The organism is Streptomyces sp. NPDC056452 (genome assembly GCF_042796085.1).
GTDB lineage: Bacteria > Actinomycetota > Actinomycetes > Streptomycetales > Streptomycetaceae > Streptomyces.
Genome location: NZ_JBHTRI010000019.1, coordinates 1 through 56544, shown reverse-complemented (window position 1 = coordinate 56544; position 56544 = coordinate 1). Strand labels below are relative to the sequence as shown.

General features: G+C 71.0%; 50 protein-coding genes and 4 tRNA genes (1 of these 54 only partly in view). 33 read left to right on the top strand and 21 right to left on the bottom strand.

The genetic code is table 11. The features are described from left to right. The 3 genes from ACFQ6X_RS19750 to ACFQ6X_RS19740 all read left to right on the top strand — a co-directional run. Positions 1-359, top strand: the 3' portion of a protein-coding gene (locus tag ACFQ6X_RS19750; RefSeq protein ID WP_383183101.1) for a sensor domain-containing protein. It extends 379 nt beyond the left edge of the window; the window shows 359 of its 738 coding nt (coding positions 380-738); the start codon falls outside the window, past its left edge; its stop codon occupies positions 357-359. Positions 360-503: 144 nt separating this feature from the next. After that, positions 504-911 (top strand): YciI family protein, encoded by a 408-nt coding sequence (locus tag ACFQ6X_RS19745; protein WP_383183099.1) that lies wholly within the window; start codon positions 504-506, stop codon positions 909-911. A gap of 25 nt (positions 912-936) precedes the next feature. After that, positions 937-2172, top strand: coding sequence for an RNA polymerase sigma factor (locus tag ACFQ6X_RS19740; RefSeq protein WP_383183097.1), 1236 nt, complete (start codon positions 937-939; stop codon positions 2170-2172). A gap of 28 nt (positions 2173-2200) precedes the next feature. On the opposite strand, the gene ACFQ6X_RS19735 is transcribed toward ACFQ6X_RS19740, so the two are convergent. Continuing rightward, entirely contained in the window at positions 2201-2974 is a 774-nt protein-coding gene (locus ACFQ6X_RS19735; RefSeq protein ID WP_383183095.1) for an SDR family oxidoreductase, read from the bottom strand. Between the two features lie 184 nt (positions 2975-3158). Here ACFQ6X_RS19735 and ACFQ6X_RS19730 point away from each other — a divergent pair, with 184 nt between their 5' ends. Then, a complete protein-coding gene (locus ACFQ6X_RS19730) occupies positions 3159-3779 on the top strand; it encodes an HhH-GPD-type base excision DNA repair protein (protein ID WP_383183093.1) in 621 nt (206 codons plus the stop codon). Positions 3780-3907: 128 nt separating this feature from the next. Continuing rightward, positions 3908-5431, top strand: a complete 1524-nt coding sequence (locus tag ACFQ6X_RS19725; protein ID WP_383183236.1) for a M28 family metallopeptidase — start codon at positions 3908-3910, stop codon at positions 5429-5431. A gap of 39 nt (positions 5432-5470) precedes the next feature. Here the strand turns inward: ACFQ6X_RS19725 and ACFQ6X_RS19720 are convergent, their stop codons facing one another. Further along, on the bottom strand, positions 5471-7069 hold the full coding sequence (locus ACFQ6X_RS19720) for a helicase HerA-like domain-containing protein (protein WP_383183091.1): 1599 nt from the start codon (positions 7067-7069) through the stop codon (positions 5471-5473). Positions 7070-7172: 103 nt separating this feature from the next. Between ACFQ6X_RS19720 and ACFQ6X_RS19715 the strand changes: the two genes are divergently transcribed. Together ACFQ6X_RS19715 and ACFQ6X_RS19710 are read left to right on the top strand one after the other, a co-directional pair. Next, on the top strand, positions 7173-7469 hold the full coding sequence (locus tag ACFQ6X_RS19715) for a type II toxin-antitoxin system VapB family antitoxin (RefSeq protein ID WP_003955420.1): 297 nt from the start codon (positions 7173-7175) through the stop codon (positions 7467-7469). A 141-nt stretch (positions 7470-7610) separates the two neighbouring features. Beyond that, complete coding sequence (locus ACFQ6X_RS19710) at positions 7611-8210, top strand: LytR C-terminal domain-containing protein (RefSeq protein WP_383183234.1); 600 nt, start codon at positions 7611-7613, stop codon at positions 8208-8210. Between the two features lie 13 nt (positions 8211-8223). Here ACFQ6X_RS19710 and upp read toward each other — a convergent pair whose 3' ends face one another. After that, positions 8224-8859, bottom strand: a complete 636-nt coding sequence (upp, locus tag ACFQ6X_RS19705; RefSeq protein ID WP_329208898.1) for a uracil phosphoribosyltransferase — start codon at positions 8857-8859, stop codon at positions 8224-8226. 115 nt (positions 8860-8974) lie between these two features. Between upp and ACFQ6X_RS19700 the strand changes: the two genes are divergently transcribed. The 8 genes from ACFQ6X_RS19700 to ACFQ6X_RS19665 all read left to right on the top strand — a co-directional run bounded on the left by ACFQ6X_RS19700 (position 8975) and on the right by ACFQ6X_RS19665 (position 13738). Further along, entirely contained in the window at positions 8975-9211 is a 237-nt protein-coding gene (locus tag ACFQ6X_RS19700) for a hypothetical protein (protein WP_383183088.1), read from the top strand. Between the two features lie 218 nt (positions 9212-9429). After that, positions 9430-10005, top strand: coding sequence for a hypothetical protein (locus ACFQ6X_RS19695; protein WP_383183232.1), 576 nt, complete (start codon positions 9430-9432; stop codon positions 10003-10005). Positions 10006-10086: 81 nt separating this feature from the next. Then, on the top strand, positions 10087-10515 hold the full coding sequence (gene tadA, locus ACFQ6X_RS19690) for a tRNA adenosine(34) deaminase TadA (RefSeq protein WP_329215184.1): 429 nt from the start codon (positions 10087-10089) through the stop codon (positions 10513-10515). A gap of 79 nt (positions 10516-10594) precedes the next feature. After that, positions 10595-10679 (top strand) — tRNA-Ser (locus ACFQ6X_RS19685). Between the two features lie 443 nt (positions 10680-11122). Continuing rightward, complete coding sequence (locus tag ACFQ6X_RS19680; protein WP_164494166.1) at positions 11123-11287, top strand: hypothetical protein; 165 nt, start codon at positions 11123-11125, stop codon at positions 11285-11287. A 10-nt stretch (positions 11288-11297) separates the two neighbouring features. Further along, positions 11298-11591 carry a Dabb family protein gene (locus ACFQ6X_RS19675; RefSeq protein WP_383183086.1) on the top strand — a complete coding sequence of 98 codons (294 nt, stop codon included), beginning with the start codon at positions 11298-11300 and terminating at the stop codon, positions 11589-11591. A gap of 188 nt (positions 11592-11779) precedes the next feature. Then, complete coding sequence (locus ACFQ6X_RS19670) at positions 11780-12637, top strand: RNA polymerase sigma factor SigF (RefSeq protein ID WP_383183084.1); 858 nt, start codon at positions 11780-11782, stop codon at positions 12635-12637. 234 nt (positions 12638-12871) lie between these two features. Further along, a complete protein-coding gene (locus tag ACFQ6X_RS19665) occupies positions 12872-13738 on the top strand; it encodes an RNA polymerase sigma factor SigF (protein ID WP_329208907.1) in 867 nt (288 codons plus the stop codon). A gap of 315 nt (positions 13739-14053) precedes the next feature. On the opposite strand, the gene ACFQ6X_RS19660 is transcribed toward ACFQ6X_RS19665, so the two are convergent. Further along, positions 14054-14269 (bottom strand): hypothetical protein, encoded by a 216-nt coding sequence (locus ACFQ6X_RS19660; RefSeq protein WP_383183082.1) that lies wholly within the window; start codon positions 14267-14269, stop codon positions 14054-14056. 369 nt (positions 14270-14638) lie between these two features. Between ACFQ6X_RS19660 and ACFQ6X_RS19655 the strand changes: the two genes are divergently transcribed. From ACFQ6X_RS19655 to ACFQ6X_RS19635, 5 genes are all read left to right on the top strand, one after another. Continuing rightward, positions 14639-15151, top strand: coding sequence for a MarR family winged helix-turn-helix transcriptional regulator (locus ACFQ6X_RS19655; protein WP_383183080.1), 513 nt, complete (start codon positions 14639-14641; stop codon positions 15149-15151). Between the two features lie 23 nt (positions 15152-15174). Continuing rightward, the gene (locus ACFQ6X_RS19650) at positions 15175-17670 is read left to right on the top strand and encodes an MFS transporter (protein WP_383183078.1); all 2496 of its coding nucleotides are present in this window, start codon (positions 15175-15177) and stop codon (positions 17668-17670) included. Positions 17671-17850: 180 nt separating this feature from the next. Further along, positions 17851-18666: a YceI family protein gene (locus ACFQ6X_RS19645; protein WP_329208914.1), complete on the top strand. Its 816-nt coding sequence runs from the start codon at positions 17851-17853 to the stop codon at positions 18664-18666. 10 nt (positions 18667-18676) lie between these two features. After that, positions 18677-19147, top strand: a complete 471-nt coding sequence (locus ACFQ6X_RS19640) for a PPOX class F420-dependent oxidoreductase (RefSeq protein ID WP_383183076.1) — start codon at positions 18677-18679, stop codon at positions 19145-19147. A gap of 11 nt (positions 19148-19158) precedes the next feature. Further along, positions 19159-20115, top strand: a complete 957-nt coding sequence (locus ACFQ6X_RS19635) for an NAD(P)-dependent oxidoreductase (protein ID WP_383183074.1) — start codon at positions 19159-19161, stop codon at positions 20113-20115. A 10-nt stretch (positions 20116-20125) separates the two neighbouring features. Here the strand turns inward: ACFQ6X_RS19635 and ACFQ6X_RS19630 are convergent, their stop codons facing one another. Next, positions 20126-20896 carry a TetR/AcrR family transcriptional regulator gene (locus ACFQ6X_RS19630; protein WP_383183072.1) on the bottom strand — a complete coding sequence of 257 codons (771 nt, stop codon included), beginning with the start codon at positions 20894-20896 and terminating at the stop codon, positions 20126-20128. Between the two features lie 107 nt (positions 20897-21003). After that, the gene (locus ACFQ6X_RS19625) at positions 21004-22551 is read right to left on the bottom strand and encodes an MFS transporter (protein WP_383183070.1); all 1548 of its coding nucleotides are present in this window, start codon (positions 22549-22551) and stop codon (positions 21004-21006) included. Positions 22552-22717: 166 nt separating this feature from the next. Here ACFQ6X_RS19625 and ACFQ6X_RS19620 point away from each other — a divergent pair, with 166 nt between their 5' ends. Then, positions 22718-23581, top strand: a complete 864-nt coding sequence (locus ACFQ6X_RS19620; RefSeq protein ID WP_383183068.1) for an endonuclease/exonuclease/phosphatase family protein — start codon at positions 22718-22720, stop codon at positions 23579-23581. Here ACFQ6X_RS19620 and ACFQ6X_RS19615 read toward each other — a convergent pair. The 7 genes from ACFQ6X_RS19615 to ACFQ6X_RS19585 form a co-directional block, all read right to left on the bottom strand. Beyond that, entirely contained in the window at positions 23560-25764 is a 2205-nt protein-coding gene (locus ACFQ6X_RS19615) for an ArnT family glycosyltransferase (protein ID WP_383183066.1), read from the bottom strand. The two genes, ACFQ6X_RS19620 and ACFQ6X_RS19615, sit on opposite strands and share 22 nt — an antisense overlap. Next, the gene (locus tag ACFQ6X_RS19610) at positions 25761-27065 is read right to left on the bottom strand and encodes a glycosyltransferase (RefSeq protein ID WP_383183064.1); all 1305 of its coding nucleotides are present in this window, start codon (positions 27063-27065) and stop codon (positions 25761-25763) included. The genes ACFQ6X_RS19615 and ACFQ6X_RS19610 overlap by 4 nt, the downstream gene beginning before the upstream one ends. Positions 27066-27090: 25 nt before the next feature. Continuing rightward, the gene (locus tag ACFQ6X_RS19605; RefSeq protein WP_383183062.1) at positions 27091-28704 is read right to left on the bottom strand and encodes an ATP-binding protein; all 1614 of its coding nucleotides are present in this window, start codon (positions 28702-28704) and stop codon (positions 27091-27093) included. A 4-nt stretch (positions 28705-28708) separates the two neighbouring features. Next, positions 28709-29449: a response regulator transcription factor gene (locus ACFQ6X_RS19600; RefSeq protein ID WP_383183060.1), complete on the bottom strand. Its 741-nt coding sequence runs from the start codon at positions 29447-29449 to the stop codon at positions 28709-28711. Positions 29450-29520: 71 nt separating this feature from the next. Beyond that, positions 29521-30402 (bottom strand): amidohydrolase family protein, encoded by an 882-nt coding sequence (locus ACFQ6X_RS19595; protein ID WP_383183058.1) that lies wholly within the window; start codon positions 30400-30402, stop codon positions 29521-29523. A 36-nt stretch (positions 30403-30438) separates the two neighbouring features. After that, complete coding sequence (locus tag ACFQ6X_RS19590; RefSeq protein ID WP_383183056.1) at positions 30439-31323, bottom strand: DUF2797 domain-containing protein; 885 nt, start codon at positions 31321-31323, stop codon at positions 30439-30441. A 25-nt stretch (positions 31324-31348) separates the two neighbouring features. Beyond that, positions 31349-31723, bottom strand: a complete 375-nt coding sequence (locus ACFQ6X_RS19585; protein WP_383183054.1) for a hypothetical protein — start codon at positions 31721-31723, stop codon at positions 31349-31351. Between the two features lie 193 nt (positions 31724-31916). Here ACFQ6X_RS19585 and sigJ point away from each other — a divergent pair, with 193 nt between their 5' ends. The 4 genes from sigJ to ACFQ6X_RS19565 all read left to right on the top strand — a co-directional run bounded on the left by sigJ (position 31917) and on the right by ACFQ6X_RS19565 (position 37017). Further along, positions 31917-32861 carry an RNA polymerase sigma factor SigJ gene (sigJ, locus tag ACFQ6X_RS19580; protein ID WP_383183052.1) on the top strand — a complete coding sequence of 315 codons (945 nt, stop codon included), beginning with the start codon at positions 31917-31919 and terminating at the stop codon, positions 32859-32861. A gap of 102 nt (positions 32862-32963) precedes the next feature. After that, entirely contained in the window at positions 32964-34169 is a 1206-nt protein-coding gene (locus ACFQ6X_RS19575; protein ID WP_383183050.1) for an NAD(P)/FAD-dependent oxidoreductase, read from the top strand. A gap of 543 nt (positions 34170-34712) precedes the next feature. Further along, positions 34713-35420 (top strand): hypothetical protein, encoded by a 708-nt coding sequence (locus tag ACFQ6X_RS19570; protein WP_383183048.1) that lies wholly within the window; start codon positions 34713-34715, stop codon positions 35418-35420. 244 nt (positions 35421-35664) lie between these two features. Continuing rightward, the gene (locus ACFQ6X_RS19565) at positions 35665-37017 is read left to right on the top strand and encodes a hypothetical protein (protein ID WP_383183046.1); all 1353 of its coding nucleotides are present in this window, start codon (positions 35665-35667) and stop codon (positions 37015-37017) included. Between the two features lie 91 nt (positions 37018-37108). Here ACFQ6X_RS19565 and ACFQ6X_RS19560 read toward each other — a convergent pair. Together ACFQ6X_RS19560 and ACFQ6X_RS19555 are read right to left on the bottom strand one after the other, a co-directional pair. Continuing rightward, positions 37109-37181, bottom strand: a tRNA-Arg gene (locus tag ACFQ6X_RS19560). 205 nt (positions 37182-37386) lie between these two features. After that, positions 37387-37477 (bottom strand) — tRNA-Ser (locus ACFQ6X_RS19555). A 297-nt stretch (positions 37478-37774) separates the two neighbouring features. Between ACFQ6X_RS19555 and ACFQ6X_RS19550 the strand changes: the two genes are divergently transcribed. Both ACFQ6X_RS19550 and ACFQ6X_RS19545 read left to right on the top strand, forming a co-directional pair. Then, entirely contained in the window at positions 37775-38245 is a 471-nt protein-coding gene (locus ACFQ6X_RS19550; protein ID WP_329208945.1) for an SSI family serine proteinase inhibitor, read from the top strand. Between the two features lie 257 nt (positions 38246-38502). Continuing rightward, positions 38503-42570, top strand: coding sequence for a PAS domain-containing protein (locus ACFQ6X_RS19545; RefSeq protein WP_383183044.1), 4068 nt, complete (start codon positions 38503-38505; stop codon positions 42568-42570). Positions 42571-42664: 94 nt separating this feature from the next. Here the strand turns inward: ACFQ6X_RS19545 and ACFQ6X_RS19540 are convergent, their stop codons facing one another. From ACFQ6X_RS19540 to ACFQ6X_RS19530, 3 genes are all read right to left on the bottom strand, one after another. After that, positions 42665-44311 carry a long-chain fatty acid--CoA ligase gene (locus tag ACFQ6X_RS19540; protein WP_383183042.1) on the bottom strand — a complete coding sequence of 549 codons (1647 nt, stop codon included), beginning with the start codon at positions 44309-44311 and terminating at the stop codon, positions 42665-42667. 138 nt (positions 44312-44449) lie between these two features. Beyond that, a complete protein-coding gene (locus ACFQ6X_RS19535; RefSeq protein ID WP_383183040.1) occupies positions 44450-45004 on the bottom strand; it encodes a SigE family RNA polymerase sigma factor in 555 nt (184 codons plus the stop codon). A gap of 268 nt (positions 45005-45272) precedes the next feature. After that, the gene (locus ACFQ6X_RS19530) at positions 45273-45584 is read right to left on the bottom strand and encodes a hypothetical protein (protein WP_383183038.1); all 312 of its coding nucleotides are present in this window, start codon (positions 45582-45584) and stop codon (positions 45273-45275) included. 297 nt (positions 45585-45881) lie between these two features. Between ACFQ6X_RS19530 and ACFQ6X_RS19525 the strand changes: the two genes are divergently transcribed. Then, a complete protein-coding gene (locus ACFQ6X_RS19525; protein WP_383183036.1) occupies positions 45882-46766 on the top strand; it encodes a bifunctional DNA primase/polymerase in 885 nt (294 codons plus the stop codon). Positions 46767-46891: 125 nt separating this feature from the next. On the opposite strand, the gene ACFQ6X_RS19520 is transcribed toward ACFQ6X_RS19525, so the two are convergent. Further along, a tRNA-Ser gene (locus tag ACFQ6X_RS19520) sits at positions 46892-46978 on the bottom strand. A 198-nt stretch (positions 46979-47176) separates the two neighbouring features. After that, positions 47177-48676 (bottom strand): S1C family serine protease, encoded by a 1500-nt coding sequence (locus ACFQ6X_RS19515; protein ID WP_383183034.1) that lies wholly within the window; start codon positions 48674-48676, stop codon positions 47177-47179. Positions 48677-48873: 197 nt separating this feature from the next. Between ACFQ6X_RS19515 and ACFQ6X_RS19510 the strand changes: the two genes are divergently transcribed. The 3 genes from ACFQ6X_RS19510 (at position 48874) to ACFQ6X_RS19500 (ending at position 51476) form a co-directional block, all read left to right on the top strand. Next, positions 48874-49701: a glycerophosphodiester phosphodiesterase gene (locus ACFQ6X_RS19510; RefSeq protein WP_383183032.1), complete on the top strand. Its 828-nt coding sequence runs from the start codon at positions 48874-48876 to the stop codon at positions 49699-49701. A gap of 53 nt (positions 49702-49754) precedes the next feature. After that, on the top strand, positions 49755-50348 hold the full coding sequence (locus ACFQ6X_RS19505) for an ATP-binding protein (RefSeq protein ID WP_383183030.1): 594 nt from the start codon (positions 49755-49757) through the stop codon (positions 50346-50348). A 162-nt stretch (positions 50349-50510) separates the two neighbouring features. Then, positions 50511-51476, top strand: coding sequence for a DUF5926 family protein (locus ACFQ6X_RS19500; protein WP_383183028.1), 966 nt, complete (start codon positions 50511-50513; stop codon positions 51474-51476). Positions 51477-52211: 735 nt separating this feature from the next. On the opposite strand, the gene ACFQ6X_RS19495 is transcribed toward ACFQ6X_RS19500, so the two are convergent. After that, the gene (locus tag ACFQ6X_RS19495) at positions 52212-52895 is read right to left on the bottom strand and encodes a bifunctional DNA primase/polymerase (protein WP_329208964.1); all 684 of its coding nucleotides are present in this window, start codon (positions 52893-52895) and stop codon (positions 52212-52214) included. Positions 52896-53417: 522 nt separating this feature from the next. Here ACFQ6X_RS19495 and ACFQ6X_RS19490 point away from each other — a divergent pair. Beyond that, on the top strand, positions 53418-54905 hold the full coding sequence (locus tag ACFQ6X_RS19490; protein WP_383183026.1) for a PP2C family protein-serine/threonine phosphatase: 1488 nt from the start codon (positions 53418-53420) through the stop codon (positions 54903-54905). A gap of 99 nt (positions 54906-55004) precedes the next feature. Continuing rightward, a complete protein-coding gene (locus ACFQ6X_RS19485) occupies positions 55005-56480 on the top strand; it encodes an aminopeptidase P family protein (protein ID WP_383183024.1) in 1476 nt (491 codons plus the stop codon). Positions 56481-56544 lie beyond the last annotated feature (64 nt).

The following is a 56544-nucleotide window of genomic DNA, read 5'->3' as shown; positions in this document are numbered from 1 at the left end:
CCCGGCTGACGGACGCGGCGGGCTGGAAGGCACTGCTCTTCCAGATCGTCATGTTCCCGTGGCGGGTGGCGAGCTTCTGCCTGACGCTGACCTTCCTGATCACCGGATGGACGGTCGCGCTCTACCCGCTCTACGCCTGGGTCTTCCCCCGGTACGTGGGCTGGTCCGGGTACCAGGTCTTCGACTACACCTCGGACGGCGTCCGCCACCAGTACTACCTCTCCTCCCCGCTGCAGATCGCCGCGGCCTCCCTCCTCGGCCTCGTGATCGTCTTCCTCACCCCCAAGCTCGTCCGCGCCCTGACGAACGTCGACCGCGCGGCGGTGCGTTCGCTGCTCGGCCGGAACCGGCCGCTGTAGGGCACGGCGCGCCCGCCGCCGGGCCGCACCTGCTGGAGTGATTGCGGAAAGTCTTCCGCGTGGTGTCGAGAACCCGCCCGCGGCTCCGACGTCCCCTGTGAGAGTTGCCCACAAGGGGCAGCGCAGCCGCCTAGGGAGCGAATCATGAAGTACCTGGTGATGGTGCAGGGATCCCAGGCCGACTACGAGGCGATGCGCGGCAAGGCGTCCGCGAGCAGCCCGGCCTGGAACGAGAAGGACGTGAAGGCGATGTTCGCCTTCATGGAAGGACTCAACAACGACCTCGCCGAGTCCGGTGAGATGGTGGACGGCCAGGGACTGGTCGAACCCGCGAAGACCCGTTTCGTGAGCGCGGGCGCCGACGGACAGCCGGTGATCTCCGACGGTCCGTACGGGGAGACCAAGGAGCTCCTCGCCGGGTACTGGGTGCTCGACTGCGAGAGCCTGGAGCGGGTGACCGAGATCGCGGCGCGCATCGCGCTCTGTCCGCAGCCCGAGGGCGCTCCCGAGTACCCCGTGGTGATCCGCCCGATCGACTCGGGCGGTGCCTGAGGAACCGCCTGGTCAGAGGTGACGAGTGGACCGTAGGACGACGGAAGTCGAGGACCTGCTGCGCCGGCACGCGCCGCAGGTCCTCGGCGCGCTCGTGCGCCGGTACGGACACTTCGACGCAGCCGAGGACGCCGTACAGGAAGCACTCCTCGCGGCAGCGCAGCAGTGGCCGGAGCAGGGACTGCCGGACAATCCGCGCGGCTGGCTCATCAGGATCGCGTCCCGGCGGCTGACCGACCAGCTGCGCGCCGACTCCGCCCGGCACCGGCGCGAGAGGACGGCGGCCGCGCTCACCCCGCGGGACGCGTTCACCGCACCGCCGCCCGGGGAGAGCCGGGCACCGTCCGAGGACGACACCCTCACCCTGCTCTTCCTCTGCTGCCACCCGGAGCTGACTCCCGCCGCCCAGGTCGCGCTCACCCTGCGCGCCGTCGGCGGCCTCACCACGGCCGAGATCGCCCGGGCCCATCTGGTGACCGAGGCGACGATGGCCCAGAGGATCAGCCGGGCGAAACAGAGGATCCGGGGAACACCGTTCCGCCAGCCGGGGCCCGCCGACCGCGATCTGCGGCTCGCCGCCGTGCTCCAGGTGCTCTACCTGATCTTCAACGAGGGGTACACGGCGACCTCCGGCAGTGACCTGCACCGCGCGGACCTCGCCCGCGAGGCGATCCGGCTGACCCGTTCCGTACGGAGGCTCCTGCCCAGGGAGGGCCGGGTGGCCGGCCTGCTGGCACTGATGCTGCTCACCGAGGCCCGCAGCGCGGCCCGCAGTGGCCCGGACGGAGAGCTGATCCCGCTCGACGAGCAGGACCGTGCCCGCTGGGACCGTGCCGCGATCGCGGAGGGCTCCGCCCTGGTGGAGGAGGCGCTGTCCGAGGGTCCTGCCGGGGCCTACCAGCTGCAGGCGGCGATCGCGGCACTGCACTGCGAGGCGGAGCGCGCCGAGGACACCGACTGGCCGCAGATCCTCGCCCTGTACGACATCCTCGTGGCCCGCGCCCCTGACCCCATGGCCGGGCTCGGCCGCGCGGTGGCCGTCGCCATGGTGCACGGCCCCCGGGCCGGGCTGGCGGAAGTGGACGCGCTGAGCGACCGGCTGGCCGGGAACCACCGGCTGGACGCGGTACGGGCCCATCTGCTGGAGAAGGCCGGAGACCGCGACGGGGCACGGGCGGCCTACCGGCTGGCCGCCGACCGCACGCTCAGCGCACCGGAGGTCCGCTATCTGCGGATGCGCGCCGCCCGCCTGCGGCCCTGACGCCCTGCGGCCCGCCACCCCCGCGCCCTCAGCCCCGGCGTTCGCGCTCCTGGAGCCATTCCGCGAACGTCGTCGTGCCCGTCACGTCCGGCCGGTCCGGGATCAGCGCACCCGACCGGACCGCCCTGCCCACCGCGCCCGGCAGCGCCAACGGCACCGTCCTCGCGCGGCTGCCGGTGACAGAACGCCACTGCCGGGCGAGGTCCCGGACGTCGGCGGTCTCGGGTCCGGCCACCTCGATACGCCCCCGGAGCGCGGGTCCCCCGGCGGCATCGGCCACAGCCCCGGCCACCTCCGCGGACGCCACGGTCCGCAGGGGCATCGTGGGCAGGACCAGCACTCCGAAGCGGGCCATGGGCGTGAACAGCCCGGCCACCAGTTCGTGGAACTGCGTCGCCCGCACCAGGGTCCAGCCCACCGGCCCCGCCTCCACCACCCGCTCCTGCGCGGCCTTCGCCCTGTAGTAGCCGATGGGAACGCGCTCGCAGCCGACGATGGAGACACAGACGTGGTGGCGGACCCCGGCGGCCTCCTCGGCGGCCAGCAGGCGCCGCGAACCGTCGACGAGCGTCCGCGCCGCCCCCTTCGAGGAGGTGCTGTTACTGGCGTCCACCACGACGTCACAACCGGCCAGCGCCCTGTCCAGGCCCTCCCCCGTCGTCAGGTCGACGCGGTACTCCTGCGAGCGACGGCTGAGCACCCGCACCTGGTGGCCGCGCGAGCGCAGTGCGTCCGCGACCCCCCGGCCGAGCGTCCCGGTTCCCCCGGCGACGGCAATGGTCAGCTTCTGTTCGGCGTTCATGCTCCGAGAACGAACGGCGCTCCGGGAAGGTGACGTCCCCACTCCCCGAATGCCTGCAGGCTCCCCGCCCGGCTTCCCGGGACTCCCCGCCGGGCTTCTCGGACTCCCCGCCCGGCATCGCTGGACTCCCCGCCCGGCATCGCTGGACTCGCCGATCCCCGCGGCTCTCGCGATCATCGAAGATATGACCAAGAGCAACGACGGCAAGGACTTCACGGTACGGATCGCCCAGCAGTCCGACGCGGACGAGCTCCTCGGGCGCAGTCCGCTCGCAGCCCTCGTCGGCATGCTGCTGGACCAGCAGGTTCCCATGGAGTGGGCGTTCACCGGCCCGTACACGCTGGCCGGGCGCATGGGCTCGGACGATCTGGACGCGCACGAGATCGCCGCCTACGACCCGGAGGCGTTCACCGAGCTCTTCACCTCCAAACCCGCCCTGCACCGCTATCCCGGCTCCATGGCCAAGCGGGTGCAGCAACTGTGCCAGTTCCTGGTGGCGGAGTACGGCGGAGAGGCCGACGCGGTCTGGGAGGGCGCCGGGACGGGCGCCGAGCTGCTGAAACGCCTCGAAGCGCTGCCCGGTTTCGGCACCCAGAAGGCGCAGATCTTCCTGGCTCTGCTCGGCAAGCAGTTCGACGTCCGCCCGACCGGATGGCGGGAGGCCGCGGGTCCGTACGGAGAGGCGGGCTCGCACCGCTCCGTCGCCGACATCACCGGACCCGACTCGCTCGCCGAGGTGCGTGCGTACAAGCAGGAAGCGAAGGCGGCGGCCAGAGCGGCGAAGGCGACGGGACGGGCCAAGTGATCACGAACGAGCCACACAAGCGATCACAACCGGCGTCTGCGGTTCACAGATGCCGGGCCACTCGCTAGCTTTCACGCACATCCGTTCGCATCGGAAGGACTCCTGTGCACGCAACTCGTCGCAGAGCCATGGCGGTTGTGGCCGCCACCGCCCTGGCCACACCGCTCCTCCTCGCCGCGTCCCCGCACCACGGCCACGCGCCCCACGACCCGGCCAAGGATGCCGCCAAGCTGTCGCGGACCCTGGTCAAGAACGCGTCCGCGAAGGACGCCCACCGGCACCTGGAAAAGTTCCAGGCGATAGCCGACTCGGCGGACGGCCACCGCGCGGCCGGCTCGCTGGGCCACGACGCCTCCGCCGCCTACGTCTACCGGCAGCTCCAGAAGGCCGGATACCAGGTCGGCTACCAGGCCTTCGACTTCGTCTACACCGAGACGCTGGCCGAGAAGCTCTCCGTGGTCTCACCCACGCCCCGTGACATCTCCATCAAGGCGATGACGTACACGAAGTCCACGAAGGAGGGCGGGGTCCGAGCGGCCCTCGTCGCCGTCCCCGTCGACGACACCACCGGCTGCGAGGCGGCCGACTACGCCTCCGCGACCTTCACCGGAAAGATCGCGCTGATCAAGCGCGGCGGCTGCTCCTTCGCCGAGAAGCAGGCGGCGGCAGGCGTCGCCGGCGCGGCCGGCGCGGTGATCTACAACAACACCGAAGGCGTGCTCTCCGGCACCCTCGGGGACGTCGCGTCGGGGAAGATCCCCACCGGCGGACTCCTCCAGGCAGAGGGCGAGAAGCTCGTCGCGGACCTCGCCAAGGGCGAGGTGACGGTCGACTTCGAGATCCGCGAGTTCCAGGAGGAGCGCACCACCCGCAACGTCGTCGCGGAGACCCGCCGCGGGAACCCGGCGAAGACCGTCATGCTCGGCGCGCACCTCGACTCGGTCACCGACGGCCCCGGGATCAACGACAACGGATCTGGCTCCGCCGGCCTCCTCGAAGTCGCCCTGGAACTCGCCAAGTCGCACAAGCAGCCCGCCAACAAGGTTCGGTTCGCCTGGTGGTCGGCGGAGGAGAACGGCCTGCTGGGCTCGGAGGCGTACGTCACGAAGCTCTCCGAGGAGCAGCGCAAGCAGGTCGCGCTGTACCTCAACTTCGACATGATCGCCTCGCCGAACGGTGTGCAGTTCGTCTTCGACGGCGACAACTCCGACAATGTCGGCGAGGGCCCCGGCCCCGAGGGCTCCGCCCAACTGGAGCGTGACATCAACCGGTTCCTGGACGGGAAGGCCAAGCCCCACACCGGCACGGACTTCACCGGACGCTCCGACTACGGGCCGTTCATCGAGGTCGGCATCCCGTCCGGCGGTACGGACACGGGCGCCGAGGGCATCAAGACGGCCGACCAGGCGAAGACGTTCGGCGGCACGGCCGGCATCGCGTACGACCCGTGCTACCACGCGGCCTGTGACGACCTGGACAACATCGACATGGGGCTCTTCGACACCAACATCGATGTGATCGCCAATGCCGTGGGCACCTACGCCTACGACCTGCGCTCCCTGACCCGCCCGGTCCCGCCGGCCCCCAGCACCGGTGAGCCCGGCAGTGGCGGCGGACTGCGCGAGGGCCACGCGCACGGCGTCACCGAGTAACCCGGACCGCTCCCGCACGCCGCAGGCGCCGAGCCCCGCTCAGCGCCTGCGGCGTGACGTGCCGAAGAGCGACCGCGAGATCTCCCGCCCGACCTGCGTCCCCACGCTCCGGGCCAGGGACTTGAACATGCTGCTCCCCACCACCTGCCGGACCAGCGAACCCTCTTCCTTCCGCTCCTCGGGCGCCTGCTCCGACTCCCCGGGCGCCGACGCGACGGCCTCCTCCACGGCCGCGCGGTCCGCCGCGTCCCGGTCGGCCCGCCCGGACTCCTCCTGGCCGGCCGCGAGCTTCTCGTACGCGGACTCACGGTCCACGGCCTCGGCATAACGCCCGTACAGCGAGGACCCCTTCACCGCCCGCTCCAGCGCGTCCGCCGGCACCGGCCCCATCAGCGACTGCGGCGCCCGCAGCCGGGTCGCCGCCACCGGGGTGGGCGCGCCCCTCTCGCTCAGCACCGTGATCACGGCCTCGCCCGTACCCAGCCCGGTCAGCAGTTCCTCCAGGTCGTAGGGGGAGTCGGGGAAGGTCTTCACCGTCGCCCGCAGCGCCTTCGCGTCGTCCGGGGTGAACGCGCGCAGCGCGTGCTGCACCCGGTTGCCGAGCTGGCCCAGCACCTCGGCGGGGACATCCTTCGGTGTCTGCGTGACGAAGAAGATCCCGACTCCTTTCGAGCGAACCAGCCGCACGGTCCGTGTGATCGCTTCGAGGAACGCCTTGGACGCGTCGTCGAACAGCAGATGCGCCTCGTCGAAGAAGAAGACGAGCTTGGGCCGATCGGGATCACCGACCTCCGGCAGATCGTGGAAGAGGTCGGCGAGCAGCCACATGAGGAACGTCGAGAAGAGCTGCGGCTTGTCCTGTACGGCCGCCAGTTCGAGTACGGAGACCACCCCCCGCCCGTCGGGTGCCTGCCGGAGGAACTCGGCCGTATCGAACTCCGGCTCCCCGAAGAAGTCGCCCGCGCCCTGCTGTTCGAAGGCGGTGACCGAGCGCAGGATCACCCCGGCCGTGGCGGTGGAGAGTCCGCCGATGCCCTTCAGTTCGGCCTTTCCGGTGTCCGAGACGAGGAAGGCGACAACGGCCCGCAGGTCCTTGAGGTCGACCAGCTCCAGGCCCTTGGAGTCCGCGTAGTGGAAGATCAGCCCGAGCGACTGCTCCTGGGTGCGGTTGAGCTGGAGGACCTTGGAGAGCAGGACCGGACCGAAGCTGGTGACCGTCGCACGCAGCGGAATGCCGGACCCGATGCCGCCGAGCGCGTAGAACTCGCTCGGAAATCCGGCCGCCGTCCACTCCTGTCCGACCTGCCCGGCCCGCTCGCTCACCTTCGCGCCGGGCTGCCCGGGGGCGGAGATGCCGGAGACGTCGCCCTTGATGTCGGCGAGGAAGACCGGGACCCCGTTCGCCGACAGCTGTTCGGCGATCAGCTGGAGGGTCTTGGTCTTCCCGGTGCCCGTGGCGCCCGCCACGAGGCCGTGCCGGTTGAGCATGCCGAGCGGGATACGGATCCGCGCACCGGGGAGGGCCGCACCGTCCCAGAGGAGCGCGCCGAGTTCGAGTGCGGCACCGGAGACCGCGTACCCGGCGGCGATGTCCTGAGCCTGCTGCGGCAGTGCGCCCCCGCTCTCGCTCCCACTCATGACAGCCCCTGTTCCGGTTTCACCCGATTCATTGCGGTTTGCCAAGCATCGCAGTCCCGTCCCGTGGCTGCGCCCGGAGGTCCTTGCCCGGTAGGCTTTCCGTGTGATCTTCAAGCGCATCGGAAATGGGCGGCCATATCCTGACCACGGCCGGGAAAGCACCCGACAGTGGGCGGATGTCGCGCCGCGCCCGGTCCGCCTCGACCAGCTGGTGACCACCAAGGGACAGCTGGACCTCGAGACCCTGCTCGCCGAGGACTCCACGTTCTACGGCGACCTGTTCGCGCACGTCGTGAAGTGGCAGGGCGACCTCTACCTCGAGGACGGACTGCACCGCGCCGTGCGCGCCGCACTGCAGCAGCGCCAGGTGCTGCACGCACGCGTCCTCGAACTCGGCTGACCGCGCCACTCCCACCCGTGGCCCATTTCCGGCCTTTCGAGTGCTTTTATGCACATACGGGTGCCATCTGTTGATCGTTTAGTAGGCATCATCACCAGGTCGCACTACGCTGCGCCCATGAGCATGCTGACCCCTCCCGGCATGGGCGGAAAGTACCGCATCACGGGCAACACCTACCCGCGCATGCGCCGCCCCCGTCATCGCCGCAGGCTCGTCCTGTCGGCCGTCGCTGCCGTTGCGGCCCTCGGCCTGGCCGGATGGGGCACGCTGCAGCTCATCGACGTCTTCACCGGTGGCGACGGACAGGCGAACGCGGCCGAGCGCACGAAGGCCTGCCCCTCACCGACGGCTTCGGCGCCCGTCAGGGCGCTCCCGAAGCCGGCCACCATCAAGGTCAACGTCTACAACGCGACGCCGCGCAGCGGGCTGGCCAAGGCCGCCGCCGACGAACTGAAGAAGCGCGGCTTCGCCATCGGCAAGGTGGGCAACGCCACGGCCGCGTACGACAAGAAGGTGGCGGGCACCGCACTGCTGCTCGGCGCCCCGACGGCGGCGAACGGCTCCTTCCCGGTGCTCGGCACGCAGCTGCCCGGGGTCGTACGGAAGACCGACGCCCGCCGGACGGCGGACGTCGATCTGATCATCGGTACCAAGTTCACGGCGTTCAGCCCGCCCGCGGCAGCCGCATCCGCGCTCACCGCCCTGACGAAGCCCGCCCCGGCTCCGTCCTCCTGCCGATAACCGGGCGGCCCCGTCAGTCGACGGTGCCGTACATCCGGTCACCGGCGTCGCCGAGCCCCGGCACGATGTAGCCGTTCTCGTTGAGCCGCTCGTCGACCGAGGCGGTGACCACCGTGACCGGCGCGCCGGCCAGCTCGCGCTCCATGACCTCGACGCCCTCGGGCGCCGCGAGCAGCACGACCGCGGTGACGTCGTCCGCGCCGCGCTTGATCAGCTCCCTGATGGCCGCGACGAGCGTGCCGCCGGTGGCCAGCATCGGGTCCAGGACGTAGACCTGACGGCCCGAGAGGTCCTCGGGCATCCGTGTCGCGTACGTCTCCGCCTGGAGGGTCTCCTCGTTGCGGATCATGCCCAGGAAGCCGACCTCGGCGGTCGGGAGGAGCCGCACCATGCCGTCCAGCATGCCGAGACCGGCGCGCAGGATCGGCACGACCAGGGGCCGCGGGTACGACAGCTTCACGCCGGTCGTGGCGGTCACCGGGGTCTCGATGTCGACCTGCTCGGTCCGCACATCCCTGGTGGCCTCGTACGCGAGGAGGGTGACCAGTTCGTCGGCGAGCCGCCGGAAGGTCGGGGAGTCGGTGCGCTTGTCGCGCAGCGTGGTGAGTTTGTGCGCGACCAGCGGGTGGTCGACGACGTGGATCCGCATGCCGTCAACAGTAGCGGGGCCCCGGACGGGCTTCCCGCACGTCTGCACTGGCATCAAGCACCTGTTCGGGGGGAAGGTGGGGGCATACGGACCCAGGCTTGGGGTGGTGTGTCGATTGCCCGACGGGGAGCAGCGGAAACAGCGGCAGGCCGGACGCGACGCGCGCGACCTGCCCGACGTGCAGGAGAACGTGCCGGACGCGCAGGAGAGTGACGCGGCGCGCCGGAGGCGCCGGGTCCAGTTCCTCCGCGAGCTCCATGAGGCGAAGCAGCTCCGCGACCGGGTCCAACCGCGCCGCGCCCGCGCGGCCCGTATGCGCCAACAGATGCGGATGCGCACGTTCCGCTGGTGACCGCCCGCCGTCCGGACCTCCGCGCCCTTGCCCGGATGCCCGCGAGGAGACCCCCGCCGAGCAGGCACTCCCGGAACTCATGGCCGACGCAACGGTCGAAGACGTCTCGCTTCGCGCTCGTTTCTGCCACGATGCCGATTGGGCGGGGCCCAGAGCAGCCGGAAGACCGTCTGCCCTCCCGTCGGACCGATTCACCTATGACCAGTGGGAGAGTCACGGTGTACTTCGCCGCACTGCTCGCGCGCACCGAAGACGGGTGGGAAGCGAGCGATACAGAGCTCGACGATGTGGAAACCCTGTCCGACCTGACAGATCTGGCCCGAGAGGCCTCGGTGGACGAGGACACGGTCCTGGTCTACATCGAGCAGGAGGACGCCTGGTTCGGCGTCGTCCGGGTGGACGGTGAGGAGGACCCCCGTATCTACATCTCGGACGCGTCCGCCGCCGCCCGCTCCTCGTACGGGGAGATCCTGCTCACCGATGAACTGCTCGGCCGCGAACCGGGGGCCGACGACGAGATCGCCGCACTCGAGGAACTCGTGGACCTCGACGGTACGGAGGACGGCGAACCGGACGAAGCCATGGACAGCGCCGACGGCCGGGCCGGCGCCGACGACCCCGACCCCGACCTGGACCACGACCCCGACGCCGTACCGGCGGGGCCGCTCGGAGATCTCGGGGTCCTCGCCGACCTCGGACTGTCCGAGAAGCAGTTGCTGACCCTGCGCACCGACGCGCTGGTGGAGATCGCGGACGCGCTCGGCGCGGCCGAGGTACTGGAGACCGTCCGTTAGGGTCCGCGGGTGAACGCACCACCACCCCCTCCCTCCTCACCGCCTCCCTCCGATCCCGTACGGGACCCGTGGCAGGCACCCATGCGCCATGCCCTGGACGAGGCCGCGCAGGCGGCGCTGGCCGGCGATGTGCCGGTCGGCGCCGTTGTCCTGGGCCCGGACGGCGCCCTGCTCGCCACCGGCCACAACGAGCGCGAGGCGACGGGCGACCCGACCGCGCACGCCGAGGTCCTCGCCCTGCGCCGCGCGGCCGCCGTTCTCGGCGCCTGGCGGCTGACCGGCTGCACGCTGGTGGTCACCCTGGAGCCCTGCACCATGTGCGCGGGCGCCCTCGTGCAGTCCCGGATCGGCCGCGTGGTCTACGGGGCCCGGGACGAGAAGGCCGGCGCCGCCGGTTCGCTCTGGGACGTCGTTCGGGACCGTCGGCTCAACCACCGCCCCGAGGTGATCCACGGGGTGCTGGAGGACGCCTGCGCGGCCCAGCTGACAGCCTTCTTCCGCGAGCGCTGACCCTGCCGCGCACGCGCTCCGGGCGGGCGGCGGGAATCTGATTTCGAACCATGGCCCGGGATGGTCTAAGCTCTCTCTCGGTAGCGTGTCCGAGCGGCCGAAGGAGCTCGCCTCGAAAGCGAGTGTGGGGAAACTCACCGAGGGTTCAAATCCCTCCGCTACCGCTCTTACGAAGGGCCCAGCGCAGTGCGCCGGGCCCTTCGGGCGTTTCTCGCGCAGGACATGACTGTGGCCCCGGCTCGGAAGCCGGGGCCACAGTCGTGCCGTGCGTCAGGTTCGAGGTCGGGGGAAGCGGCATCGGGGGGACAAGCCGCTTCCCCCGGTGAGAACAGGGACCGAGGGGTCCTCGCCGCGGTCAGGGGGGAATCTCGCGGTGTGGACCCCGGAGAGGTCCTGTTCCTCGGCCCGCACGTTTCGGTTGCATACGGCGGGCTCGCTTCCCATCCTGCCTCCTGGCAGAAGCCGCAGCCGGGGGCAAAGGGCCCGGATCGGAGGGTCCTTCGTCCTTAAAGACCACATCAGTGATCGGAAACAGCCATCGGATACGGCCATACGTGCGGCTAGAATCACCCGACTGCACAGGTGATCGAAAGGGAGAGGCGGGACTGTGGTGCAAGCGAAGAAGATCGCGCTCTACTTGATTGTGGTCTTCGTGCTGTACACGATCATCACGTCTCCCGCCCGGGCCGCCGATCTCGTCCAAGTCGGGTTCGAAGGCGTGTCGAGCGCCGCACAGGGCGTCGGGGACTTCATGTCCGAGCTCGTGAAGTAGGAGAACCCCCATGATCCGCCACCTGGTCCTGTTCAAGCTGAACGACGGCGTGGAACGCGACGAACCGCGGGTCGTCGCGGGCGTACAGGCCTTCCGGGACCTCGAGGGGACGATCCCCGAGCTGGAGTTCTGGGAGTGCGCCTGGAACATCACCGACCGGCCGATCGCGTACGACTTCGCCATCAACTCGGCGGTCGCGGACGAGGACTCCCTGAAGCGCTACATCGAGCACCCGGCACATCAGGCGGCTGCCGGACAGTGGCGTGAATTCGCCACTTGGGTGATTGCCGACTACCCCTTCTGACGCGTTCCCGCCTTTCGGCCCTTCGGGCCCCTCACCTTTCAGGAGAGGGGCTTTTCGGCATGTTTAAACCGAATCGCGCTCAACACGACTCTTTGCGGTGCTTGCACACAGTGGACATGTCTTGTGATGCTATGACCGCTTTTGACGGATGAGTTGACCGTAGTTGACCGCAAAGGGGTGGCGACACCGTGCCGGCCAGTACAGCGCCTCAAGTCCCGCCCCAGAACGTCCAGACGGACGACATCCAGACCGAGACACCCGATCCCTCCGCGCCCACCAGAACCCGGGGCGCGGACACCAGGGCGCTCACCCAGGTGCTGTTCGGCCGGCTCAAGGGCCTCGAACCGGGCACCTCGGAACACCGCAGGGTGCGCGCCGCCCTGATCGAGGCGAACCTGCCCCTCGTGCGGTACGCCGCGGCCCGCTTCCGCAGCCGCAACGAGCCGATGGAGGATGTTGTCCAGGTCGGCACCATCGGCCTCATCAACGCCATCGACCGCTTCGACCCGGAACGCGGCGTCCAGTTCCCGACGTTCGCCATGCCCACCGTGGTCGGCGAGATCAAGCGCTACTTCCGCGACAACGTGCGGACCGTCCACGTCCCGCGGCGGCTGCACGAGCTCTGGGTCCAGGTCACCGGCGCCACCGAGGATCTGACGACCGCTCACGGCCGGTCGCCCACGACCGGCGAGATCGCCGAGCGGCTGAAGATCTCCGAGGACGAGGTGCTCGCCTGCATCGAGGCGGGCCGCTCCTACCACGCGACCTCCCTGGAGGCCGCCCAGGAGGGCGACGGCCTGCCGGGGCTCCTGGACCGGCTCGGCTACGAGGACCCGGCCCTCGCCGGGGTCGAACACCGTGATCTGGTACGGCATCTGCTCGTCCAGCTGCCGGAGCGCGAGCAGCGGATCCTGCTGCTGCGCTACTACAACAACCTGACCCAGTCCCAGATCAGCGCCGAACTCGGCGTCTCCCAGATGCATGTGTCAAGGCTCCTGGCCAGAAGTTTTGCCCGTCTGAGATCCGCAAACAGGATCGAGGCGTAACCGGAACGGGTAGATCGCACGGAGACCGGTTCCGGCGGCGCAAAAGCCGTACACCCCCTGTTTCCAGGGCAGTTTTGGCGCTGACTTGTCGACATGTCACTACAGCGTGTTGCCGACATGTGACATTCTGCTGGAACCGCGTTTGCCGCAGCTCTACCTCCGGTATTCAGGTGGAGGCTGCGTTCCTCCGATGGTCGTGGCCACCGCGACCGTCCGCGACCTCAAGGGGGTGGCATGTCCGCAGAACAGGGCAGCTCGAAGGTGCTCACGCTCACGAAGAGCGCACCAGCACCTGCCGTGCTCACCAGCTCATCGGAAGCCATCGACACCCGCACTCTGTCCCGCTCCCTGTTCCTGCGGCTCGCCGCGCTGGGTCCCGCATCGGGTCCCGACGGAACGGACAGTCCGGAGCGGACCTATGTGCGGGACACACTCATCGAGCTCAACCTCCCGCTCGTGCGGTATGCGGCGGCGCGGTTCCGGAGCCGTAACGAACCCATGGAGGACATCGTCCAGGTCGGCACGATCGGCCTGATCAAGGCGATCGACCGGTTCGACTGCGAGCGGGGGGTGGAGTTCCCCACGTTCGCGATGCCGACCGTGGTGGGCGAGATCAAGCGCTTCTTCCGCGACACCTCGTGGTCGGTGCGGGTGCCGCGCCGGCTCCAGGAACTGCGGCTCGCCCTCACGAAGACCAGCGACGAGCTCGCCCAGAAGCTCGACCGCTCGCCGACCGTGCCCGAGCTCGCCAAGGCGCTCGGGGTCTCCGAGGAGGACGTGGTCGACGGCCTGGCCGTCGGCAACGCCTACACGGCCTCCTCACTGGACTCCCCGTCCCCCGAGGACGACGGCGGCGAGGGCTCGCTGGCGGACCGCCTGGGCTACGAGGACGCGGCGCTGGAAGGCGTCGAGTACCGCGAGTCCCTGAAGCCGCTGCTGGCCAAACTCGCCCCGCGCGAGCGGCAGATCATCATGCTGCGCTTCTTCGCCAACATGACCCAGTCGCAGATCGGTGAGGAGGTCGGCATCTCGCAGATGCACGTCTCACGGCTGCTGACCCGGACGCTCACCCAGCTCAGGGAGGGGCTCATCGCGGACTGACCCCTTGCGGGTCGGTGATTGACGGCGCATCAGCCGGTCCGGCGTGCGACACCACGCCGGACACGCGGCTCCACCGGCCGCCGGGGCACCTTGTTCACCGCCTCGGCGGCCGCGGTGTGCCCGGCGCCGTCGCGACGGCCGCCGTGCGCCCGGCCGGCAAGGGGCGACGCAGGCGGGAAGCGGGCGCCGCACCGCGTGCGGACACGGCACGACGCCCCGGCCCTCCGGCGGGCATGCCGGAGGGCCGGGGCGTCACGCCGTGGGAAGTGACAGGGACGTGACCTGAGCAGGGGTCCCCGTCCGCGGGGACCGCGGTCAGCCGAGCGCGAGCCAGGCGACCGCGCCGAGGACGACGACGACCGCGACGACGATCGCGATCACCCCCGCCTTCGGCCCGGAAGACGTCGCGGCAGGCTGCTGCCTGCGCTGCGGCTCGCCCTCGTCGACGAAGGCGCGGAACATCTGCGTGCTGCCCGCCGGGTCGTGAGTGCCCTCGGGGCCCGGCTGCTGGGCGTGGGGGTTGTGTGCCATGGCCCAGGACACTAGCGAACTCAGGGGTGCCGCCCAACCCCCGGGTCCACAGCGGGCGATGCCCGTCCAAGCCGTCCACGGCCTCTTCACCCCTCCACCGAAGCACTCCGCACCGCCTCCACGGGCCCGTCCGGCCGCCTCCGGTGGAGATCCGGGCCGCTCCCGTGAGGGGCGGTCCCGCTCGCACCCTGTGCTGCGGAACACATCCGGCGCGGCTCACCCGCCCTGCGCTGCGGGCTTGACCGGGAGCCGACGGAGGCTTTTGCCTTCCTTTACTTCTGCAAGCCCCTTTTCGTTTGCCTGTAGCAACCAACAGCTTCTATCGTTGCCCTAAGCAACAAGATGACCCGGGAGAAATCTGGAGGACCGGTGGCCGCACGGAGCCAGTACGAGGAACTGGCACGGCAGCTCAGCGCCATCGGAGCCGTCAAAAGGGGCCTCGCCCGCATCCTGCCCGCAGAGTGCCCCGGTGGCTCGGCCGCCGTGCTGACCCTGCTGTCCCAGTACGGCGAGATGCGGATCACCAGGCTCACCGAACTTCTCGCCGTGAACATGTCGGTGACCAGCCGGCACGTCGCCCACGCCGTGGACAACGGCTGGATCGAACGGTTCCCGGACCCTGCGGACAAGCGGTCCCGCATCGTGCGGCTGACCCCCGCCGGCCACGACCTGCTGGGCGAACTGTCCCGGCGCACCACGGAAATGTTCGCCCGCAACCTCCCCGACTGGTCCGACGAGGACGTCGGACAACTCAACACCCTGCTGTCCCGGCTGCGCGACAACTTCTCCTGCCGCAGCCTCGTCGGCTGCGCCCCCGGGAAGCACAGCGGCGACTGCCGCACCGGGCACTCCGACGATTCGCACACCCGTACACCTGTGTAACAGAAGCAAAGACAAGGAACTCCATGGCTACGACCACACCGACCGGTGTGCGGGGCGGCCACGCCAAGCACGGGGCATCGGACGCCCCCGACGGCACGCCGATGACACACCGCCAGATCATGGAAGCGCTCACCGGGCTGCTGCTCGGCATGTTCGTCGCGATCCTGTCGTCGACCGTCGTTTCCAACGCCCTGCCGGAGATCATCTCCGACCTCGGCGGCGGCCAGAGCGCCTACACCTGGGTCGTCACGGCCTCGCTGCTGGCCATGACCGCCACCACCCCCCTGTGGGGCAAGCTCTCCGACCTGTTCAGCAAGAAGCTGCTGGTCCAGATAGCACTGATCATCTACGTGCTCGGCTCGGTCGTGGCCGGTCTGTCGACCAGCAGCGGCATGCTCATCGCCTGCCGCGTCGTGCAGGGCATCGGAGTCGGCGGCCTTTCGGCCCTCGCCCAGATCGTGATGGCCGCGATGATCTCCCCGCGCGAGCGCGGCCGCTACAGCGGCTACCTCGGCGCGGTCTTCGCCGTCGCCACCGTCGGCGGCCCGCTGCTCGGCGGTGTCATCACCGACACCAGCTGGATGGGCTGGCGCTGGTGCTTCTACGTGGGTGTGCCGTTCGCGGTCATCGCCCTGATCGTGCTGCAGAAGACCCTGAAGCTCCCGGTCGTCAAGCGCGAGGTCAAGGTCGACTGGTCGGGCGCGTTCTTCATCAGCGCCGCCGTCTCGCTGCTGCTGCTCTGGGTCACCTTCGCGGGCGACAAGTACGACTGGGTCTCGTGGCAGACCTACACGATGCTCGCGGGCGCGGTCCTGCTCACGCTGGTCTTCGTGCTCATCGAGTCCCGTGCCAGTGAGCCGATCATCCCGCTGCGCCTCTTCCGCAACCGGACCATCACCCTGGCCTCGATCGCCTCGCTGTTCGTCGGCATCGCGATGTTCGCGGGCACCGTCTTCTTCAGCCAGTACTTCCAGCTGGCGCGCGACAAGTCGCCGACCATGTCCGGCGTCATGACCATCCCGATGATCGCCGGGCTCTTCCTCTCGTCGACCGTCTCGGGCCAGGTCATCACCAAGACGGGCCGCTGGAAGGCCTGGCTGGTCGCCGGTGGCTTCCTCGTCACCGCGGGCCTCGGGATGCTCGGCACCATCCGGTACGACACCGAGTACTGGCACATCGCCGTCTTCATGTTCGTGATGGGCCTCGGCATCGGCATGATGATGCAGAACCTGGTCCTCGCCACGCAGAACCAGGTCGCTCCCGCCGACCTCGGCGCGGCCAGCTCCGTCGTCACGTTCTTCCGCTCGCTCGGTGGCGCCATCGGCGTCTCCGCGCTCGGCGCCGTCATGGCCAACCGCGTCACCCACTACGTCAAGGACGGCCTGGCCGACCTCGGCCCCCAGGGCGCCGCATTCGGCCACGGCGGTACCGGCGGCGGGGGCATCCCCGACCTGGACAAGCTCCCCGCGCCGTTCCGCACCGTCATGGAGGTCGCCTACGGCCACGGTGTCGCCGACGTCTTCCTGTACGCCGCCCCGGCAGCGCTCGTCGCGTTCATCGTCACGATCTTCATCAAGGAGGTCGCGCTGAAGACGAACGCCGGCAACGACAAGGTCCCGGCCGGCGGCGCGGCACCCGCCACGGAGGCCGCCGAGGCCACCACGGGCACCACCGCGCTCGTCGCCGAAGCAACGGCCGGGGTCACCTCGGTCGAGGCAACGGACGCCCTGGACACCCCGGTCGTGACCGCGCACGGAACGCCCGTACGCGGAGTGGTGCGCGGCGCCGAGGGCGCGCCTGTCGCCCGGGCGGCCGTCACGCTGATCTCGCTGGGCGGCCGGCAGCTGGGGCGCTCCGTCGCCCAGGCCGACGGCGGCTACGTACTGGACGCGCCGGGCTCCGGCAGTTACGTCCTGATCGCGTCCGCCGACGGCTTCCAGCCGCAGGCCTCCACCGTGGTCGTCGGCGAGGAGCCCCTCGCGTACGACATCCTGCTCGCCGGTACGAGCGGTCTCGCCGGGACCGTACGGACCGCCGAGGGCGGCACCCCGGTCGGGGGCGCGATGGTCGTCGTGACCGATGTGCGCGGCGATGTGCTGGCCACCGGCACCTCGGGCGACGCGGGCGACTTCACCTTCGGCGAGCTGATCCCCGGCACGGTGACCGTGGCCGTGACGGCCGCCGGCTTCCGTCCGCTGGCCCTGCCGGTGGAGATCGGCGGCCAGGGAGTCACCCGGGTCGACGCGGCACTGCGGTCCGGTGCGCTGGTCCAGGGTGTCGTACGGGCCGGCTCCGGCCGGGCCCCGCTGCCCGACGCCCGGGTCACCCTCATCGACGCGGCAGGCAACGTGGTCGCGGGCTCGACGACCGGGGAGGACGGGGCGTACGCCTTCACCGACCTGGACGCGGGCGAGTACTCGGTCATCGCGACGGGCTACCCGCCGGTGGCCACCGCGCTGACCGTGAAGGGCGTCGGAGTCGACGGCCACGACATCGAGCTCGCCCACCCGGGCGAGTAGACACGGAAGATCCACAAAGACCCCTGGCGGAACAGCACTTCGAGCGGAGAGGCTGTGGCCGCCGGCGGAAACGGGCCCCGTGGTGGGGACGGCAGGCAGGGGACGGCCTGCCGTCCCCGCCCGGGGCCCGACTCATTGAGTCACTGAGCAACTGAGTGATGGAGCAAGGAGAGAGCACAGATGGGACTTCGCGCACAGGTACGGACGCGGGACGGCTGGGCGGTCCAGCACGCGGTCATCACGGTGACCGACATGACGGGCGCCCAGGTGCTCCGGGCCGCAGCCGACGAGAACGGTTCCGTCCGTACCGACGACCGTCTGCAGGCCGGCGCGTACACGGTGATTGTCACAGCGGTCGGCTACGCACCCGCCGCCTCCACCGCGCTCGTCACGGCCAGCGGCCGGGTCGAGGCCGGCACCGTGGTGCTCGCCCGGCAGGGCGGGGTGGAGCTGCCGCCGCCGGGCACCTGGTCCCTGGACCCGGTGCACTCCTCGGTGGCCGCGGTCGCGCAGCACCTGGGAATCTCCAGCGTGCACGGCCGGTTCACCGAATTCGGCGGCCGGATCGAGATCGCGCAGGACGTCCAGCGCTCCCGGGTGGAGGCCTTCATCACCCCGGCCAGCATCGACACGGGCAACGGCATGCGTGACAAGCACCTGCGCTCACCCGACTTCCTGGACGTCGAGCGGTTCCCGGAGATCACCTACCGCTCGCGCGCCCTGACCCCGGCAGGACCGGACCGATGGACGGTCGACGGCGTGCTCACGATGCACGGCGTGGCCCGCGACGTCGACCTGGACCTCAGCTACCTCGGCACCGGCCCCGACCCGTGGGGCGGGGTACGGGCGGCCTTCCACGCAACGGCCGAACTGCGCCGCGAGGACTTCGCCATGAACTACAACCAGGTGGTGCAGGCGGGCATCTCCGCGATCGGTACGACGCTGCGGGTGGAGCTGGACATCCAGGCCGTGCAGGGGGATTCCGTACCGGCATAGGGTTGGCCGCATGGCACCGAACATCGCGACCAACACCACCGTGGAGCTCGCCGGGCTGCTGGACTTCGTACGGCCGCGGCACCGGGCGATCCTGCTGACCACCCGGGCCGACGGCCGCCCCCAGGGCTCCCCGCTGACCTGCGGCGTCGACGACGCGGGCCGGATCGTCGTCTCGACCTACCCCGAACGGGCCAAGACCCGCAACGCCAAGCGGGACGAGCGCGTCAGCGTGATCGTCCTGTCGGACGAGTGGAACGGCCCGTGGGTGCAGATCGACGGCTCGGCCGAGGTGATCGACGCACCGGAGTCGGTCGAGCCGCTCGTCGAGTACTTCCGGAACATCTCCGGTGAGCACCCGGACTGGGACGAGTACCGGGCTGCGATGGTGAAGCAGGGGAAGTCCATCATCCGGATCACGCCGGAGCGCTGGAGCCCGGTCGCCACCGGCGGCTTCCCCGCCCATCTGGCCACCGGCAGCTGACGCGTCCCGTGATGCCGTCCCGCCGTCCGCCCCGCCCCGATCTGCTCGCGCGGGCCGAGCTCCTGGCCGCGCCCGCCCTCGACGCGTCCGTGGTCGGGGAGCTGGAGCGGATCACCGGGCGCCCGGCCGGACGCGCGTCCGGCACCGTGCCCGAGGGGCCGTTCCTGTACGTGGGCGACACTCTGCCCCGAGCCCTGCGCACCGGACAGCTGTTGTGGTTCCACAGCGTCAACGCGGGTACGGACGCGCTGCTCGCCGCCGGCCCCTGGCCCGAAGGGGCGCTGCTGACCCGGACCGTGGGCCGTATGGGCGAGCGCATCGCCCAGTACGTGCTGGCCTGGGTGCTCGCCGAATGCCAGACCGTCCCGGAGCACCTTGCACAGCACGCCGCGGCCCGGTGGCGCCGCATCCCGTCCGAACTCGCCGCCGGGCAGACCGTCGTCGTCCACGGCACCGGGCACATCGGCTCCGCGGTCGCCGGGCTGCTGAGGGCGTGTTCGCTGCGCACGGTGGGCGTCTCCCGCACGCCGCACGGCGTACCGCCGGGCTTCGACCGGGTGGTCGCGGCCGGCGGGGACGAGGAGAAGGCGGCGCTGGCCGAAGCCCGGTGGGTGGTGTCCACGCTCCCGCTGACCGCCGCCACTGAGGGGTTCTTCGGCGGCGCACGGTTCACCGCGATGAAGGGTGCCTCCTTCGTCAACGTCGGCCGGGGCGCGTGCGTGGACATGGCGGCGCTGGAGGCCGCCCTGCGTGCCGGTACGGTGCGGCGGGCCGTCCTCGACGTGCTGCCCGACGAGCCCGCGGGCCCCGACGACACCGCCTGGCAGCTGCCTCGCACGGTGATCACCTCGCACTCCGCGGGCATCACGGCCGACGAGGACGTCGTCACGGACTTCGCGGCCTGCTGGGAGGCGGTGGCCGAGGGGCGCCGTCCCGCACTCGCCGTGGACACGGGGCGCGGGTACTGACGCCGCGGGGCTACTGGTGGACTGCCCGCTCGCACATCGCTTCGATGCCCGCGATCAGAAGGTCCAGCGCGAACACGAAGTCACGCTCGCGCATCTCCTCGACGGTGTCCCCGCCGCGCGCGGCCATGACGGCTTCCGAGGTCTGCACGATGTGCTGGTGGTCCGGATGGGAGCGGATCGTGCTCATGGCCTGCCGGAAGTACGCGTCCTGGCTCAGCCCCGCCTGCGCCGAACGCTGCAGGAAATGGCCCTCGATGGTGCCGAACCCGTAGACGAACTGGAAGACGGCGGACATCGCTCCCGACTGGTGTTCCAGGGGCAGTCCGGTGGCGCGGATGACGTCCTGGACCGCGTACGAGAACAGCATCGAGTGCGGGCCGATGTTCAGGAAGTTCCCGGCGAGTGCCGAGGCCCACGGGTGCCGGACCAGCATCTGCCGGTAGCTGGTGGCCAGTTCGCGCAGCCGCTCGCGCCAGCCCGTCTCCTCCTGGGGCGGCGCGATCTCCCCGAAGACGGTGTCCAGGGCCAGTTCCAGCAGGTCGTCCTTGGTGTCGACGTACCAGTAGAGGGACATCGCGGTGACGTCGAGATCGGCGGCGAGGCGGCGCATGGAGAACTTGGCGAGGCCCTCGGAGTCCAGCAGCCGTACGCTCGCCGCGGTGATCCTGTCCCGGTCGAGGCCGGCCGGCTGATCCGTCCTGCGGCCGCGCGAAGGGGTTCGCCGGTCCAGCCACACACTGATCCGTGCAGGGTTGTTCGCACCGTCCGCCGCGGACCCCATGACGCACTCTCCTCGACTTGCCGACGGTACGGACTGCCCTGGGTGTCCGTCTCAACGGATGCCGTACGGAGCGGATGGCACCCCTCCGTACGGCACTCCGTCCGATGCTATGCCCGCTCCGGTGCCCGCTGCTCGGGCCGAGGGTCTCCGGCGGGCTCCGCCGCGTCCGCGCGCTCCGCCCGGCGCAGCAGTACGGCGGCCAGCAGGCCGCCCGCCAGGACCGCCACCGCACCGACCAGCTGACTGGCCTCCAGGCCCGAGGCGAAGGCATCGGTGATCCGCTGCCGTTCCCCCTCGCCGTCCGCGGCGGCGAGCGCCGCGGGCAGCGAGGCCGCCCCGACGGCCGCCGGTACGAGAGCGGCGAACCGCGAGTTCAGCACGGCTCCGAGCACCGCGACCCCGAGCCCGTTGCCGAACTCGGCGAGGGTGCCGTTGACCCCGGCGCCGACGCCCGCCTTCTCCGGCGGGATGGCGCTCATGATCGCGTTGGCCATGGCGGGCATGGCGAGCGCGATACCGGCGCCCATGACGACCAGGCCGAGCAGCATGCCGCCGTACCCCTCGCGGCCGAGCAGCGCGATGGCTCCGAGCCCGGCGGCCAGCAGGCTCATCCCGGTGGCGATGGTGGCGGGCGTCCCCATCCTCGGGACGAGGCGGGCGCCGAGCCCCGTGAGGTTGAGGGCCACCACGGTGAGTGCGAGGGGTGCCGTGCGCAGACCGGCCTCCAGCGGTCCGTAGCCGAGTACGAACTGGAGGTGCTGGGTGAGCAGGAAGAGCGAACCGCCCATCCCGAAGGCGACCAGGATCGCGCCCGCGACCGCGCCGATGAACTTCTGGTTCCGGAAGAAGTGCATGTCCAGCATCGGGTACGGGATGTGGAGCTCCCACAGGACGAATCCGGTGAGGACGGCGACCCCGGTGAAGGCGGTCAGCAGGACCTGGCCCGAGCCCCAGCCGTGTTCCGGGCCGGAGATGATCGCGTACACGACGGCGGCCATGCCGATGGTGGAGAGCAGTGCGCCGAGCAGGTCAGGACGGTCGCCCCGGGGGTTCTTGGACTCGGGGACGAGCCGGACGACGGCGATCACGCCGATGACCGCAATGGGGATGTTGACCAGGAAGATCGCGCCCCACCAGAAGTGGTCGAGCATCACGCCGCCGACGAGCGGACCGACGGCGAAGCCCAGGGAGTTGACGGTGGACCAGATGCCGATCGCCTTGACGCGCTCGGTGTCGTCGAAGATCTGAACGACGACGGCCAGCGTGGTGGTGATCAGCAGGGCGCCGCCGATGCCCATCCCCGCGCGGGCGGCGATCAGCTGCCCGGAGGACTGCGCGAGTCCGGCCACCAGCGAGCCGATGCCGAACAGCACGAGGCCGGCGACGAGCATCTTCTTGCGGCCGTAGCGGTCGGAGGCACTCCCCGCCGTGAGCAGCAGGCCCGACTGGACGAGCGAATAGGCGTTGATCATCCACTGCACATCGGCGGTGGAGGCGTTCAGTTCCGTGGTGAGGGAGGGGATCGCGACGTTCAGGACGGTGTTGTCGAGCAGCACGGTGAGCTGGGCGAGACAGATGACGCCGAGGATCAGCCAGCGCTGCGGGTGGCCTCCCCGGGGGGCGAGATCGTTCTGCTCGGCGGCGGTCGCCGTCATGCGGGCTCCTGGTTTCCGGTGCGCTTGTACGGTGTATGGGAGTGCGGCGTCGTACACCGTAAGGCACTTCCCGTACGGCGTACAACTCGTTTGCGCGCGGCGCCGGGACGGGTAGCTCTGTCGACGCAGACCTGACAAGCGTCCGAGCGGATACGAGTGGAGTGACATGAACGTGCGTCGTCGTACGGTGGGCGTCCTGATCGCCGCAGGCCTGTCGGTGGCCGCACTCGCGCCGCCCGCGGGGGCCGCCGAGGAGGGGCACACAGTCCCGCTCCGCGTCGCGACGTACAACATCCACGCCGGCGCCGGCATGGACGAGGTCTTCGACCTGGACCGGCAGACCGCCCAACTGCGCGCGCTGGACGCGGACGTGATCGGCCTCCAGGAAGTCGACGCGCACTGGGGTGCCCGCAGCGAGTGGCGCGATCTGGCGGGCGAGCTCGCCCGACGGCTGCACATGCGGGTGTCGTTCGCGCCGATCTACAGCCTCGACCCGGTGAAACCCGGCGAACCCCGGCGCGAGTACGGGGTGGCGGTGCTGTCCCGGTACCGGATCATCAGCGCCGAGAACCACCGGATCACGAGGCTCTCGACCCAGGATCCGAACCCGGTACCGGCGCCCGCGCCGGGCTTCGCCGAGGCCGTGCTGCGGGTCCAGGGGCTGCCGGTGCATGTGTACGTGACGCATCTGGACTACCGGCCCGACCCGTCCGTGCGCATCGCCCAGGTCGCCGACACCCGGCGCATCATGGCCGAGGACAAGGGCGCCCGGCAGATCCTCCTCGGCGACTTCAACGCGGAGCCGGACGCGCCGGAACTGGCTCCGCTCTGGCAGGAGCTGACGGACGCCGATCCGGGGGCGCCGACCTTCCCGGCCAAGGATCCGGTGAAACGGATCGACTTCGTGGCGGTGTCGAAGTCCGGGGCTGTGCGGGTACGCGAAGGGGCGGTGCCCGAGACACTCGCCTCGGACCACCGCCCCGTTGTCGCCGATCTCGAACTGCGGCGTCAGCTCCCGCTCGTCGGCTGAGTGAGGTCGTAGAAGGTCGCGCTGCCTGCCGTGACCTCCTTGAAGTTCTCCTCCACCCACGTCGAGATCCGGGACGAGGCGCCGCTGCCGCCCATGCCCCCGCCGCCGCCCGAGCCGCTCGAGACGAAGTAGTGGATCCTCCCGTCCTCGACGTACTCCTTGAACTGGGCGAGCGTCGGGGACGGGTCGCTGCCGTTGAAGCCGCCGATCGCCATCACCGGGTCACCGGTGGCCAGCTGGTAGCTCGCGGCATTCTGCGAACCGATGGCCGCCGCGGCCCAGGTGTAGTCGTCGGCGTTCTTCTCCAGGAGCTTCCTGGCCTCGGCGCCGACGGACGAGCCGCCCAGCAGACCGCCCATGCCGCCACCGCCGCCCATGCCGCCCTCACCCGTGGCACCGCCGGGCATGCCGCCCTGCCGGCCACCGGTCTGGCCCTGCTGGCCCTGGCCCGGCTGGCCCTGGCCCGGTCGGCCACCGCCCAGGAAGCCGCCGCCCTGGGCGTTGCCCGGAGCCTGACCGCCCTGCTGCGTGCCCTGCCCGGGCGGCGTCCCACCACCGGGACCGCCGCCCGGAACACCACCGGTACCGCCGCCGCCACCACCGGGGCCGCCCCGGCCGCCCATGCTCCCGCCCGCCGGTCCTGCGGTGACGATCGAGCCCTGGTGCCCCGTGTTCAGCGTGCTGATCGTGTACGCGGTCGGCCCGGCCAGCGACGCGGCCAGGCCCAGCCCCACCGCGGTGAGGGCGAGTACGCGCCCCAGCCGTGCCGCGAGCAGCAGACCCACCGCTCCCACGAGGCCGCCGATCAGGACGGCCCAGCGCAGCCACGGGACGTAGTCCGGGGTACGCCCCAGCAGGACGTACGACCACAGGGCCGTCACCGCGACGGTCCCGCCGAGCGCGGCTCCCGCCCACCACTTGGTCCGCTCCTCCCACAGGACGGTGGCGCCCATGCCGACGAGCGCCGCCACGTAGGGCGCCAGGGCAACGGTGTAGTACTGGTGGAAGATCCCGGCCATGAAACTGAAGACGAACGCCGTCATCAGCAGCGAGCCGCCCCAGGCGAGGAAGGCCGCACGGGCCGTGTCGGTCCGCTTCGCCCGCCAGGTCAGCCAGATACCGGCGACCAGCAGGAGCAGAGCGGCAGGCAGCAGCCACGCGATCTGGCTGCCGATCTCGGAGTTGAACATCCGGCCGATGCCGGTCTCGCCCCAGCCGCCGCCCCGGCCGCCGCCTCCGCCACCGCCGACACTGCCGGTCTCCTCGCCGTTGATCCGGCCGAGTCCGTTGTAGCCAAAGGTGAGTTCGAGGAAGGAGTTGTTCTGCGAGCCGCCGATGTAGGGGCGGGAGGAGGCGGGCCACAGTTCGACGATCGCCACCCACCATCCGCCCGCGACGGCCGTCGCGAGGGCCGACAGCCCCAGCTGGCCGAAGCGCCTGCGCACCGACACGGGCGCGAACACCGCGTACAGGACCGCCAGCGGCGGCAGGATCAGGAACGCCTGCAGTGTCTTCGACAGGAACGCGAGACCGACCGCGACGCCCGCCCAGACCAGCCACTTCGTCCGGCCGCCCTCCAGGGCGCGCAGCACGCAGTACACGGTGACGGTCATCAGCAGCGCCAGCAGCGCGTCCGGGTTGTTGAAGCGGAACATCAGCGCGGCGACCGGCGTCAGGGCGAAGACCGCCATCGTGATCAGCCCGGCGGCGGCGCTGAACCGGCGGCGCACGGCCGCGTACAGGACACCGGCCGTGGCCGCGCCCATCAGCACCTGGGGCGCGAGGATCGCCCAGGAGTGGAGACCGAAGATCCGTACCGACAGGGCCATCGGCCAGAGCGTGGCCGGGGGCTTGTCGACGGTGATGGCGTTCGCGGAGTCCAGCGAGCCGAAGAAGAACGCCTTCCAGCTCTGGCTGCCCGCCTGCACGGCGGCCGAGTAGAAGGAGTTGGCGTATCCGGAGGCGCTGAGGTTCCACAGGTACGCCAGCGTGATCACCAGCAGCATGCCGAGGAACGCGGGCCGTGCCCAGCGCGGATCCTCGGGCCTGCCCTGCCGGATGCGCCGCAGCAGCGGCTCCTTCGGAAGGCCGTGCCCCTGCCGTGCGGCCGACGCCGCCGGTGACGCGAACGGCCCGGGGGTGTCCGGCGGTGCCGGGAGGTGGTCGGGGTGCGTGGCGGTCATCGGGCGTTCCTCAGTTCGTGTGCGGGAGCCTTGCGGGCGTCCTGGTGGTCCGTGCGCCGGTCCGGGAAGACCCAGGCGCGGAAGAGCAGAAACCGCAGCACCGTCGCCGCGAGGTTGGCCGCGATCAGCACGGCGAGTTCCGTGCCGTGCGAGGGCGCTCCGGCCGCCGCGCCCAGTGCGGCGAGCGAGCCGCTGGTGAGCGCGAGGCCGATGGCGAAGACGACGAGTCCCTGCGCCTGGTGGCGCACCGCGCCACCCCGGCCTCGTACGCCGAAGGTGAGCCTCCGGTTCGCTGCCGTATTGGCGACGGCGGACACCAGGAGTGCGGCCCCGTTGGCGAACTGCGGCCCGACGCCCTGCCGGAAGAGGGAGTACAGGAGGAGGTAGAACAGCGTGGAGAGCCCGCCCACGACACAGAAGCCGACCAGTTGCCGTGCCAGGCCGCCGGGCACCCCGGGCAGGGCCCGGTCGCGCGGGTCGTCCCCGAACGGCCGTGCCAGCCGGTCCAGCGGCAGCGCGCCGACGGCCAGCGCCCGGCCCACCCGCCAGACCCCCTTGAGGTCCTCGGTCGCCGTCCTCACGATGTGCACCGTGGAGTCCGGGTCGTCGACCCAGTCGACCGGCACCTCGTGGATGCGCAGCCCGGCCCGCTCGGCGAGCACCAGCATCTCGGTGTCGAAGAACCACCCGGTGTCCTCGACCATCGGCAGCAGCCGCTGCGCGACCTCACGCCGGATCGCCTTGAACCCGCACTGCGCGTCGCTGAACCGGGCGGCCAGCGAGGAGCGCAGGATGAGGTTGTAGGCCCGCGAGATGAACTCCCGCTTCGAGCCGCGCACCACGCGCGAACTGCGCGCGAGCCGCGAGCCGATGGCCAGGTCGGAGTGGCCGGAGATCAACGGGGCGACCAGCGGCAGAAGGGCGTTGAGGTCCGTCGAGAGGTCGACGTCCATGTAGGCGAGGACCGGGGAGTCCGAGTGGGACCAGACGGTGCGCAGTGCCCGCCCCCGGCCCTTCTCCTCCAGCCGGTACGAACGCACCTCCGGGATCAGCGCCGCCAGCCGCGCCGCGACCTGGGGCGTACGGTCGGTGCTCGCGTTGTCCGCGACGGTGATCCGGAAGCGGTACGGGAACGTTCGCGCCAGATGGTCGTGCAGGCGCAGCACACAGGTCTCGAGGTCCTTCTCCTCGTTGTAGACGGGGACCACCACGTCGAGTACGGGAGCACCGGCCGCGTCGACCGCTGCGGCCAGGAGATGCTCCCGGGCCGGCAAGGTGCTCCAAGGGGTGTCGGTTCGCATGACACGACACTCGCCAGCCGCGCTGTCACACCCTTGTGGTGAGCCTGTGGTCAGGCTGTGAGCCGCCTGCCGGGCCGCCCTCGTACACCGCGTCCGCGGGCAGATGGACGGCGAAGACGGTGTTCCCCGGCACCGAGCGCACCTCTGCCCGGCCGCCGTGCGCGGCGACGACGGCCTGCACGATGGCGAGCCCCAGCCCCGTCGAGCCGGCGTTCCGGGAGCGCGAGGCGTCGCCGCGCGCGAACCTCTCGAAGACGTGCGGCAGCAGCCCGGACGGGATGCCGGGCCCGTTGTCCTGGACCTCCAGCGTCACCCAGGGCATGTCCCCGCGTGCTTCCCGGACGCGGACGGTGACCGTGGTCCCCGGCGGAGTGTGCGTACGGGCGTTCGCCAGGAGGTTGACCAGCACCTGCTGGATCCTGGTCGGATCGGCGCGTACGGTCGCGGGCACCTCGGGCAGTTCGAGCCGCCAGTGGTGCGTGGGCCCGGCCATGTCCCCGGAGTTCCGGCCGGCGTCCCCGGAGGTCCGGCCCGCGACGCCCGCGTCGCTCACCGCGTCGACGACGAGCGGTGACAGATCGGTGCTCTCGTACGAGAGCGGCCGCCCGGCGTCGAGCCTGGCCAGGAGCAGCAGGTCCTCCACCATGCCCGTCATCCGTTCCGCCTCGGACTCGATGCGCCCCAGTGCGTGCCGGGTGTCGGGACCTGCGTACTCCCGTCCCCGCCGGGTGAGTTCGGCGTACCCGCGGATCGAGGCCAGCGGGGTCCGCAGCTCGTGGCTGGCGTCCGCGACGAACTGCCGCACCCGCATCTCGCTCTTCTGCCGCGCGTCCAGGGCCGAACCGACGTGGCCCAGCATCCGGTTGAGGGCCGAACCGACCTGGCCGACCTCGGTCCGCGGATCGGCCTCGGCGTCGGGAACCCGCTCGAACAGGGCGACCTCTCCACTGTGCAGGGGCAGTTCGGAGACCCGGGTCGCGGTGGCCGCCACCCGGCGCAGCGGGCGCAGGGCGACACCGACCATCGCGGCGCCCGCGATTCCGGCAGCGATGAGGCCCGCCCCGGTGACGCAGACCTCGACGAGGATCAGGGTGGTGAGGGCGCCGCTCACCTCGCCGGTGGGAATGCCGACGAGGACGGTCGAACCGTCGTTCTTGGCGACGGCCTTCACGTGGTAGCCGCCGAGCCCCGGCAGCTCGACGTCGTGCACCGCACCGTCCGCGGGCACTCCGGCCGCTTCCAGCGCATCCCCCTGCGCGGCGGTCAGCTGCTCCAGGTTCTGCTGCACGTCGAGCCCGCTGTCCCCCCTCACGGAGATCTGCGAATCAGTGACGGACCCGTCCACGAAGACGGCACCGAACGTGTCGAAGGGCTGACCGCCCATACCGACGAAGCCGAGCGGATCCTTGTTCTGCAGCCCGCCCGGAGCGGGCGCCCCGAGGGTCGGCGGACGGTCGTCGGCCCGCTTCGCGATGTCGGTCAGCTGGGCGTCCAGCTTTCCGTACATATAGCTGTGGAAGGCGATGGTGGTGACGGAGCCGATCACGGCGGCGACGACCGCGATGAGTGTCACCGCGTACACGACGAGCCGGGTGCGCAACGTCCACGGCCGCCGCGCGCCCCCACGGGTCCTGCTCACCGGGCTAGTCACCGGGCTTGATCAGGTATCCCGCCCCGCGCCGGGTGTGGATCATCGGCGTGCGCCCCGCGTCGATCTTCTTGCGGAGATACGAGATGTACAGCTCGACGACGTTCGCCTGGCCGCCGAAGTCGTAGTTCCACACCCGGTCCAGGATCTGCGCCTTGCTCAGCACCCGGCGCGGGTTGCGCATCAGGAACCGCAGCAGTTCGAACTCGGTGGCCGTGAGGTGGATCGAGTCCTCGCCCCGGCTCACCTCGTGGCTGTCCTCGTCCAGCACCAGATCCCCGACGACGAGCGTCGACTCGCTGCGGGCCGCGGTGGCCGTGCCCGAGCGGCGGATCAGCCCGCGCAGCCGGGCCACGACCTCCTCCAGGCTGAACGGCTTGGTGACGTAGTCGTCGCCGCCCGCCGTGAGCCCGGCGATCCGGTCCTCCACCGAGTCCCGCGCGGTCAGGAACAGCACCGGCACATCGGAGTGCTCCCGCCGCAGCCGGCTGAGCACGGCGAGCCCGTCCATGTCGGGCAGCATCACATCGAGAACCACTGCGTCGGGGCGGAAGTCACGCGCCGTACGGACAGCGCCCGCGCCGTCCCCGGCGCTGCGCACGTCCCACCCCTCGTACCGCAGGGCCATGGAGAGCAGCTCGGCAAGGGGAGCCTCGTCGTCCACGACCAGTACGCGGACGGGATTGCGGTCCGGCCTGAGCAGTTCGGTACGCCCCAGGGGCGAGGTCGTCGTCATGACCCAAGCCTGTGAGACGGCCGTGAGAGAGACCTTTCCCCAACCTGTGAATTCCCTGAGAAAGCCTCCCCTCAGGCGAACAGGGCGCTCGCGTTCCCGTGGCAGACGGCCCGCAACCACGCGTCGCCCAGCCCCAGCCGCTCCAGCGCGTGCAGCTGATGCGCGTACGGATAGGGGATGTTCGGGAAGTCCGTGCCCAGCAGGATCCGGTCCCCCAGATCCGCGAGCCGTCCGCGCTCCACGGCCGGGAAGGGCGTGAAGTCCTCGCTGAAGTCCGTGAACGCCATCGTCGTGTCGAGCCGCACCTCGGGGTACACCGCCGCCAGCGCCAGGAACTCCGCGTACTCCGGCATCCCCATGTGCGCCACCACCAGTCGCAGCCGGGGATGGCGGGACAGCAGCCGGCCGACCGGCTCGGGGCCGGTGTGCGCGCCGGGCGCCGGCCCGGACCCGCAGTGCATCACCACGGGGATCCCGGCCTCCGCCAGCAGCCCCCAGACGGGCTCCAGCAGCGGATCGTTCGGGTCGTACGCACCGACCTGGATGTGCGACTTGAAGACCCGGGCCCCTGCCTCGACGGCCTCGCGCACATAGTCCTCCACGCCCTCCTCCGGGAAGAAGGTCGCGGTGTGCAGGCAGTCCGGCACCCTTGCCGCGAAGCCGGCCGCCCAGCCGTTGAGCCACGTCGCCATCCCGGCCTTGTGCGGGTAGAGCATCGAGGTGAACCGCAGGACCCCGAACGAGCGCAGCAGCGCGAGCCGTTCCTCCTCGTCGTGCCGGTAGGCGATCGGCCACTCGAGACCGGTCAGCGGGCCGACCGAGTCGAAGTACGCCCACACCTTGCGGAGCACCTGCTCCGGCATGAAGTGCGTATGGACGTCGATGATCCCGGGCAGTCCGAGCCGCTCCCAGAACCGCACCACGTCATCACGGTCACTGTCGCTGCCGCTCATCCGCCCCGCCTTCCTCGTCGCCACCTCGCGACGATCTCAGAACAGCCCGTCCTGCACCCCACCGCCCCCCACGGCGACGACCGGCACACTCAGCCCCGCCCGCGCGTCGGCCCCCACCAGCACCCAGCCGGTGATCAGCCGGGTGTCCAGCACGACGACCCCGTCCGCGGAGGTCGCCAGATACAGATCGGGCCCGGCCGCCGCCACCAGCCGCCCGGCCACCACACCGCCGTCCACCAGCCCGGTCACCACCCGGGCCGCCGCCCCCGCCCCGTCGAGCCCGAAGACCCCGGCATGGTCGACGGCCTCGAACGGCAGCCGCTCAAGCGCCTCCGGCCACCCGCTCCCCTCAAGCTCGGCAGCACGCCCGTACAGCACTTCGACCTCGGCGACCCGTTCCGCCGCCTCCGGCAACTCGCCCCGCACGGCGCGCTTGCGCGCGTACGGGATCCGGTCGGGCACCCCGAGCGCCGCGCGCAGCAGCTCCTCCGTACGCCTGGCGGCCATCAAGGGTCCGCGCCCCAGCCAGGTGAACACGACGGCGCCCTGTTCCCGGAGCCGCGCCGCGTCCCGGGACTCACGGGTGATCCCGACCTTGACCATCCCCGGCCCGAACCAGGCCAGGTAGACGCGGTACGTACGCGGGTCGTCGGCGATCGTGTCCGCGGCCACCGAGTGCGCCCGGTCCAGCCGCGCACACTCCGGGCAACGGCCCCCCGTACTCCGCGCGGAGACCACAGCCGTGACCGGACACCGGTTGCCGCGCGCCCCGGAACACTGGCGCTCACCCTCCGCCCGGAACCCGAGCTCCTTCCCGTACGCCAGAACGCTCTCCCGGCCCCGGCCCGCCCCTTCACTCCGCCGCCACCCGAGCACGGGCCCGTCGTCGGGCCAGCCCAGCCCGGTGCACTGCCAGCCCATACGCCCGCTCCCGCTCTTCCCCTGCTCAACGGACGGGCGTTGCCGCCCGGCCGCAAACGCCGTACGCCCGCGCGATCTCGCCCACGTACTGCTCAAGATCGAAGCAGACCTCCTCGATCACCCCGTCGTCGAGGCCCGGGTACGTCAGTTCGCTCCAGACGACCGTCGCACCACGCAGTCGCACCCGGATGTGGAGCGTCGTATGCCCCTGCGACGACGCGACACCCACGCTGCGGGCGGCATCCGCCGGGTACAGCGGTCCGCCGGGCCGGAGGAGGATGTCCGGACCCAGTCCCACGGCTCTGCTGTCGCTGCGCCCGATCACATCGAGGCCGTCGACGAAGAGGTACGTGTGAACGGCGGTGCACGCGGGCGGTCCGGGGCACGTGCCGATGAGCAACGTGCTGGTCCGACCGCGGCTTCGACGATCCGGCGGCCCGGCCCGGAGCACCCCCGGGGGCCTACGCGGCATCGGCCCTTCGCTGCATCATGCGCCGATCATATTCAAGGCCCCTGTCGGACAGCACCGGCCGAGCGGCTCGGGGGCCGCACCCCATGGGCCGCAGACGGCCGCGAGAGCTAGGATCCGGGCCATGGCCCTGACCATGAACGACGTGGACCGGTTCGAGGCATCCAGGCCCCGCCTGCAGGCCATCGCCTACCGCCTCCTCGGCTCGGCGAGCGATGCCGAGGACGCCGTGCAGGACACGTTCCTGCGCTGGCAGGCCGCCGACGTCGACCGCATCGAGGTCCCCGAGGCCTGGCTGACGAAGGTCCTCACCAACCTGTGCCTCAACCAGCTCACCTCGGCCCGCGTCCGGCGCGAGACCTACGTGGGCGAGTGGCTGCCCGAGCCGCTGCTCGCGGGGGACCCGATGCTCGGCCCCGACGACACCGCCGAGCAGCGCGAATCGGTCTCGTACGCCGTCCTCGCCCTCATGGAGCGCCTCTCACCCAACGAGCGGGTGGTGTACGTGCTGCGGGAGGCCTTCGGCTACCCGCACCGGGAGGTCGCGGAGATCCTCGGCATCACCGAGGCCGCCGCCCAGCAGACCTTCCACCGCGCCAAGAAGCACGTCGCCGACGGCAAGGCCCGCACCGAGATCGACGAGGCCGCGATCCGGCGGATCGTCGAGGAGTTCCTCGCGGCCGCCACCAGCGGCCGGACCGAGCCGCTCGTGCGGCTGCTCACCGAGGACGCCATCGCGATCGGCGACGGCGGCGGGAAGGTTCCGGCCCGGGCCAAGGCGTTCGAGGGCGCCCTCGCGGTCGCGAAGTTCATGCGGGGCCTGTTCAAGCCGGCCGAGGCCAAGCGCGCCATCGTCGGCGGCTCACCCGGGGTCCACGTCACGACCGCCAACGGCGCGCCCGCCATCGTGGCGGTCCTCGACGGCCGCGTCGTCGGCGTCATGTGCCTGGAGATCACCGCCGGGGGAATCGCCGCGTTCCGCAACCAGGTCAACCCCGACAAGCTCGAACGCGCGACCCGGCAGTGGGCGGCCACCGAGCACGGGGAACCCCTGTTCAACGCCTTCTGACCCTTCTGATTCAGATGTGAGCTGCTTCACATCCCGCTCCTGTCAGGAAACGGAGGGCTGCCCGGTTCAGGTGGTGAACCCGCGCGAGACAGGAGCCAGGACATGCAGCACCGCATCATCGTCATCGGAGCCGGATACTCCGGAGCCATCGCCGCCGGGCGCCTCGCCAAGCGGCTGCACCGCGAGGACGTCGCCATCACCCTCGTCAACGCCGAGCCCGACTTCGTCGAGCGCGTGCGGATGCACCAGCTGGCGGCCGGCCAGGACCTCAAGGCCCGGCCCTTCAGCGAGATGTTCGCCGGCACGGGCGTCGAGCTGAGGCTCGCGAGGGTCACCGGCGTCGACGTCGACCGCAGGACCGTCACCGTCATCGACCAGGGCGACGGGGGTGGCACCGAGGAGCTGGAGTACGACAGCCTCGTGTACGCCCTCGGCAGCGCCTGGAACAGCCGAGGCGTCCCCGGCACCGCCGAGCACGCCCACGAGATCGCCGGCCGCCCCGGAGCGCTCCGGCTGCGTGAGCGCCTGGCCGGCCTGGACGCCGGACAGACCGTCGTCGTCGTCGGCGGCGGCCTCACCGGCCTGGAGGCCGCCACGGAGATCGCCGAGGCCCGCCCGGACCTCGACGTCGCCCTCACCGCCCGCGGTGAGCTCGGCGACTGGCTCTCGCCCAAGGGCCGCGACCACGTACGGAAGGTCTTCGACAAGCTCGGCATCACCGTCCACGAACAGGCAGCCGTCACGGCCGTGGAGGCCGACCGCGTCACGACCGCCGACGGAACGTCCGTCCCGGCCGCGGTCACCGTGTGGACCACCGGTTTCGCGGTCCACCCGATCGCCCGCGCCACCGCCCTGGACGTCACCGACACCGGCCAGATCGTGGTCGACCGGACCATGCGCTCGGTCTCGCACCCGGACGTGTACGCCATCGGCGACGCGGCCATGGCGATGGGCCCCGGCGACAAGCCGCTGCGGATGTCGTGCGCCACGGGCACCCCCATGGCGTGGCAGGCCGCCGACGCCATCGCGGCGCGCCTGACCGGCGGGAAGACCCCCACCACACCGCTGCGCTACTTCAACCAGTGCATCTCGCTGGGCCGCAAGGAGGGCCTGATCCAGTACGTCACCGCCGACGACCGCTCCGTCGGTGCGGCCCTGACGGGACGGCTCGCCGCCGTCTACAAGGAGCTGATCTGCAAGGGCGCCGCCTGGGGCGTCGCCAACCCGCTGCTCGGGCTGCCGTCGCGGCCCCGCCGCATCGTGCGGGAGCGGACCCCGGAGGGCGCGCCCGCCGAGGCATCGGCCTGACAGCCCCCGCGAGAGCCCCGAACGAGAGGCCCCCAGGACTTCCCCTGGGGGCCTCTCGTCCCGCTCGCCAGTAATCGGGAGCACTTGCTGACGCCGGCTCCTGCGCGGACAGCGCGAGAGCCCGAACGACCTCTCCCATTTCATCGGCGCTGTCGAACTGAGCGCTCTCGCCCGCCCCATGCCCTCGTGAACCCCCGAATGGGCCCCGGACGCCCCCGAGAAGTTCACCAGCGGCTTCCGACTCCTCTCCCGGAGCCCGCCCCTGTCCGTCGGCACCACGACCACGGATTCGGCACGGAGAGTAATGCTCGCTCCGGATCTTCCGTTGCATGTCGGCCGCATATGCCCCCATATGGGAATGGCGTCGTCACCAGGAGTTATGTGCCTGGTGTGCGCCGCGTCGATCGGGCACCCGGCGCAGGCCGTTGGCCCCTCACCTACGTGGAAGGAATGAGTGTGAGCACTCGCTTTGGCGGGACCCGGGGGAAGGTCCTCGCGGTCGCAGCACTTGCCGCAATCGTCGCCTCAACATTCACCGGATCGGTGTCCGCTGTCGCAGGAGGACACGACGGAGACCAGGAGCGCGCTGACCACTGGGGCGTGATCACCCGCAACACGATCGGCTCTCCCGTCGCCGATCTGAGGAACGGCCCCTTCGGCTCGTTCGGTGTGACCGGCCCCTCCGCAAGGCCGCCCTACGGACGGGGCAGCCTCGGCATCGAGGTTGCGGACCAGTCCACCTCGCTGAGCCCTCCCAGCGAGAAGGTCGACTTCGGCAACGAGGTCGACTTCTACGGCGATCCGGTGCAGGGCCTGCGCAGGGTCGGGTTCCACGTCTTCCAGACCGGGGAGAACGTGGAGTACGGAGGCACCGAGAACATGCCGAACATCAGGTTCGAGATCGATCCGAACCTGACCTCGCTGCCGGACGACAACTACTCCACGATGGTGTGGGTACCGGACGCCGCTCCGGTGACGAACAAGTGGAGCGGCTTCATCGACGCCACCACGAGCGGCTACTGGTTCCTCACGGGCGGCGAGAACGGCATCTGCGACCAGGCCGCCCAGTGCTCCCTCGAAGACCTGAGGGACGCACTGAACGCGGACGGCGGCGCAGGGGCGACCATCCTCTCGGCCGCGGTGGGCAAGGGCCGCGACCACATGTGGATCGGCGCCGTCGACGGACTCCGCATCAACCAGACCATCTACGACTTCGAGACCAGCGGCGTCAGGACACGTAGGGCCGGCTGACGTATGCGCGCCGAAGGCCCCCCGGGATGATCCCGAGGGGCCTTCGGGCTGCTGAACCTCCAGGATTCGACCCTGCAGCGGGTCTGACCGAGCGACAGGTCCGCGGCCCCGGCAGGTGGTCGCCCTGGCTGCCCGCTCCGTGGCGCCCCAGGCCCTTCACCCTGACGGCCGCCGAGCGCTCGCGCGTGACCGGCCTCCGGGATGTGCTGGCAGCAAACCAACCAGGCAAACCCGGAGGCGCGCCATGCCGGACGATAGGTCAGCGGGTCCGGGTGGGCAAGAGCCTGACACTTCGGGCGCCGAGGGCACACAGCCCGAGCTGGACGTACTGCGGTCACGGGTCGACGCGCTGGAGGCCGACAGGACCGCCCGGGCACCCCACCACCGGTGGCGCTCCTTCTTCTCCGCGCTGCTCATCGTCATCGGCTGCGTCCTCGCTCCGCATGCCGCTTTCGCTTCGTGGGCGGCGGACGTCGTGGGCAACAAGGACCGCTACGTGGACACGGTCACACCGCTCGCCTCGGACCCCGCCGTCCAGAATGCCGCGGCGAACAGGGTCACCGACGCGGTGATGCAGCACATCGACCTGCCGACCCTGCTCGAAGGCGTGGCCCCCGCGGACCGGCCGCTGGTCCAGAAGGCGCTCGGCGAACTCGGCAACTCGCTGGAGAGTGCTGTCCGCAGCTTCGTCCACGACAAGTCGGAGGAGGTCATCGCCTCCGAGACCTTCGAGAACATCTGGATCCAGGCCAACGAGCGCATCCATGTGGCCGTCGAGAAGGCCCTCACGGGCTCCGGCGGCGGTGCGGTGAAGATCAATGACAACTCGGTCTCCGTCGACCTCGGACCGGTCGTCGCACAGGTCGAGCAACGCCTCGTCGACGCAGGCATGACGGTGGCTTCGAAGATCCCGGAAGTGCACACCGACTTCACGGTGCTGCGCGTCGACAACATCGGCGACGTCAAGACGTACTTCCGGGTCCTGCAGATCGCCGGGTTCTGGCTGCCCGTGCTCTCGGTGCTCCTCATCGCAGCAGGAGTCCTGCTGTCCAGGCACCGCAGGCGCGTTCTCGTGACCGCGGCGCTCGCCTTCGCCTTCGCCGTGCTGATGCTCGGCCTGAGCCTGACCGTCTTCCGCGTGGCCTATCTGAACGCGCTGCCCGACAACGTCTCGCAGGCCGCCGCCGAAGCCGTCTACGACACGCTCACGCGCTACCTGCGCACCACGGTCCGCATGGCGGTGACGCTCGGTGTGGTCGTCGCCCTGGCCGCCTGGCTGAGCGGTCCCGGCCGCTCGGCGACCTTCGTACGGCAGTCGTGGCACGCCGGCATCGGGGCAGTCCGCTCCACCGCCGACCGCATGGGCATGCGCACGGGCCCGGTCGGACCGTTCCTCCGACGCCACCGAGCGTGGATCACCTGGATCCTGGTCGGCCTGGCCGTCCTGACGTACGTCCTGTGGAGCTACCCGACGGCGCTGGTCGTCCTCACCATCGCCCTGGTCTGGCTCTTCGCCACGGCGTTGGTGGAGTTCCTCGCGGACAGCCGCGAGGACGAACACACCCGGGTGTCCGACTCGGTGGGCGGTTCAGGCTGACACGGTCGGTGCACTTGGCTGCCGCACCTCGTTGCTGTACGGGCAACGCGAGAGGCCCTCAGGATTTCTCCTGAGGGCCTCTGGCCTGCTGTGCACTCGGCAGGATTCGAACCTGCAACCTTCTGATCCGTAGTCAGATGCTCTATCCGTTAAGCTACGAGTGCTTGGCGTTCCGGGCTTTTCTGCCTGGTCGGCGTTGCGGGAACAACATTACATGACCTGCGCCGTCACGCGAAATCCATTAGCCATACCTCTCCTGACCTGCGAAAACGCCGTCCTGGAGCAGGTCTGCGGCCCACCCGCCGGACACCTTTGGGGCACGTGAACGACCGAAGCCCCGCACCAGAGGTGCGGGGCTTCGGGATCTTGCGGAGGCGGAGGGATTTGAACCCTCGATGGGCTTTAAGACCCAAACCGCATTAGCAGTGCGGCGCCATAGACCGGACTAGGCGACGCCTCCAGCACACCCCGCGCGAGCGCGAGTGGTGCGTGCAGATGATGACACAGTCGAGCGCGCTGTCACCAATCGCCGCCCACGGTACTAGGCAGGCGGGCGGCGAGGCAAAGCGTCCTGCGGCGCGGTGTTCCGGTCGGCCCCCCACGAGTTGCGCAACGTGCGGACGCGCGGAGCGTTAGAGATGGCGAGGGCTCCGCCCTCTGTCCGCCACCGCCCCTCCGCCCGGCGCGCGCCTCCACCCGGCGTGCACCGGAGCAGCCCGGCGCGCCCCCCGGTGCGCCAGAACAACAGGAGCCCCGCATGCTGCGCCGTCTCACGCTCACCGCCGTCGCGTCCTTCGCCGCACTGTCGGCCGCCGCTCCCGCCGCCACGGCCGTAACCCCTCTCCTGCCGCTGCCCCCGCTCCCCGTGCTCCAGGGGGACTGGGTGGGCGGGCGGGACACGGCGACCCGGCTCACGGTGACGGTCTCGGAGTCGGGCAATCCGACAGCCGACGGAACGTTCGAGCTCCAGTGCGATCCGGCGGGCGGTACCCACCCCGCCGCTCAGCGCGCCTGCGACCTGCTGGCGGAGGCCGCGGAGTCGGGTGACAACCCCTTCGTACCGACGGACCGGAACGCCATGTGTACGCAGCAGGCGGGCGGACCCGCCGCCGCCCGGGTCCAGGGGACCTGGCAGGGGGAGAACATCGACGCGCGGTTCAGCCGGGCCAACGGCTGCGAGATCTCGCGCTGGAACAACCTTGTACCGGTGCTCCCGTCCGCCAGGTAACAGGCTCAGCGGGGCGTGTCCGGCGCCTCCTGCCGGGGCCGCCTGTGCGCGTCGTCGCACGTCACAGGGGGCGCCCGCAGTCACGACATGGACCACCGGCGTACACCGTGTGCACAGAACCTTGGTGAGAGCTCCCCCTCATCCGCCGCCCCATGTGCCCTCGGTGCCTTTAGACTCCTTTCGTGACAGCCTGAGGCCCGAGGGGCAGGATGGGGCCCGCTGTCGGCAAGGTGCGGTATTCAGGGAGGAAGCGTCTCGTGAGCAGCAGGCCATCCCGAGGCGCTGCTCGCCTCGCAGCCATACTCGACGCCCTCCCGGACGGGCTCCTGCTCGTCAACTGCAACGGCACGGTCGTCAACGCCAACACCATCGCCCTCGAGATGTTCGAGACCCCGGGCACCGCGCTCGTGGGGCGCGGACTGCTCGATCTGCTTCCGGAGTTCGACTCCAGGCTGATCCCGGGGTCGATGCGCAGGCCGGAGACTGCGGACGAGCAGGGCAGGACCAAGCCGACGCGGATGACCGCGCGCCGGACCGACGGCACCGAGTACCCGGTCGAGGTCACCAGCGCGAGCCTCGACAGCGGCCAGGCCGGATACAACGACATCCACTCCAACTTCACCGGCGACGAGCTGCTCATGCTCGTCGTACGGGATCTTTCGGGCACCGTCGACACCGAGGCCGAGCTGGCCCGTTCGCAGCGCCAGACCGAGATGATCCTGCGGGCCGCCTCCGAGGGCGTCGTCGGTACGGACACGGACGGCCGGGTCGTCCTCGTCAACCCCGCCGCCGCCCAGATCCTCGGCTTCCGTGCCAGCGACCTCGGCGGCAAGGAACTCCACCCGCTGATCCTGCACTCGCGCGCGGAGGGCGACCCCTTCCCGTACGAGGAGTCCCCGCTCGCCGACACCCTCAAGTCCGGCCGCAAGCACCGGGTGCGCGGCCAGGTCCTCTGGTCCAAGAGCGGCGCGCAGGTGCCGGTCGACCTCACGACCGCGCCGGTGCGCGACGGGGACCAGCTGGTCGGCGCGGTGATGACCTTCACCGACCGCAGGCCCTACGAGGAACTGACGGAACAGCACACGGACGAGGTCACCGGGCTGACCGAACGGCACGCCGCCGAGGTCGCCGAGCTCACCGAGAGCCACCGTGCCGAGGTCGCCGGACTGACCGAACGCCACGCGGCCGAGCTGGCCGACCGGACCGAGCGGTACGCCTCCGAGCTGGAGGAGCAGGCCGATCAGCTGTCCGAGCTGGGCGAGCGGCACACGCAGCTGACCGCGGTGCTCGGCGAATCCCTGCGCGGCCCGCTGGAGGAGCTGCGCGGCGAGCTCTCGATGCTCGCCGCCGACCCCGCCGGCCAGCTGTGGCCCGAGGCCAACCAGATCCTGCACCACCTCGCCGCGGGCTACGCCCGGATGACGACGCTCGTCGACAACGTGCTGAGCTACCAGCGTCTGGACGGCGGCGTGGAGGCGCTCGTCAAGCAGACGGTGCTGCTCGACTCGGTGGTGACGGCCGGTATCGACGGTGCGGTCGAGCTGATCGGCCCAGGCCGCGCGCAGTTCGCGGTGCACGCGCCGCCGATCGAGGCCGAGGTCGACCCGGGCCGGCTGATCACGGCACTCGCCCACCTCGTCGCGGACGTGGCGGGTGTCGACTCGACCGGCAAGGCCCGGATTGTTCCGGGCGGCGGCTACGTCGACTCGACGGTGGTCGTGGCCGCGGCGCAGCGCGGTGACGTCGTACGGATCGAGGTGCGCGGGCCGTTCGCCGGGGGAGACCCGGTGCACGTGCCGATCGTGCGCGGGATCGTGCGGGCCCACGGCGGTGTGCTGCAGACGCACGAGATGCCAGGGATGAGCGGCAGCGCGTACGTCCTGGAGGTGCCGCTCGGCGCGGGCTCCGGGACGCTTGTGCCCCCGCCGGCTCCGGTTCCGGTACCCGAGGAGGTCCTGCCGGACGTTGCCCCCCAGCCCGCGACCGGCGGTGCGGGTGGCAGCCGGCGCAGGGCCCGGAGGTCGTCGACCGACGCGTTCCTGGAAAGCCCCGTGGACGCGGCGGCCGAGGCCGGGGAAGCAGCGGCGGGCGAGCCGACGGGGCGGCGCAGGGCGCGTCGCGGACCGGTTGCGCCCCAGGACCAGCAGGAGCAGGAAGCGATCGCGCCTCAGCAGAGCGAGGGCTCCGGGCGCAGGCGCGGGCGGCCCAGCCCGGCGGAGACGGAGCCTCAGGCGGACCGGCCCCGGGAGGCCCTGGCTCTCCCGGCACCCTCCCCCGCCTCCGCGGCTCCCTCAGCTCCCCCGGCTCCCTCCGAAGGCTCCGTGGTGACGGCGGCCGAGGGCGCGCAGGGGGGCGGCCGGCCGCAGCGCGGGCAGACCGTGCCTCCGCAGGGTGTGCCGCAGGAGGCCCAGGGCAGGCAGACGCGTCCCGGCGGCGGGAACCAGCGCGCGCTTCCGGCCCTCGCGTCGGCCGACGCCGGACCCCAGCAGGCCCAGCAGGGTCAGGTGCAGGGACAGCAGGCACAGCAGACCGGTGGGCGACGGGCCCGGCGGGCCCTCTCGGCTGCGCCGGAGCACTCCGCTCCGGCCGAGGCCGCACAGCCGCGTACCGCCTTCGCGCTGCCTCCCGCCGACGCGGACCGGGTACCGCCCGTCGCGCAGGGCGGGCCGTCCGGCCCGCTTCCGGAGCGCCACGACGCCGTACGGAGCGCACCGGACGCCGACCACACACCGCCGCAGGCGCACCCCGTGCCGTCGGGTCGTCGCAGGGCGCGCGCCGCAGACGTGCAGGAGCAGCCGGGCCGGCCGGACCACTCCGTCCCCGGGCAGCCGCTGCCCGCCGTCCCCCCGCAGCCCGACTGGTCGCAGTCCGGCACCTCGGGGCAGGGCCTGGCCGCGCTGAACGGGCAGGACGCCGCCGACGTCCCCGCTCAGGCCTCCGACGCATCCTGGGTGGGTCCGGACAGCACCACACACACCACGGGCAGCATCGCTGCTCCCCCCGCCGCCGAGGCTCCCTCCGGGCCCGCAGCCGCGCCCGTACCGGCACCGCATCCGGCGGCCGACGGCGCGGACCTCCCCGCGCCGGACGCGCAGGGCCCTGCGGTCGCCCCCGTGGCCGCGCAGGTCCCCGTACCGGACGCGCGGCGCCAGCCGCTGCCCGCCGAGGCACCGTCGCCCACGTCTTCGGACTCGACGCAGGGACGCGCGTTCAGCGTGCGGACGCTGGGTCAGGGTGTGCCGTTCGCGCAGCACCTCGCGCACCAGCAGAACCAGACGCTCGGCGGTGCCGGACGCCGCCGTAAGCTCGCCGCCCCTCCGGAGGCAGAGCGCCCGGTGCTGCCCGCAGCTCCGCAGCCCGTCCCGTCACCTGTCGCCCCGGACCGGCCCGGTGGCGCGGGCGCACCTGCGGGTCCCGTGCAGGGCGGCACCACCCAGGGCGCGGGCTCGGGTCAGCTGCTGTCCGCTCCCGCGGCCGAGGGCCGCTCGTACGCCATAGGCGCTCCCGACGAGGGCGCCGAAGGGCCGGAGCCGCTGGACGGGCCCGGTGGCGCGGTCGAGGTGGCCAACCGGCCGCAGCCGCTCCACGTCGACGACGAGCTGCCCCCCGAGCCGCTGGACAATCCGCGGCGGCTGCTCGTCTGGCCCGCCCCGGACGTCTCGACCCAGCAGGCTCTCAGCGACCGCGGCTACCGTCCGGTGATCGTGCACTCCCGCGAGGAGGTCGACGCCCAGATCGCGGCGTTCCCCGCCGCGCTGTTCGTCGACCCGCTGACGGGTCCGATCACCCGTACGGCTCTGCAGTCGCTGCGCCAGGCGGCCGTGGCCGCAGAGGTTCCGGTGCTGGTGACGGCCGGTCTGGGGCAGGCGACCAGGGAGGCCGCCTACGGTGCCGACCCCGCCGTGCTCCTCAAGGCCCTCGCCCCGCGCGACAGCGACCAGCATCCGCCGCGGGTGCTGGTGATCGACGAGCACGAGGAGATCGCGCTGGCGCTCACGGAGACGCTGGAGCGCCGCGGCATGCAGGTCGCGCGGGCGTCGGGTGACAGCGAGGCGGTCGAGCTCGCCACGCGGATGCGGCCGAACCTGGTCGTGATGGACCTGATGCAGGTACGTCGCCGGCGCGCCGGGATCATCGACTGGCTGCGCGCGAACGGCCAGTTGAACCGTACGCCGCTGGTCGTCTACACCTCGGCCGGCATGGACGAGGCGAATCTCCCCAGGCTCGCTTCGGGCGAGACGGTCCTGTTCCTGGCCGAGCGCTCCACGAGCGACGAGGTGCAGTCCCGCATCGTGGATCTGCTGGCGAAGATAGGGACCAACTGACGGCCGGCCTCGGGAGAGGCCGGCGGACGGACGCGTACGACGAGGGCGGTACGGGAAGACCCGTACCGCCCTCGCCCGTGTCCAGCGGTCCGGCTCAGAGCTGGGTGACGTCCAGCTCGCCGTCCGCGTACTGCTTGCGGATCACCTTCTTGTCGAACTTGCCCACGCTCGTCTTCGGCACCGCCGGAATGATCGACCAGCGCTCCGGCAGCTGCCACTTGGCGACGGACTGGGCGAGGAAGGTCCTGAGCGCCGCGTAGTCGGCCGTGGCGCCCTCCTTCAGGACGACCGTCGCGAGAGGGCGCTCACCCCACTTGTCGTCGGGGACGGCGACGACCGCGGCCTCCGCCACATCGGGGTGCGCCATGATCGCGTTCTCCAGGTCGACGCTGGAGATCCACTCCCCGCCGGACTTGATGACGTCCTTGGCCCGGTCGGTGAGCGTGAGGAAGCCGTCGTGGCTGATCACGCCGACGTCACCGGTCTTCAGCCAGCCGTCCACGCTGAACTTGTCCTCGGGGCGCAGGTCCGCACCGTCGGCGCCGCCGTAGTACGCGCCGGCGATCCAGGGGCCGCGGACTTCCAGTTCACCCGCGGACTCCCCGTCCCAGGGCAGGTGCTCGCCGCCCGGGCCGACCAGGCGCCCTTCGACCCCGGCCGGGAAACGGCCCTGGGTGACGCGGTACGGCCACTCCTCCTCGGCCGTCAGCCCGGCGGGCGGGTTGGCCATGGTGCCGAGCGGTGAGGTCTCCGTCATTCCCCAGGCGTGGCAGAGGCGGACGCCCAGCTTGTCGTAGGCCTCCATCAGGGAGGGCGGACAGGCGGCGCCGCCGATGGTGACGTTCGCCATGGAGGTGAGGTCGCGCGGTTTCGCGGTGACCTCGGCCAGCAGGCCCTGCCAGATCGTGGGAACGGCGGCCGCGTGTGTCGGCCTCTCCTGCTCGATCATGTCGGCGAGCGGGGCCGGCTGGAGGAAGCGGTCGGGCATGAGCATGTTGACGCCGGTCATGAACGTCGCGTGCGGCAGCCCCCAGGCGTTCACATGGAACTGGGGGACGACCACCAGGGTCGTGTCCTTGTCCGTCAGTCCCATCGACTCGGACATGTTGACCTGCATGGAGTGCAGGTAGACGGACCGGTGGGAGTAGACGACGCCCTTGGGGTCCCCGGTGGTGCCGGAGGTGTAGCACATGGCTGCGGCCTGGCGCTCGTCCAGCTCGGGCCAGTCGTAGGTGGTGGGGCGGCCGGCGATCAGGTCCTCGTACTCGTGCACCCGGGGGGCGATTCCCTCGAGCCCGGAGCGGTCGCCCGGCCCGGCGACGACCACGTGCTCGATGGACGGCAGGCGGGGGAGCAGCGGTACGAGGAGCGGCAGCAGCGAACCGTTGACGAGAACGACCTTGTCGTCCGCGTGGTTGACGATCCACACCAGCTGCTCGGCCGGCAGCCTGAGGTTGAGCGTGTGCAGCACGGCGCCCATGGAGGGAATCGCCAGGTACGCCTCCACATGCTCCGCGTTGTTCCACATGAGGGTGGCGACGCGCTGGTCGCCATCGATGCCGAGTTCGTCGTGCAGGGCGTGGGCCAGTTGCGTGGCGCGCCTGCCGATCTCGGCGAAACTGCGCCGTTGCGGCTCTGGTTCGCCGGTCCAGGTCGTGACCTGTGACTTCCCATGGATGGTCATCCCGTGATTCAGGATGCGTGTCACAGTCAGCGGTACGTCCTGCATGGTGCTCAGCACGGCGTCCTCCCGGTGGGCGCTACGCGGCAGTAAGGTTGCGCTGATTCTGCGCACATACCGTTCGGTATGTCACTACTCCCGGGAGTACGAATCGGTGTCGGTCGGCAAAATCGGGCTGTCACGGGCACCCGCGCGGCCTCATCGGACCGGGTCGAGCCCCGGATCCTCGCGCAGCTTCCCGAGCGCACGTGACACGGCGCTCTTGACCGTACCGATGGACACCCCGAGGACATCGGCCGTCTGCGCCTCGCTGAGGTCCCCGTAGTACCGCAGGACGACCATGGCCCGCTGGCGGTCCGGGAGCTTCATCACGGCACGCCACATCGCGTCGTGCAGCACCTGCTGCTCGGCGGGGTCGGGCGCGGGAGCGGCCTCCTTCTCGGGCAGCTCCTCGCAGGCGAACTCGTCGACCTTGCGCTTGCGCCACTGCGAGGTGCGGGTGTTCACCAGGGCCCGGCGGACGTATCCGTCGAGCGCCCTGTGGTCCTCGATCCGCTCCCAGGCGACGTACGTCTTGGTGAGAGCGGTCTGCAGCAGATCCTCGGCATCGCTCGAGTTCGCGGTGAGGGAGCGGGCGGTGCGCAGCAGTACGGGGCCCCGTGCTCGTACGTACGACGAGAACGACGGGTATCGCGGGTGTCCGGCGGAAGCAGCGACTGCCCTGGAGGCGCCGGTGCAGACTGGCGTGGTCATGCCTCCACGCTAGGAGCGGGCACCGTCGAGGGGATCGGCCCCAGGTCCCGAAGCGGCGTCCGCCTCAGGTTGTAGGGGCGGGGCAGGCTCCACCTCCTGAAGGTGGAGGGCCCCTCGGCCACCCTCAGGGTCCTCACCCCGGGGAAGGGTGCGCGGGCGCCCCGCCCGAACAGACGGACAGCGGCCTGCGGGGCGCACCGGAGTGCCGCCCCGCAGACCGCTGCTCAGCCGGCCGGGCGCCGACCCCCCAAAACCCCCGGCCGCGGGCTCACCAGAGCGGCGTGAAGTAGACCGCGACGATGTCCGTGGACTGGTCGATCGCGGTGAAGGCCGATCCGCTCACCTGGGCCGAATTGCTGTGGTTCGATGCGCCGGAGCCGACGGCCTGCTGCTGCGAGGTCGATGAATTGCCGGAGTTGTTCCCTCCGACTCCGGCGGACCCGATCGTCGCCACCGCCGCGTTCGATCCGTCGTTCGCGAACGAACCGTTGTCGGCGACCGCGACGCCGCCGAACAGTGCGGCAGCAAGAGGCAGGGCGGCAACGGCGGCGAGGGCGCGAACGGTACGGGTGCTTGCCATGTCAATTCCTCCAGGAACCGAAAGTACGGCTTGGTACGGCTGGTTCCGAAGCAGTTGGCCGACCGCCTCGGTGCTGGTCACGACGTCGCGAGACGAAAGTTGCCCACCGCATCCCCGGCGAACCGCCCATGGTTCCCGATTCCCCCGCAAGCATGAGGAACACCCGATAAACCTCTCGCACACCCCCAAGTCGCCACACACCCTCACCCCGGGCCTCGCGCAGGAAGAAGCGTTCCGCCACCCCGGGCACCCTCTTATCCCCTTCCCTTCTTCGAACATCTGTACGAACATAGACCCATGGCCATCATCGACCGGCAGACCGCCACCCTGGCCCTGGCGCACGCGCTCTCCGCCGCCGAACGCGGGCTCCCCGTCTTCCCCCTGTCCGCGACCAAGCTCCCCGCACTGCGCTCCCCGCATCACGGCGAGGTCCCTCCCGTACGCTGCCGGGGTGCCTGCGGACTGCCCGGTCACGGCGTCCACGACGCCACGACCGACCCGGCCGCGGTGCGGGCGCTCTTCGCCGCCGCGCCCCGGGCCACCGGATACGGAATCGCCTGCGGTCGGGATCCCCACCGCCTCATCGGCATCGACCTCGACATCGACGGGGCACACGGCAACGACTCCGTGGCCGCACTCCAGCAGATCGCCCTCCAGCACCTGTTCACCATCCCGGCCACGGTGACGGTGCTGACCCCCAGCGGCGGCCGCCACCTCTGGCTGACGGGACCCTCCGGCATCACCGTGCCCAACTCCGCGAGCCGCCTCGCCCCGGGCATCGACGTCCGCGGCAGCGGCGGCTATCTGGTCGGACCCGGATCGGTCACCACCCACGGCAGGTACCGGCTCGCCCCCGGCACGGCCCACCTCTCACCCGCCCCGTGCCCACGCGCCCTCCTGCGCCTGCTCACGCCCCCCGCGCGCCCCCACCACCCGGCGAGCCGCCCCTCCCGCGCCGGCCAGGGCCAGGGCCTCGTCCAATTCGTACTCGCCGCCCATGAGGGCCAGCGCAATACGCGCCTCTTCTGGGCAGCGTGCCGCGCCTACGAACACGGCTTCGGCGACGCACTCGCGGACGCCCTGACCGACGCGGCAGTCCGCACGGGCCTCTCCGAACAGGAGGCCCGCGCGGCGATCGCCTCAGCGGCCCGCCTGACATCGGAACGCCCCGAAGCCCTGTGAACCCCCCGCGCACCCGCATCTGTGCCCGGCACACAGGGAACTGACGGAAAGCCACCGAGCCCGACGCGCAGCGCCAACAGGAACGGCCCCTGACCGAAATACCTGGTCAGGGGCCGTTCCTCCTGCGGTGGGTGTGGGATTTGAACCCACGGTCACATCGCTGCGACGACGGTTTTCAAGACCGTTCCCTTAGGCCGCTCGGGCAACCCACCCTCGCCCCGCCCACCTGCAGCGGAGCGCCTACAGCGTACCGGGTCGCTGATCCTCCCGGGCAACCCTGGCCGGAGGTCGGCCACAGGCCCGCTGCCGGCCGCAGCCGCTGTCGCGTCGCTTCGGCCACACGCACGGGAGGGGCTGCCGAAGATTTCGACAGCCCCTCCCCGGTGCAGCGTTCGAACGGTCCGGGCAGGTCAGCTGTCGCCCTTGCGCTCGCCCAGGACGAGTTCGGCCGTCGCCGTCTTGCCGTCACGCTTGTAGGTGAGCGTGACCTTGTCGCCCGGCTGGTGGGTCCAGATCTCGCCGATCAGGGTCGGCCCGCTCTCGACCACCGTGTCGTTGAACTTCGTGATCACGTCGCCGGCCTTCAACCCGGCCTTGGCCGCAGGCCCGTTCGGCGTGACGGCGGGGGTGCCTGCCGCTCCCTGGTCCGAGATCGTGGCGCCGCCGGTCTTCTCCTCCATCGTGACCGTCGCGCCGATCACGGGGTAGACCGGCTGACCGGTCTTGATCAGCTGCTCGGCGACGTTCTTCGCCTGGTTGACCGGGATGGCGAAGCCGAGGCCGATGGAGCCCGCCTGGGACTGGCCCGCGCCGCCCCCGGTGGTCGACTGGATGGCGGAGTTGATGCCGATGACCGCACCGCCCGCGTCCAGGAGCGGACCGCCGGAGTTGCCCGGGTTGATCGAGGCGTCGGTCTGCAGGGCGCTCATGTACGAGTTCTTGTTGCTGGAACCGTCACCGGAGGCGACAGGACGGTCCTTGGCGCTGATGATGCCGGTGGTGACCGTGTTGGAGAGACCGAACGGGGCGCCGATCGCGATGGTCGAATCGCCCACCGCGACCTTCTCGGAGTCACCGAGGGGCAGCGGAGTCAGTCCGTCCGGAGCGTTCTTCAGCTTCAGGACGGCCACGTCGTAGCCCTGTGCCCGGCCGACCACTTCCGCGTCGTACTTCTTGCCGTCGGAGAACGTCGCGGTCAGCTGGCCGTTGTCCGCCGCGGAGGCCACCACGTGGTTGTTCGTGAGGATGTGGCCTTCCTTGTCGTACACGAAGCCGGTGCCCGTGCCGCCCTCGCCGTCACCGGACTGCGCGTCGATGGTGACCACGCTGGGCAGTGCGTTCGCCGCGACGCCCGCGACCGTGCCCGCTTCGCGCTTGAAGTCCTTCGGACTGTTGGAGGCCGCCACCGTGGTCGACCCCGAGGAGCCGGAGTCGTTGCTGTCCGCGGCCCAGTAGCCGAGGGCTCCGCCGACGCCGCCCGCGACGAGCGCGGCCACCGCGACGGCCGCGATCAGACCGCTCGCCGCACGCCGCTTGCGGGGGCCTTCGGGCTCCGCCGGGGCGGGGGCTCCCCACACCGGGGTGCCGCCGCCGTCGGCGTACGACGGGACGGCCGGAGGAGGAGGAGGCCAGGAGGCCGGACCGGCAGGAGGCTGCTGCGACGGAGGCTGGTAGGGCTGCTGCGGCTGTTCGTGGTGCGGCGTGGACGGCTCGGGGCCGGACTGGTGCGCGGCGGCAGCCGGAATCTGCGCCGTCGGCGCGTCCGCGGGAGGGGCCGGGGTGGCCCCGGGCGTCGCCGGGCCGCCCGGCGGGGTGCCCTCAGGAGCGGCAGCCGGCACGGGAGGTGCGGACGGAACAGACGGTACGGACGGAACCGTGTTGCCCTCGTTGCCCTCGTTCTCTGTGCTCACAGCTCTTTACTCCTCGGTTCCACTCGGCATTCGGCAAGAGATCCGCTGTGCACGTGTCTGCGGTCAGCTTTTCCCACAGCACGTCAGGCCACTGTAAGCAGGACCTGTGCATCCGCACACCAATCTTTACATCAGGCAAAACGGTCCCCCGTGACAAGGTGGCCGCACCCGCCGCGTCACGGTGGCACCATGACGCGGTGACCCACGCCCGGCAGCACAGCATGCCCCCTCCCATCCAGGTCATCGCCCATCGCGGGGCCTCGGACGACGCCCCCGAGCACACCCTGGCCGCCTACCGGAAAGCGATCGAGGACGGCGCCGACGCACTGGAGTGCGACGTCCGCCTCACCGCGGACGGACAGCTCGTCTGTGTGCACGACCGCAGGGTGAACCGCACCTCCAACGGACGCGGTGCGGTCTCCGCCCTGGAGCTCGCCGACCTCGCCGCCCTCGACTTCGGTTCGTGGAAGGACCACGAGGAGTCCCCGGACTGGGATCCGGTGCCGGGCGAGCTCACCTCCGTACTCACGCTGGAACGGCTCCTCGAGCTGGTCAGCGAGGTGCGGGCCACCGGGCGGCCGCTCCAGCTGGCCATCGAGACCAAGCACCCCACCCGCTGGGCCGGGCAGGTGGAGGAACGCCTGCTCCTGCTGCTCAAGCAGTTCGGCCTGGACGATCCGCCGGCGGGCGGGCCCTCCCCCGTACGCGTCATGAGCTTCTCCGCACGGTCCCTCTACCGCATCCGGGCGGCGGCACCCACCCTGCCCACCGTCTTCCTGATGCAGTTCGTCTCGCCGCGGCTGCGCGACGGACGGCTTCCGGCCGGCGCACGGATCGCCGGTCCCGGGATGCGGATCGTGCGCAGCCACCCCGGATACATCGAACGCCTGCACAGGGCCGGCCATCGCGTGCACGTCTGGACGGTGAACGAACCGGAGGACGTCGAGCTCTGTGTAGGCCTCGGCGTGGAAGCAATCATTACAAACCGCCCAAAGCAGGTTCTTTCGCAACTGGGCCGCTTTTAGCATCAGTTACAGGGGGTACACCGGCGCATTCGCTCCGCAATCGATCGTTACGAGTGCATCACTGGCAGGGCTTTGGCCGGTTTCCGGTGAAGCCCAGGGGGGCATCCAATCCGTGGCGTGGGGCAAAGGAGGTCTCGGGGGTGACGTTGGTGGTGGCACAAGAGGTGCCCACGTCGTCGAGCATGGCCGTTCCTCATGGCCCTGCAGGCGTGGGGCAGGCACGGCACTGCATGCGCGAGCAGCTGCGCAGCAACGGGGTGTCGGACACGGTTGTCGACGATGCTGTATTGATCCTTTCCGAACTCCTCAGCAACGCCTGCCGTCACGGCAGGCCGCTGGGCCGGCACGCGGAGGTCGGTGACGGCGACATCCGCGCCGCTTGGCGCGTCGACAGGGCGGGCGACCTGACGGTCGAGGTCACGGACGGAGGCGGCCCGACCAGGCCGATTCCGGCCACCCCGTCGGTCACCGCACGCGGCGGCCGAGGGCTCAACATCATCAGCGCCCTCGCCCAGGAGTGGGGCGTACGGGACGACACCTCGGGCGAGGTCACCGTATGGGCCCTGGTGTCGGCGGATCACGGGCTCGACGCGCTGGACGGCATGGACTTCGCCGACGCTTTCGAGGCCTTCGACGACGCAGGCTGAAGCGGCTCGGCAGGAGCGGCCCGGGTGGCAGCGGGCCTGACTCCGGGCGGAACTGCCGGCACGGGGCCGTGGCGGGCCCGGCGGCAGGTGTGACCCTGCGGTGGCGGGGGCGGCTAGGCTCGCGCCGGAGACCGCACCGTCACAATCGGGAGAACGCCCACCATGGCCAAGAAGCGCCCTCAGTCCAAGGCCGGGAAGCAGCAGCTCAAGGATGGTGAGATCCCGGTCGTCGGGGCCCGCGAGCCCTGCCCCTGCGGTTCGGGCCGCCGCTACAAGGCGTGTCACGGACGCGCCGCCGCCCAGGCCGTGACCGAGCTGGTCCAGCGCCCCTTCGAGGGACTTTCCGGGGAGTGCGACTGGATCGCCCTGCGCGAACTGGTGCCCGCCGCAACGGTCGAGCTGACACTGACGGGCGGTCTGCCCGAGGGCGTACCCTCCGTGACGCTCGCGACCGTACTGCCGATGGCATGGCCGGCTCTGCGCCGTGACGACGGTTCCGTCCTGCTCGCCCTGCAGAACGACACCTCCTCCGGCGACCTCAGCCGCGACCTCGCCGACACCCTGCAGCGGGCGCTGGAGGCGGAGCCCGGTTCGCCGGTCGCCGCCCGCCGGGTGCCCGCCGACGGCCCGCGGCTGCAGGACGTCCTCGACCCGAACGCCGCGTTCGAGCCGGTTGTGCACTCGGGGTTCGAGTTCTGGGTCCCGGACGCGGAGAACGCCACCCCCGAGGTGTCCGCATCCCTGGAGCGCGCCAACGCCGCGGCGATCCCGACCACGCTGCTCTCCGGAGTGGACGCCGCGTACTGGTGCGAGACGCCGGAGAAGAACCACCTGCGCTGGGTCATGCCGCACCCGGAGGAGCAGCTCCTGGACGCGCTCGCCCGACTGCACGCGGCAGGCGCGTCCTCGCTCGGCGAGGGAACGAGGCTGGTCGGCTCGTTCCGGGCGCACGGGCTGATGGTCCCGGTCTGGGACCTGCCCTCCACGATGGGCGCCGAGGACTGCGAGAAGCCTGCCGCGAAGTTCGCGGAGCAGCTCGCCGAGGCGCTCGCGTCGGACGCCCCGCTCACCGGCGAGGAGCGGCGGGCACGGGGTGGGCTCACCAACCGCCAAGTGACGCTCAGCTGACAGTGACGGCGCCGCGGACGGTTCGGTGACCCCGGTCACAACTCGCCGTACTCGCGAGTAAATCGCTGTCCGAATAGGCGAGATCGAATTTGCTCACAGCAGATCTCTTGTTACCGTTCTGGAAGCCCGGTCGCTGGTGCATCCCCCGTCGCCAGCGGCCGGGCGTCCGCATTTCCGGGGAGGGCGCGCAGGGGCGCACGCCGGAGCACCGGCGGACAGGCCCCGCCACGGCACTCCGGCCGCGCCCGATGTCAGCGCCCCCTCCGCCGCCGCGCCTCACCACCGGTACGCGCCTCAGCCGTTCTGCGCGGAGCGGGTTCGGGTACGCCCCCCGAGGGTCCGGAACACCGGGCGCGCGCCGTCTCCCTTCAGGGCTACGGGCGGTGACGGAGTGTTTGCTTTCGGACAGATGTCCGGCACCCACTGAGGCGTCGTGCGAATGGGCGAGCGCTCAGCAAGAACATTTGCCTTCGACTTCCGCTCCGGACTTCCACCGACTTCCACCCCGCACCGTTTCCGTAATCTTCTACGGAAAGGTCATCAGAAAGCCTGCCATCAGCGCCTTTTGCACCCGGCGCGGGGATTCGATCGATTCGGGCCGGGCGATTCGGGGACGAAATACGCTCGTCCCACGCGCACCCGCCGGGCTGTTCACACAGAACACGGGCGGACTCACACCCTTACGAGTGAGCCGCCCGTCGTTCCTGCCGGTTTCCCGCAGCAGTCACCGGTCCGTCAGTACGCGAGCCGACTGCCGCCGTCCGGAGCGCTGTTGCTCGCCTCGACGAGCGCATCCAGGACCGATTCCACATCCGGGAGCCAGGGCGCGGCAGGACCGGCCAGCGGTGCCCGTTCCCAGCGCACCTGCCCCGTACCCACCTCGGACGGAGGCAGGATGAGGTAGCCGCCCTCACCGTGGAATCTCAGCGAGCTGGGCACCCAGTCCTTGGCGTGCAGCAGCTCTCCGAGCCGTTCCAGCGTGTACGGAGCGACCAGCAGCGACCAGCGGGTCGGTGTCGCCACCACCGGACCGAGTCTCAGCCCCATGGCGTCGAGCGCGGTCAGCGCCCGGGCACCCGCCACGGCCGGCAGGCTCAGCGCGCAGGGCGCCTGGCCACCGGTGGCCAGCACGACCGGAGCGGCCGGCCGGTTGGACCACCACCAGCGCACCATGCGCGCGTCGGTGGTCGCCGCAAGGAGACCGGGGTCGAAGGGATGTGCGCCGGGCACGGCGCACTCGGGATCGGGGCAGGCGCAGCCGCGGCCGCGCTCGCCGCGCACACCTGCCGTCGCCAGCCCCGCTCCGGGGAGGACGGGCCACTTCCAAGCGGTGGCACAGGTAAGCGCCGCGTCGAGCTGGGCGGGACTTGCCTTGCGCCGGGGCCGGTGCCTGCGTCGCCTTCCGAGGATCTCGCGCATGAGCGCTCGTTCCTTTCCGTTGAACGCCGAGGTCCACATCACACCACGTGTTCGTTACACCACGTGTGCGTCTCTTCGCCGTGCGTGCATGCCCACCGGGCTGCGGTACGGACAGGCAGTCCGCGCCGAGCGTGAGCCGAGCCGAGCAGAGTGGAACCGAACAGAATGGGAGCTGAGCCGAGTCGAACCGTGTGGAACCGAGCCGAGTCCAGTCAATACATCGCGCGGGCGGCGTGCGCGTCGCGCTTGCCGTCCCTTGTGCAAACCCCGCCACTCGCGGGTGGGGGTGCGGCCGTCACGGGTGAGGACGTCCGGGCGCGCTGTCGGGTTCCGGGGCGATCGCAACTGCCCCTGGCCATCAACGGTTACGTACCCAGCATGCCCGGAATGACGCTCCCTCCGGCACTTCACCCCGAGGGCGCCCCCTGTCGAGCACACCCAGTCGACCGCAAATAGCTGCACGGGGGTGCATTTTTTGGCCAACTTAACAGACCCCTGGACACCACAAATATCGCAAGGACAATGCTGGACATCACCTTACTTGTGCGTGTACATGTGGATGCACTGATAGCGGCGCAGAATGACATGGGGGTTTGCGATGCTATTCGACGAAACACACCAGTCGGAAAGCCGACTGCCATGAGCGCCCCACATCTGCCGAAAGTGGCTGGAATCGATCCCATGGTTCCTGTTTCAACGCACACTGCAGCCCCCCTCAAGGCCGTGCCCGCCGCACCCGGAGCCTTCATCCAGGACCGCCTGGCGGGCTGGGTCTCCGACCTCACCACGTTGCACGAACTCACCGAGCGACTGGCCGGAACCAGCACCCTCGACACCGCCCTCCACGAAATGCTGGGCGCCGGAGCGGCTCTGGTCGGAGCCCGCCGCGGACTCCTGGTCCTCGAACCGGCCGACGGCAGCGGCCCGTCCCTCACCATCGGCCTCGGCCTCGCCCACGCCGAACTCGGAACCATCGAGACCGTGCCGCGCAGGGCCACCTCCTACGGCCGCTTCCTCGACGGCCTCCCGGACACCGACACCCCACTGGCCAGCCCCGACATCCTCGGCGACGACAGCATCGACCCCCGCTGCCGCGAAGTCGCCGCCACGCTCGGTTACGCCGCCAGCTACACCCTTCCGCTGGCCACCGAGACCGCCGGCCGGCTCGGCGTGGCCGTCTGGCTGTACGACGAACCCGCCGAACCACTGGAACGCCAGTGCCACCTCGTCGGCCTGTACGCCCGCTACGCCACCGAGCACCTCGCCCGCCTCCTGGAACTGGAACGCGCCAGAGCGGATGCCGCGATCATCGCCGAGGAGCTGCTTCCCACCAGGCTGCCCCGGGTACCCGGGGTACAGCTCGCCGCCCGCCACCGGACCGCCCCGAAGGGCGGCGGCGACTGGTACGACGCGCTCCCCCTCCCGGACAACGCGCTCGGCCTGGCCGTCGGCTCGGTCGGCGGTTCCGGTCCGAGCGCCCTGGCCGCGATGGGCCGGCTCCGCGCCGGCCTGCGCGCCTACGCCGTCATGGAGGGCGAGGACCCCGTCGCCGTACTCTCCGATCTCGAACTCCTGCTGCGGCTGACCGAACCGGCCTGCGCCGCCACCGCGCTCTACGCCTACTGCGAACCCGAACGCCGCACGATCCTGCTGGCCGGGGCCGGGCACACCCCGCCGCTCGTCATCGGCGACCGGCGCACCGAGTTCGTGGAGACGACCCTCTCCGCGCCCCTGGGCATGCTGGCCTGCTGGGAGGCACCGAGCGTGGAGTTCACGCCCGCCCCCGGCGAGACCGTGCTGCTCTACACCGACGGGCTGCTGCGCCGCACCGGCGACCCCATGGACCGGGCGTTCGCCCGACTGCACGCGGCGGCGGCCTGCGTACCGAAGGCGCTGCGCCACGATCCGGGAGCCGTCGCCGACCATGTCCTGCGGACCGTCCTGCCCGACGGCCTGGACCGGAGCGACAGCACCGAGGACGTGGTCCTGCTGGCCGCGCACTTCGACTGACGGCCGTACCGGACCGGTAAGAGGTCTTCCGGCCCTGGGCCCCCTTCCGTACGCCCGTACGATGGATGGGGTCCAGTGTCGTATAAGGAGAGACAAATCGTGTCTGAGGAGCTCACCCCGGAGACCCCGGAAGCCACCGAAGCAGAGCCGATCAAGCAGCGGAAGAACGGCCTGTACCCGGGCATTTCCGATGAGCTCGCCGAAAGCATGAAGTCCGGCTGGGCCGACACCGAGCTCCACGGCCTCGAGCCGATCGCCCAGGCCGAGCACACCGCCGCCCGCCGCGCCGCGCTCTCCGCGCGCTTCCCCGGCGAGCGGCTCGTCATTCCCGCGGGCAACCTGAAGACCCGCTCCAACGACACCGAGTACGCGTTCCGTCCCTCCACCGAGTACGCCTACCTCACCGGCGACCGGAGCCAGGACAGCGTCCTGGTGCTCGAGCCGACCGGCTCCGGCGACACGGCCGGGCACGACGCGACGGTCTACCTGCTGCCCCGCTCCAACCGCGAGAACGGTGAGTTCTGGCTCGACGGCCAGGGCGAGCTCTGGGTCGGCCGCCGCCACTCCCTCGCCGAGGCCGAGCAGCTGCTGGGCATCCCCGCGAAGGACGTCCGTGAGCTCCCGGCCGCGCTGGCCGAGGCCACCGGTCCCGTCCGCAACGTCCGTGGCCACGACGCGGGCATCGAGAGCGCCCTGACCGACAAGGTCACCGCCGAACGCGACGAGGAACTGCGCGTCTTCCTCTCCGAGGCCCGTCTGGTCAAGGACGCCTTCGAGGTCTCCGAGCTGCAGAAGGCCTGCGACGCCACGGCACGCGGCTTCGAGGACGTCGTCAAGGTCCTCGACAAGGCCGAGGCGACCAGTGAGCGCTACATCGAGGGCACCTTCTTCCTGCGCGCCCGGGTCGAGGGCAACGACATCGGCTACGGCTCGATCTGCGCGGCCGGCCCGCACGCCACCACGCTGCACTGGGTCCGCAACGACGGAGCGGTCCGTTCCGGTGAGCTGCTGCTCCTCGACGCCGGTGTGGAGACCAACGAGCTCTACACCGCGGACGTGACACGGACGCTGCCGATCAACGGCACGTTCACCCCGCTGCAGCGGAAGATCTACGACGCCGTGTACGAGGCCCAGGAGGCGGGCATCGCGGCCGTCAAGCCCGGCGCCGCATTCCGCGACTTCCACGACGCCGCGCAGCGCGTCCTCGCCCAGAAGCTCGTCGAGTGGGGCCTGCTGGGCGACCTGACCGTGGAGAAGGTCCTGGAGCTGGGACTGCAGCGCCGCTGGACCCTGCACGGCACCGGCCACATGCTCGGCATGGACGTCCACGACTGCGCCGCCGCACGCACCGAGTCGTACGTCAACGGCACTCTGGAGCCCGGGGTGTGCCTCACGGTCGAGCCCGGACTGTACTTCCAGGCCGACGACCTGACCGTGCCCGAGGAGTACCGGGGCATCGGCGTCCGGATCGAGGACGACATCCTCGTCACCGAGGACGGCAACCGGAATCTGTCCGACAAGCTGCCGCGCCGGGCCGACGAGGTCGAGGCGTGGATGGGCCGGCTCAAGGGCTGACACGGGCGGCGCGCGGGGCGCGCCGCGTGCGCCGGGAGGGCGCGCTGCTCAGGACACCATGAGC

What these genes read in the sequence shown, in the direction of transcription:
- ACFQ6X_RS19650 (WP_383183078.1), top strand. Translation starts at nt 15,175, where the DNA reads ATGGCTACGACCACACCGACCGGTGTGCGGGGCGGCCACGCCAAGCAC.
- ACFQ6X_RS19675 (WP_383183086.1), top strand. Translation starts at nt 11,298, where the DNA reads ATGATCCGCCACCTGGTCCTGTTCAAGCTGAACGACGGCGTGGAACGC.
- ACFQ6X_RS19645 (WP_329208914.1), top strand. Translation starts at nt 17,851, where the DNA reads ATGGGACTTCGCGCACAGGTACGGACGCGGGACGGCTGGGCGGTCCAG.
- ACFQ6X_RS19620 (WP_383183068.1), top strand. Translation starts at nt 22,718, where the DNA reads ATGAACGTGCGTCGTCGTACGGTGGGCGTCCTGATCGCCGCAGGCCTG.
- ACFQ6X_RS19495 (WP_329208964.1), bottom strand. Translation starts at nt 52,895, where the DNA reads ATGCGCGAGATCCTCGGAAGGCGACGCAGGCACCGGCCCCGGCGCAAG.
- sigJ (WP_383183052.1), top strand. Translation starts at nt 31,917, where the DNA reads ATGGCCCTGACCATGAACGACGTGGACCGGTTCGAGGCATCCAGGCCC.
- ACFQ6X_RS19500 (WP_383183028.1), top strand. Translation starts at nt 50,511, where the DNA reads ATGGCCAAGAAGCGCCCTCAGTCCAAGGCCGGGAAGCAGCAGCTCAAG.
- upp (WP_329208898.1), bottom strand. Translation starts at nt 8,859, where the DNA reads ATGCGGATCCACGTCGTCGACCACCCGCTGGTCGCGCACAAACTCACC.
- ACFQ6X_RS19595 (WP_383183058.1), bottom strand. Translation starts at nt 30,402, where the DNA reads ATGAGCGGCAGCGACAGTGACCGTGATGACGTGGTGCGGTTCTGGGAG.
- ACFQ6X_RS19610 (WP_383183064.1), bottom strand. Translation starts at nt 27,065, where the DNA reads ATGCGAACCGACACCCCTTGGAGCACCTTGCCGGCCCGGGAGCATCTC.
- ACFQ6X_RS19720 (WP_383183091.1), bottom strand. Translation starts at nt 7,069, where the DNA reads ATGAGTGGGAGCGAGAGCGGGGGCGCACTGCCGCAGCAGGCTCAGGAC.
- ACFQ6X_RS19660 (WP_383183082.1), bottom strand. Translation starts at nt 14,269, where the DNA reads ATGGCACACAACCCCCACGCCCAGCAGCCGGGCCCCGAGGGCACTCAC.
- ACFQ6X_RS19590 (WP_383183056.1), bottom strand. Translation starts at nt 31,323, where the DNA reads ATGGGCTGGCAGTGCACCGGGCTGGGCTGGCCCGACGACGGGCCCGTG.
- ACFQ6X_RS19600 (WP_383183060.1), bottom strand. Translation starts at nt 29,449, where the DNA reads ATGACGACGACCTCGCCCCTGGGGCGTACCGAACTGCTCAGGCCGGAC.
- ACFQ6X_RS19575 (WP_383183050.1), top strand. Translation starts at nt 32,964, where the DNA reads ATGCAGCACCGCATCATCGTCATCGGAGCCGGATACTCCGGAGCCATC.
- ACFQ6X_RS19710 (WP_383183234.1), top strand. Translation starts at nt 7,611, where the DNA reads ATGGGCGGAAAGTACCGCATCACGGGCAACACCTACCCGCGCATGCGC.
- ACFQ6X_RS19735 (WP_383183095.1), bottom strand. Translation starts at nt 2,974, where the DNA reads ATGAACGCCGAACAGAAGCTGACCATTGCCGTCGCCGGGGGAACCGGG.
- ACFQ6X_RS19550 (WP_329208945.1), top strand. Translation starts at nt 37,775, where the DNA reads ATGCTGCGCCGTCTCACGCTCACCGCCGTCGCGTCCTTCGCCGCACTG.
- ACFQ6X_RS19725 (WP_383183236.1), top strand. Translation starts at nt 3,908, where the DNA reads ATGGCGGTTGTGGCCGCCACCGCCCTGGCCACACCGCTCCTCCTCGCC.
- ACFQ6X_RS19530 (WP_383183038.1), bottom strand. Translation starts at nt 45,584, where the DNA reads ATGGCAAGCACCCGTACCGTTCGCGCCCTCGCCGCCGTTGCCGCCCTG.
- ACFQ6X_RS19625 (WP_383183070.1), bottom strand. Translation starts at nt 22,551, where the DNA reads ATGACGGCGACCGCCGCCGAGCAGAACGATCTCGCCCCCCGGGGAGGC.
- ACFQ6X_RS19525 (WP_383183036.1), top strand. Translation starts at nt 45,882, where the DNA reads ATGGCCATCATCGACCGGCAGACCGCCACCCTGGCCCTGGCGCACGCG.
- ACFQ6X_RS19745 (WP_383183099.1), top strand. Translation starts at nt 504, where the DNA reads ATGAAGTACCTGGTGATGGTGCAGGGATCCCAGGCCGACTACGAGGCG.
- ACFQ6X_RS19665 (WP_329208907.1), top strand. Translation starts at nt 12,872, where the DNA reads ATGTCCGCAGAACAGGGCAGCTCGAAGGTGCTCACGCTCACGAAGAGC.
- ACFQ6X_RS19730 (WP_383183093.1), top strand. Translation starts at nt 3,159, where the DNA reads ATGACCAAGAGCAACGACGGCAAGGACTTCACGGTACGGATCGCCCAG.
- ACFQ6X_RS19630 (WP_383183072.1), bottom strand. Translation starts at nt 20,896, where the DNA reads ATGGGGTCCGCGGCGGACGGTGCGAACAACCCTGCACGGATCAGTGTG.
- ACFQ6X_RS19635 (WP_383183074.1), top strand. Translation starts at nt 19,159, where the DNA reads ATGCCGTCCCGCCGTCCGCCCCGCCCCGATCTGCTCGCGCGGGCCGAG.
- ACFQ6X_RS19640 (WP_383183076.1), top strand. Translation starts at nt 18,677, where the DNA reads ATGGCACCGAACATCGCGACCAACACCACCGTGGAGCTCGCCGGGCTG.
- ACFQ6X_RS19615 (WP_383183066.1), bottom strand. Translation starts at nt 25,764, where the DNA reads ATGACCGCCACGCACCCCGACCACCTCCCGGCACCGCCGGACACCCCC.
- ACFQ6X_RS19535 (WP_383183040.1), bottom strand. Translation starts at nt 45,004, where the DNA reads ATGACCACGCCAGTCTGCACCGGCGCCTCCAGGGCAGTCGCTGCTTCC.
- ACFQ6X_RS19490 (WP_383183026.1), top strand. Translation starts at nt 53,418, where the DNA reads ATGCTGGACATCACCTTACTTGTGCGTGTACATGTGGATGCACTGATA.
- ACFQ6X_RS19565 (WP_383183046.1), top strand. Translation starts at nt 35,665, where the DNA reads ATGCCGGACGATAGGTCAGCGGGTCCGGGTGGGCAAGAGCCTGACACT.
- tadA (WP_329215184.1), top strand. Translation starts at nt 10,087, where the DNA reads ATGCGCCATGCCCTGGACGAGGCCGCGCAGGCGGCGCTGGCCGGCGAT.